The sequence below is a fragment of the Erysipelatoclostridium sp. MSK.23.31 genome (assembly GCF_019125875.1).
Taxonomy (GTDB): Bacteria; Bacillota_I; Bacilli_A; order Erysipelotrichales; family Coprobacillaceae; genus Thomasclavelia; species Thomasclavelia ramosa.
In genome coordinates this window covers 1-57,671 of record NZ_JAHOCB010000011.1, presented here as the reverse complement: position 1 = coordinate 57,671, position 57,671 = coordinate 1, and the positions used below count along the sequence as shown (strand labels likewise).

Annotated in this window: 55 protein-coding genes, 1 pseudogene and 1 other annotated feature (1 of these 57 running past the window's edge); of the genes and pseudogenes, 17 read left to right on the top strand and 39 right to left on the bottom strand. The window is 31.2% G+C overall.

Annotated elements, in window-relative coordinates; all coding sequences use genetic code 11:
* Together KSU54_RS06965 and KSU54_RS06960 are read right to left on the bottom strand one after the other, a co-directional pair.
* A protein-coding gene (locus tag KSU54_RS06965; RefSeq protein ID WP_217751457.1) for a helix-turn-helix domain-containing protein crosses the window boundary here: on the bottom strand, positions 1-169 show its 5' end (the start). The gene continues 239 nt to the left of window position 1, outside the view; only the first 169 of its 408 coding nucleotides appear in the window; its start codon is at positions 167-169; its stop codon lies beyond the left edge, outside the window.
* Positions 170-311: 142 nt separating this feature from the next.
* The gene (locus tag KSU54_RS06960; RefSeq protein ID WP_003534419.1) at positions 312-632 is read right to left on the bottom strand and encodes a DivIVA domain-containing protein; all 321 of its coding nucleotides are present in this window, start codon (positions 630-632) and stop codon (positions 312-314) included.
* A gap of 206 nt (positions 633-838) precedes the next feature.
* Between KSU54_RS06960 and recU the strand changes: the two genes are divergently transcribed.
* Positions 839-1,438: a Holliday junction resolvase RecU gene (gene recU, locus KSU54_RS06955; protein WP_003534420.1), complete on the top strand. Its 600-nt coding sequence runs from the start codon at positions 839-841 to the stop codon at positions 1,436-1,438.
* Positions 1,428-4,088: a transglycosylase domain-containing protein gene (locus KSU54_RS06950; protein WP_008792724.1), complete on the top strand. Its 2,661-nt coding sequence runs from the start codon at positions 1,428-1,430 to the stop codon at positions 4,086-4,088. The genes recU and KSU54_RS06950 overlap by 11 nt, the downstream gene beginning before the upstream one ends.
* 62 nt (positions 4,089-4,150) lie before the next feature.
* On the opposite strand, the gene nth is transcribed toward KSU54_RS06950, so the two are convergent.
* The 6 genes from nth to spoIVA form a co-directional block, all read right to left on the bottom strand.
* Positions 4,151-4,792, bottom strand: coding sequence for an endonuclease III (gene nth / locus KSU54_RS06945; RefSeq protein WP_020994200.1), 642 nt, complete (start codon positions 4,790-4,792; stop codon positions 4,151-4,153).
* Positions 4,785-5,384, bottom strand: coding sequence for a DnaD domain-containing protein (locus KSU54_RS06940; RefSeq protein WP_008792726.1), 600 nt, complete (start codon positions 5,382-5,384; stop codon positions 4,785-4,787). Before KSU54_RS06940 ends, nth begins: the two co-directional genes overlap by 8 nt.
* Positions 5,385-5,388: 4 nt before the next feature.
* On the bottom strand, positions 5,389-5,877 hold the full coding sequence (locus KSU54_RS06935; RefSeq protein ID WP_008792727.1) for a hypothetical protein: 489 nt from the start codon (positions 5,875-5,877) through the stop codon (positions 5,389-5,391).
* Positions 5,878-5,956: 79 nt separating this feature from the next.
* Positions 5,957-6,664 (bottom strand): zinc metallopeptidase, encoded by a 708-nt coding sequence (locus KSU54_RS06930; protein WP_008792744.1) that lies wholly within the window; start codon positions 6,662-6,664, stop codon positions 5,957-5,959.
* 73 nt (positions 6,665-6,737) lie between these two features.
* On the bottom strand, positions 6,738-7,010 hold the full coding sequence (locus KSU54_RS06925) for an HU family DNA-binding protein (protein WP_008792745.1): 273 nt from the start codon (positions 7,008-7,010) through the stop codon (positions 6,738-6,740).
* Between the two features lie 64 nt (positions 7,011-7,074).
* On the bottom strand, positions 7,075-8,550 hold the full coding sequence (gene spoIVA, locus KSU54_RS06920) for a stage IV sporulation protein A (protein ID WP_003534431.1): 1,476 nt from the start codon (positions 8,548-8,550) through the stop codon (positions 7,075-7,077).
* Between the two features lie 97 nt (positions 8,551-8,647).
* Between spoIVA and KSU54_RS06915 the strand changes: the two genes are divergently transcribed.
* On the top strand, positions 8,648-9,514 hold the full coding sequence (locus KSU54_RS06915; protein ID WP_003534433.1) for an AraC family transcriptional regulator: 867 nt from the start codon (positions 8,648-8,650) through the stop codon (positions 9,512-9,514).
* Positions 9,515-10,327: 813 nt separating this feature from the next.
* Positions 10,328-11,005, top strand: coding sequence for a rubrerythrin (gene rbr / locus KSU54_RS06910; RefSeq protein WP_003534437.1), 678 nt, complete (start codon positions 10,328-10,330; stop codon positions 11,003-11,005).
* 281 nt (positions 11,006-11,286) lie between these two features.
* Here the strand turns inward: rbr and KSU54_RS06905 are convergent, their stop codons facing one another.
* Genes KSU54_RS06905 through KSU54_RS06895 form a run of 3 tightly spaced genes read right to left on the bottom strand, consistent with a single transcriptional unit; the run spans position 11,287 to position 15,428 of the window.
* Positions 11,287-13,515, bottom strand: a complete 2,229-nt coding sequence (locus KSU54_RS06905; protein WP_003534439.1) for an alpha-galactosidase — start codon at positions 13,513-13,515, stop codon at positions 11,287-11,289.
* The gene (melB, locus tag KSU54_RS06900) at positions 13,505-14,956 is read right to left on the bottom strand and encodes a melibiose:sodium transporter MelB (RefSeq protein WP_040434013.1); all 1,452 of its coding nucleotides are present in this window, start codon (positions 14,954-14,956) and stop codon (positions 13,505-13,507) included. Before melB ends, KSU54_RS06905 begins: the two co-directional genes overlap by 11 nt.
* Positions 14,957-14,960: 4 nt before the next feature.
* Positions 14,961-15,428, bottom strand: a complete 468-nt coding sequence (locus tag KSU54_RS06895; RefSeq protein WP_003534443.1) for a PTS sugar transporter subunit IIA — start codon at positions 15,426-15,428, stop codon at positions 14,961-14,963.
* A 293-nt stretch (positions 15,429-15,721) separates the two neighbouring features.
* Between KSU54_RS06895 and KSU54_RS06890 the strand changes: the two genes are divergently transcribed.
* Positions 15,722-16,885, top strand: coding sequence for an aminotransferase class I/II-fold pyridoxal phosphate-dependent enzyme (locus tag KSU54_RS06890; RefSeq protein ID WP_003534445.1), 1,164 nt, complete (start codon positions 15,722-15,724; stop codon positions 16,883-16,885).
* 129 nt (positions 16,886-17,014) lie between these two features.
* Here KSU54_RS06890 and KSU54_RS06885 read toward each other — a convergent pair whose 3' ends face one another.
* The 7 genes from KSU54_RS06885 to KSU54_RS06855 all read right to left on the bottom strand — a co-directional run bounded on the left by KSU54_RS06885 (position 17,015) and on the right by KSU54_RS06855 (position 25,745).
* Positions 17,015-17,920: an ROK family protein gene (locus KSU54_RS06885; protein WP_008792750.1), complete on the bottom strand. Its 906-nt coding sequence runs from the start codon at positions 17,918-17,920 to the stop codon at positions 17,015-17,017.
* Positions 17,921-18,037: 117 nt separating this feature from the next.
* Positions 18,038-18,283, bottom strand: a complete 246-nt coding sequence (locus KSU54_RS06880; RefSeq protein ID WP_167309567.1) for a hypothetical protein — start codon at positions 18,281-18,283, stop codon at positions 18,038-18,040.
* Between the two features lie 55 nt (positions 18,284-18,338).
* Positions 18,339-18,974: a sugar O-acetyltransferase gene (locus KSU54_RS06875; protein WP_008792751.1), complete on the bottom strand. Its 636-nt coding sequence runs from the start codon at positions 18,972-18,974 to the stop codon at positions 18,339-18,341.
* Between the two features lie 52 nt (positions 18,975-19,026).
* Complete coding sequence (pyk, locus tag KSU54_RS06870; protein WP_003534452.1) at positions 19,027-20,457, bottom strand: pyruvate kinase; 1,431 nt, start codon at positions 20,455-20,457, stop codon at positions 19,027-19,029.
* Positions 20,458-20,568: 111 nt separating this feature from the next.
* On the bottom strand, positions 20,569-23,580 hold the full coding sequence (locus KSU54_RS06865) for a glycoside hydrolase family 2 TIM barrel-domain containing protein (protein WP_003534454.1): 3,012 nt from the start codon (positions 23,578-23,580) through the stop codon (positions 20,569-20,571).
* A gap of 400 nt (positions 23,581-23,980) precedes the next feature.
* Entirely contained in the window at positions 23,981-25,318 is a 1,338-nt protein-coding gene (locus tag KSU54_RS06860; protein WP_008792753.1) for an MATE family efflux transporter, read from the bottom strand.
* Entirely contained in the window at positions 25,311-25,745 is a 435-nt protein-coding gene (locus KSU54_RS06855; RefSeq protein ID WP_003534458.1) for a MarR family winged helix-turn-helix transcriptional regulator, read from the bottom strand. Before KSU54_RS06855 ends, KSU54_RS06860 begins: the two co-directional genes overlap by 8 nt.
* 271 nt (positions 25,746-26,016) lie before the next feature.
* On the opposite strand from KSU54_RS06855, the gene KSU54_RS06850 reads away from it, so the two are divergent.
* A complete protein-coding gene (locus tag KSU54_RS06850; protein WP_008792754.1) occupies positions 26,017-26,274 on the top strand; it encodes a DUF2624 family protein in 258 nt (85 codons plus the stop codon).
* Between the two features lie 54 nt (positions 26,275-26,328).
* Here the strand turns inward: KSU54_RS06850 and KSU54_RS06845 are convergent, their stop codons facing one another.
* The 5 genes and pseudogenes from KSU54_RS06845 to KSU54_RS06825 form a co-directional block, all read right to left on the bottom strand.
* Positions 26,329-26,613 carry a hypothetical protein gene (locus KSU54_RS06845; RefSeq protein ID WP_003534463.1) on the bottom strand — a complete coding sequence of 95 codons (285 nt, stop codon included), beginning with the start codon at positions 26,611-26,613 and terminating at the stop codon, positions 26,329-26,331.
* A gap of 762 nt (positions 26,614-27,375) precedes the next feature.
* Positions 27,376-28,332: pseudogene (locus tag KSU54_RS06840) on the bottom strand (ROK family protein).
* A gap of 92 nt (positions 28,333-28,424) precedes the next feature.
* The gene (locus KSU54_RS06835) at positions 28,425-29,702 is read right to left on the bottom strand and encodes a galactokinase (RefSeq protein WP_003534468.1); all 1,278 of its coding nucleotides are present in this window, start codon (positions 29,700-29,702) and stop codon (positions 28,425-28,427) included.
* Positions 29,702-30,712 (bottom strand): aldose epimerase family protein, encoded by a 1,011-nt coding sequence (locus KSU54_RS06830; protein ID WP_003534469.1) that lies wholly within the window; start codon positions 30,710-30,712, stop codon positions 29,702-29,704. The genes KSU54_RS06835 and KSU54_RS06830 overlap by 1 nt, the downstream gene beginning before the upstream one ends.
* A 1-nt stretch (position 30,713) precedes the next feature.
* Positions 30,714-32,210 (bottom strand): UDP-glucose--hexose-1-phosphate uridylyltransferase, encoded by a 1,497-nt coding sequence (locus tag KSU54_RS06825; protein ID WP_008792757.1) that lies wholly within the window; start codon positions 32,208-32,210, stop codon positions 30,714-30,716.
* 159 nt (positions 32,211-32,369) lie between these two features.
* Here KSU54_RS06825 and galE point away from each other — a divergent pair, with 159 nt between their 5' ends.
* The 5 genes from galE to KSU54_RS06800 all read left to right on the top strand — a co-directional run bounded on the left by galE (position 32,370) and on the right by KSU54_RS06800 (position 37,204).
* Positions 32,370-33,344 carry a UDP-glucose 4-epimerase GalE gene (gene galE, locus KSU54_RS06820; RefSeq protein ID WP_003534471.1) on the top strand — a complete coding sequence of 325 codons (975 nt, stop codon included), beginning with the start codon at positions 32,370-32,372 and terminating at the stop codon, positions 33,342-33,344.
* 33 nt (positions 33,345-33,377) lie between these two features.
* Entirely contained in the window at positions 33,378-34,376 is a 999-nt protein-coding gene (locus tag KSU54_RS06815) for a LacI family DNA-binding transcriptional regulator (protein WP_003534472.1), read from the top strand.
* A gap of 203 nt (positions 34,377-34,579) precedes the next feature.
* Positions 34,580-35,011, top strand: a complete 432-nt coding sequence (locus tag KSU54_RS06810) for a Dps family protein (protein ID WP_009009424.1) — start codon at positions 34,580-34,582, stop codon at positions 35,009-35,011.
* 20 nt (positions 35,012-35,031) lie between these two features.
* Entirely contained in the window at positions 35,032-35,595 is a 564-nt protein-coding gene (ahpC, locus tag KSU54_RS06805) for an alkyl hydroperoxide reductase subunit C (protein WP_003534474.1), read from the top strand.
* A gap of 1 nt (position 35,596) precedes the next feature.
* Complete coding sequence (locus KSU54_RS06800; protein ID WP_008792758.1) at positions 35,597-37,204, top strand: FAD-dependent oxidoreductase; 1,608 nt, start codon at positions 35,597-35,599, stop codon at positions 37,202-37,204.
* A gap of 17 nt (positions 37,205-37,221) precedes the next feature.
* Here KSU54_RS06800 and KSU54_RS06795 read toward each other — a convergent pair whose 3' ends face one another.
* Positions 37,222-39,219 carry a penicillin-binding transpeptidase domain-containing protein gene (locus KSU54_RS06795; RefSeq protein ID WP_117792038.1) on the bottom strand — a complete coding sequence of 666 codons (1,998 nt, stop codon included), beginning with the start codon at positions 39,217-39,219 and terminating at the stop codon, positions 37,222-37,224.
* Between the two features lie 182 nt (positions 39,220-39,401).
* Between KSU54_RS06795 and KSU54_RS06790 the strand changes: the two genes are divergently transcribed.
* The gene (locus KSU54_RS06790) at positions 39,402-40,373 is read left to right on the top strand and encodes a D-2-hydroxyacid dehydrogenase (protein ID WP_217751456.1); all 972 of its coding nucleotides are present in this window, start codon (positions 39,402-39,404) and stop codon (positions 40,371-40,373) included.
* Positions 40,374-40,620: 247 nt separating this feature from the next.
* Here the strand turns inward: KSU54_RS06790 and KSU54_RS06785 are convergent, their stop codons facing one another.
* From KSU54_RS06785 to KSU54_RS06765, 5 genes are all read right to left on the bottom strand, one after another.
* The gene (locus KSU54_RS06785) at positions 40,621-40,794 is read right to left on the bottom strand and encodes an IS3 family transposase (protein WP_158558995.1); all 174 of its coding nucleotides are present in this window, start codon (positions 40,792-40,794) and stop codon (positions 40,621-40,623) included.
* Positions 40,795-40,972: 178 nt separating this feature from the next.
* The gene (locus KSU54_RS06780) at positions 40,973-41,260 is read right to left on the bottom strand and encodes a helix-turn-helix domain-containing protein (RefSeq protein WP_117792036.1); all 288 of its coding nucleotides are present in this window, start codon (positions 41,258-41,260) and stop codon (positions 40,973-40,975) included.
* A gap of 232 nt (positions 41,261-41,492) precedes the next feature.
* Positions 41,493-41,624, bottom strand: coding sequence for a transposase (locus KSU54_RS06775; protein ID WP_217215502.1), 132 nt, complete (start codon positions 41,622-41,624; stop codon positions 41,493-41,495).
* Positions 41,625-41,716: 92 nt separating this feature from the next.
* Complete coding sequence (locus KSU54_RS06770) at positions 41,717-42,637, bottom strand: DUF1848 domain-containing protein (protein WP_003534481.1); 921 nt, start codon at positions 42,635-42,637, stop codon at positions 41,717-41,719.
* A gap of 2 nt (positions 42,638-42,639) precedes the next feature.
* On the bottom strand, positions 42,640-42,858 hold the full coding sequence (locus KSU54_RS06765; RefSeq protein WP_003534482.1) for a hypothetical protein: 219 nt from the start codon (positions 42,856-42,858) through the stop codon (positions 42,640-42,642).
* 110 nt (positions 42,859-42,968) lie between these two features.
* Here KSU54_RS06765 and KSU54_RS06760 point away from each other — a divergent pair, with 110 nt between their 5' ends.
* From KSU54_RS06760 to KSU54_RS06750, 3 genes are read left to right on the top strand one after another with little or no spacing between them, the layout of a single operon-like run.
* Positions 42,969-43,718, top strand: a complete 750-nt coding sequence (locus KSU54_RS06760; protein WP_003534483.1) for a threonine/serine ThrE exporter family protein — start codon at positions 42,969-42,971, stop codon at positions 43,716-43,718.
* A gap of 1 nt (position 43,719) precedes the next feature.
* The gene (locus KSU54_RS06755) at positions 43,720-44,175 is read left to right on the top strand and encodes a threonine/serine exporter family protein (protein WP_003534484.1); all 456 of its coding nucleotides are present in this window, start codon (positions 43,720-43,722) and stop codon (positions 44,173-44,175) included.
* Positions 44,172-45,308: a nucleotidyltransferase gene (locus KSU54_RS06750; protein WP_003534485.1), complete on the top strand. Its 1,137-nt coding sequence runs from the start codon at positions 44,172-44,174 to the stop codon at positions 45,306-45,308. Before KSU54_RS06755 ends, KSU54_RS06750 begins: the two co-directional genes overlap by 4 nt.
* Before the next feature lie 66 nt (positions 45,309-45,374).
* Here the strand turns inward: KSU54_RS06750 and KSU54_RS06745 are convergent, their stop codons facing one another.
* Positions 45,375-46,943: a MutS-related protein gene (locus KSU54_RS06745; RefSeq protein ID WP_117561879.1), complete on the bottom strand. Its 1,569-nt coding sequence runs from the start codon at positions 46,941-46,943 to the stop codon at positions 45,375-45,377.
* Positions 46,940-47,545 (bottom strand): MerR family transcriptional regulator, encoded by a 606-nt coding sequence (locus KSU54_RS06740; RefSeq protein ID WP_003534487.1) that lies wholly within the window; start codon positions 47,543-47,545, stop codon positions 46,940-46,942. Before KSU54_RS06740 ends, KSU54_RS06745 begins: the two co-directional genes overlap by 4 nt.
* Positions 47,546-47,691: 146 nt before the next feature.
* On the opposite strand from KSU54_RS06740, the gene KSU54_RS06735 reads away from it, so the two are divergent.
* A complete protein-coding gene (locus tag KSU54_RS06735; RefSeq protein WP_117792035.1) occupies positions 47,692-49,311 on the top strand; it encodes a glycoside hydrolase family 2 protein in 1,620 nt (539 codons plus the stop codon).
* Between the two features lie 8 nt (positions 49,312-49,319).
* Here KSU54_RS06735 and KSU54_RS06730 read toward each other — a convergent pair whose 3' ends face one another.
* The 6 genes from KSU54_RS06730 to KSU54_RS06705 all read right to left on the bottom strand — a co-directional run bounded on the left by KSU54_RS06730 (position 49,320) and on the right by KSU54_RS06705 (position 55,885).
* Positions 49,320-49,577, bottom strand: coding sequence for a heavy-metal-associated domain-containing protein (locus tag KSU54_RS06730; protein ID WP_008792765.1), 258 nt, complete (start codon positions 49,575-49,577; stop codon positions 49,320-49,322).
* 120 nt (positions 49,578-49,697) lie between these two features.
* Positions 49,698-52,088 carry a phenylalanine--tRNA ligase subunit beta gene (gene pheT / locus KSU54_RS06725; protein WP_003534490.1) on the bottom strand — a complete coding sequence of 797 codons (2,391 nt, stop codon included), beginning with the start codon at positions 52,086-52,088 and terminating at the stop codon, positions 49,698-49,700.
* A 4-nt stretch (positions 52,089-52,092) separates the two neighbouring features.
* Positions 52,093-53,130, bottom strand: coding sequence for a phenylalanine--tRNA ligase subunit alpha (pheS, locus tag KSU54_RS06720; RefSeq protein ID WP_003534492.1), 1,038 nt, complete (start codon positions 53,128-53,130; stop codon positions 52,093-52,095).
* Positions 53,131-53,163: 33 nt separating this feature from the next.
* Positions 53,164-53,364: a binding site (T-box leader), on the bottom strand.
* A gap of 132 nt (positions 53,365-53,496) precedes the next feature.
* Positions 53,497-54,264, bottom strand: coding sequence for a DUF975 family protein (locus tag KSU54_RS06715; RefSeq protein WP_008792768.1), 768 nt, complete (start codon positions 54,262-54,264; stop codon positions 53,497-53,499).
* A 242-nt stretch (positions 54,265-54,506) separates the two neighbouring features.
* Positions 54,507-55,223 (bottom strand): TrmH family RNA methyltransferase, encoded by a 717-nt coding sequence (locus KSU54_RS06710; RefSeq protein ID WP_009009417.1) that lies wholly within the window; start codon positions 55,221-55,223, stop codon positions 54,507-54,509.
* Positions 55,220-55,885, bottom strand: a complete 666-nt coding sequence (locus tag KSU54_RS06705) for a M48 family metallopeptidase (protein WP_117561881.1) — start codon at positions 55,883-55,885, stop codon at positions 55,220-55,222. Before KSU54_RS06705 ends, KSU54_RS06710 begins: the two co-directional genes overlap by 4 nt.
* Positions 55,886-55,945: 60 nt before the next feature.
* Between KSU54_RS06705 and sspI the strand changes: the two genes are divergently transcribed.
* The gene (gene sspI, locus KSU54_RS06700; RefSeq protein WP_008792770.1) at positions 55,946-56,146 is read left to right on the top strand and encodes a small acid-soluble spore protein SspI; all 201 of its coding nucleotides are present in this window, start codon (positions 55,946-55,948) and stop codon (positions 56,144-56,146) included.
* A gap of 4 nt (positions 56,147-56,150) precedes the next feature.
* On the opposite strand, the gene KSU54_RS06695 is transcribed toward sspI, so the two are convergent.
* Positions 56,151-56,594 (bottom strand): hypothetical protein, encoded by a 444-nt coding sequence (locus KSU54_RS06695; RefSeq protein ID WP_003534502.1) that lies wholly within the window; start codon positions 56,592-56,594, stop codon positions 56,151-56,153.
* Positions 56,587-57,432 carry a hypothetical protein gene (locus KSU54_RS06690; protein ID WP_117792034.1) on the bottom strand — a complete coding sequence of 282 codons (846 nt, stop codon included), beginning with the start codon at positions 57,430-57,432 and terminating at the stop codon, positions 56,587-56,589. The genes KSU54_RS06695 and KSU54_RS06690 overlap by 8 nt, the downstream gene beginning before the upstream one ends.
* Positions 57,433-57,671 lie beyond the last annotated feature (239 nt).

Here is a 57,671-nt window from a genome sequence, read left to right as displayed (position 1 = left end):
TAATTTGATATAGATCACTTAATTTAATAATACTAATAATATCTGGATAAGTTTTAGCATTTTCCCAATTTGAAATTGTCTGTCTTGATACTTGCAACTCATCAGCTACATGCACTTGAGTTAGCTCAACTTTTATACGAGCTGTTTTAATTTTCTTTGCAATTTCCATTAATCCTTCCTCCTGATTGCATCATCACATTTATCCCCTTAATTGTCTATCAAAAACTTTTGACATCGATATTTTTACTGTCAAAACCCTTTTACATCATAATAAAAGACACTTTATTGCTTATAAAGTGTCTTATTAACAATTATCTATTCTGATTAAATACGACTTTTTCTAATAACGATAATCTTTTTAAAATATCAACGTTTGTAGAAAGATTTTCTTCCATCGCATGGATATTATCATCTTGAAGAGCCTTTTCTCTTTCAAGTTTAGCAATCTTGATCTTTTGTTCGCTTAAACGCGCTTCCAGTTGATCAATCTTATCATACGAAGCATTTAACATAGCTGCAAAAGCTTCATAATCATTTACAACCATATCTAAAAAATGATCTACTTCTTCAGCATTATATCCTTTAAAATCTACTTTGAATTCTTTAGCTATTATCTTTTTAGGGCTTAACATTACTTTCTTTTCCAAGTTTATCAACTCCTTATCTCTACTTTATATTGAAACAAAAAATTGTCTTAAATGCAAGCGATTAATCGATTATTAACATAATGTTAGTGATTTTACTTAAATTGACAATGTTTTGGAAACTCATAAGATACTATGATATTTTAAGACAGATATGGTATAATACCTTCGTAAAGTAATAAAAAGGAGCAAGCATGGTTAATTATCCAAATATGAAAAAAACAACTGTTCATCAAACAAAGCTAATTGATGGAAAGTTAAATACTCGTCATCGGGGAATGAATTTAGAAGAAGATTTAAATTTGACTAATAAATATTATTTAGCTAGAAAAATCGCAAATATTCATAAAAAACCTACCCCGATTCAGATTGTTAAAGTAGATTATCCTAAAAGGTCTGCAGCTAGAATTGTTGAAGCATATTTTAAGACTCCTTCAACCACCGACTATAATGGGATATATAAAGGTAAATATCTGGATTTTGAAGCAAAAGAAACTAAAAAACAGAATTTTCCTTTTACGAATATTAGTGTTCATCAAATCGAACATTTAAAAAGCGTGATTGAACACCAGGGAATTGCTTTTGTAATTATTGCTTTTACCCATCTAAATGAGGTATACTTAGTTAATGCATCATATGTAATTGATGCATACTATCAACCTGATCAAAAATCTATCTCTTATCAAACGGTTAAAGAAAAGGGACATTTAATTGAACAGGGATTTAATCCCCGCTTAGATTATTTAAAGATAATTGATCAGTATTATTTAGGAGGTCACGAAAATGACAGATAGCCCTACAAGAAAAAGAAAAACAAAGAAAAAATTAAATTGGAAAAAAGTCGCTACATCTCTAGTAGTTGTAATTTTAATAGTCTGTTTAGGCATGGGTTGCTTCTTTGCCTGGTCAGTATACAAAGAAACCGATGATTTCTCAGCTAAAAAATTACTTTCTGGGGAAGCGAGTAAGATGTATGATATTAATGGTGAATTAATGTATACATTTGGTAGTGACACAAATGGTAAACGTGAAAACGTTACTTATGAGGATTTACCACAAGTATTGATTGATGCCGTTGTTGCCGCAGAGGATTCTCGTTTCTTTGAACATAACGGTTTTGATTTACCACGTATTGCTAAAACAATGATCACTAACTTAGCTCATTTAAGTATTCGTGGGGGAGGATCAACAATTACTCAACAGGTAATTAAAAAATCTTACTTTCCAAAAGAAGAACAAACTTATACGCGTAAACTAAGTGAAATCATTCTTGCAATTCAGGCAACTAAAGAAATTAGTAAAGAAGAAATAATTACTTTATATTTAAATAAAATTTATTTTGGCCGCAGCACTAGCTCAATCGGAATTGCTGCAGCTAGTAAATACTATTTTAACAAAGATGTCTCACAACTTACGCTTCCAGAAGCCGCTCTATTAGCAGGAACATTGAATTCGCCAAGTGCATATGATCCATATTATAATTTAGAAAAAGCGACTCAACGTCGAGCAACAGTTTTAAATTTAATGGTTGATCATGGGTACATCACTCAGGAAGAATGTGATTTAGCAAAACAAGTAAAAGTCGAAAATACTTTATCACAAGGTATTACTTCTTCTGACGATGCTTTAGCTGCTTATGTAGATATCGTCACTAAAGAAGTTAAAGAAAAAACTGGCTTGGACCCTGCAGAAACTCAAATGAATATCTATACATATTGCAATCAAGAAGTACAAAAAATGGCTACAGCAATGGCTAATGGTGAAACTTATAAATATAGCGATGAAGATATGCAAATGGGTGGTAGTGTTCAATCTACTCAAGATGGTCGGATCATCGCCGTTATCGGTGGACATAACTACAAATCCGGTGATTTAAATAAAGCTACCGTAAAACAACAGCCTGGTTCATCAATGAAACCACTATTAGACTATGGTCTTGCCTACAAATATCTAAATTGGAGTACTGTTAATACTGTTAAAGACGAGCCATTGACTCTAGGCGGTAAAACAATTAAAAACTGGGATGGTCAGTACCATGGTTCAATGAGTATTTCTGATGCCCTGCTTAATTCATGGAATATCCCAGCCATTACAACTTTCCAAGAAGTAAAAAAAGCAGCTGGCAGCGATGCGATTATTAAAGACATGGAATCTGTTGGTATCGATATGTCTGACCAAGATAAAGAATTAAGTGATACTTATGCAATCGGTGGCTGGAAAACCGGTGTAAGTCCAGTTGAATTAGCTGGTGCATATGCAACGATTGCAAATAATGGTAATTATATCGAATCTCATACAATCAACTATGTTGAAGTTGTCGAAACAAATAAAACCGTCAAAATTGATGAAGAATTGCAAAAAAATGTTACTCAAAGCATTGGTGAAGACGTATCTTTCATGATTCGTGAAACAATGTTAAGCTATTCAAGCAGTACTACAGGAAGTTATTCATCACTAAGCGGACTTGATAACGTTGGCGCTAAGACAGGAACGTCTAACTGGGACAGTACTAGTCCATATGTTAAAGCAGGTAAGAGCCGAGATTTATGGATGACTGCTTACACCCCTGACTATACATGTTCAGTATGGATGGGATTTGATACAACAGGTATCAAAAAAGGTAAGAATACTTCTGACTATAAAGCTTATCCAGCTAAAGTAGTCGCTGAATTACTAAAATACTTACAAAAAAATACAACCGACAAAAAATCATATCCTGAGCAACCATCTGGTGTTGAACAAATTCAAGTTGTTGCGGGAACATATGATAGTCCGACTGCTAATACACCTGCTAGTCAAATCTTAACAGGATGGGCTAAAACAGGATATGGTCCAACTACAGCAGCTAAAGACCCTGAAATTAATACTTTATCAGCATTCGAGGCTTCTATTAATGGTAATGGTAAAATAGATGTTAGCTTTACCGCCTATGAACCTGCAAATCCTGACATTGTCTATGTTGTTGAAGTCTATGATGAATCAAATAATCTTTTATATAGTACTAAATTGACTACAAATAGTGGTACGATTGATTATGCCCCAACCGGTAAAGTAAAGGTTGTTGGATATTATGCATATTCAAGCGGTAGTCCAACATCTAATAAAATCGAAAAAACAATTGGTTCAAGTGCTAAATTAGATAAAGTAAATTATTCAATTACTTCCGGTGGTTCTTCTGTTACTAATGGTTCGACCACAGCAACCAGTTCAGTTGCAATTAAAGTAAACGCTCAAAGCAGTAGTAATACGATTACGATTCAATTTATGAATTCTTCAGGAGGAACAATTGGTTCACCTAGTACCTTTACAGGTAGTGCAACTAAAGAATTCGCATTAACACCAGGTGCTCAATATACCGTTAAAATCACTGAAAGTGATGGTACTAATACAGTTAGTGCTTCAATCAGTTTTACTGTTGGTGGTAATTCAAACCCTGGAGAATAATAATAAAAATATCAGCTTTTAATAAAGCTGATATTTTTTATTAAAAAGACATCCTCAGGCGCCTATAAGTATTTATTTTTAATCGGATCCTTACACATATCAAACAGTTTACATTCTGTACAACTAGGGTTAGTTGCTTTACAAAAGTATCTTCCAAAGAAAATAAATTGATGATGGGATTTATTCCATCTATTTCTTGGTATAGAACGACATAGTTTCTTTTCAACAGTTAAAACATTGTCATCTCTTTTAGCAAAGCCTAATCGTTTAGAAATCCTTTCAACATGCGTATCAACTGCAAAGGCTGGTATATCAAATGCTACAGAACGCACAACATTTGCTGTTTTACGACCTACCCCCGGTAGACTCTCTAATTGTTTTTGATCACTTGGTACAATACCATCAAACTGCTCAATTAAAACATGTGATAATGCTAGTAAGTTTTTAGCTTTGTTTCGATAAAGTCCAATGGTTTTAATATCCTGCTCTAATTCCGGTAAACTAGCTTGACTTACTGCTTCAACAGTCGGATATTTTTTGAATAAATTTTCTGTCAACTGATTAACTTTTTTATCTGTTGTTTGTGCTGATAACATTACTGCAACCAATAATTGAAAATCACTTTCATGATTAAGTTCACAATAAGCATCTGGAAACAATTCATCAAAATATTCTAATACTCGGTTAGTTTTTTCTTTATTCATTTTCCCACCATTTATATTCACTAATTGGAACTTTTCGCTGTGGTTGTTCACTTTCAACATAGCGTTGTTTAATACCATTTTTAGCCCAATTATTCAATATCCCTTCTACATATCTAAAATTAAGAACTTGGCTCTTCACTGCCTCTTTTAAGGCTTTAACAATCATTTCATCACTATAATCGCTTTCTTTCCAATCTTTAATAATATTTAATTCAATTGGTGATAAAGGTCGTCCAAATTGTTCTTCAAAAATAGTAACAATATTAAGACTCTCCTCCTCTTGTTTAGCACTCGCTGATTCATGATCTTGTAATAGTTTATCTTCAAGATGATTCAAACTAATTGAACCAGCTCGGTTATAAATAAGTTTTTTATTTAATAAACTTTGTAGCACCTTATTAAGATCATGACTTGTCAACATCGAATAATTTTGAATCATCTGTGGCGTTACTGTCTTGATCCCTGCTTCCATTAAAGTATAAATAAGCAGCAAAATATGACATTCATTACCGTCAATCTTTAATTCCTTTGCGCTTAACACCAGTAGTCGTTCAATATTAATGCATTTACTTTCAACTAAACTCTTTAACATCATTCTATCCATTATCAATTCGATATGCCTTTACGAATTCCCCATTATCAATTCCATAAAAAGCATAAACCAGTGAATCCTTTCCTTGATACATTAAACAATAGACAAAGATTTCATTTTCATAACCAACTGAAACTTCACTTGGCTCCTGTTTATATTTTTCTTTAAATGCGTTAATACATACTTGTTGATCCACTACATCACCACTATAAGATTTAATTAATTTATATTTTTCATCAAAAACTGCATATTGTTGTTTTTTGCCCTTGGTTGCACGAATAATATAGTAACTTTTATCACTATTATAGCGGTCAAAATACTTAACATTACTATAATTATTCTCTTTAACAATAACATTTTCAATACTTGTAATCTCATTTTTATGTTTTGAATAGGGAACATGAACCCAAAGCATATAAAAACTAACAACTATTAAAACTAAAACTAAAAAAACAATTAATATATTAAAACGATTTTTTCGTAAAAATTTCAAAATAACACCAACTTTCCTCGCTTAATTATTATACTATCAATTATCATAATATAAAAGAAAAAATCTCTAAAAGAGATTTTTAATCACGATCATTACCTATAACGATCAATACAATTCTTAATAATGACAGTACCGTCGACAACATCGCTGCCACATAAGTAAACGCCGCTGCTGATAACATTGATTTAGCCCCACTATATTCATCGGTAGTGAGATAGTTAGCTTTTAAGATTCTTAATGCTCTTGAAGAAGCATCAAATTCTACTGGCAAAGTAACAATTTGAAATAACAAGATTCCTCCCATTAAAAATACTCCGATCCAAGCAACACTTGTATTTCCCATGATCAAACCAATAAATACAGCAATCCATCCCAAATATTGTCCAACATTGCATAATGGCAAGATAGCATTTCTAAATACGAGCGGCTTATAACCAACTAAATGCTGGATTGCATGCCCACATTCATGACTAGCTACCGCAAGTGCCGCAATCGATGTTCCATCATGAATTTCACGTGACAAATTGATTGTCTTATTTCGAGGGTTGTAATGATCAGATAATTTTCCATTAACAACATGAATTTGAATATCACTCAATCCATTTCGATCTAAAATTTCTCGTGCAACCATCGCTCCGGTTATACCTCGGCTATTGGGGATTCTTTCATAGCGTTTATATGCACTATTAACTTTTATTTGACCATATATCATAATTAATGATCCAATAATAACTAATAAATACCCAAACATATAATAGCTATTCATTGGAAAATAATAAAATGGCATATATATCAACTCCTTTACACTCTATTATACACTATATTATTAACTTATTATTAATAAAATAAAAATGCAATGATTAATTCATTGCATCTTTCAAACGATTACTAGGTTTGAATGTAACTGTCTTGCTTGCAGGAATGACCATTTCTTCTTGAGTTTTTGGTGAAATTCCTTTGCGAGCTTTACGATCATTTACTTTAAATGTTCCAAATCCAGAGATTAAAACTTTATCTCCTTCAACAACACTACGCGTAATTGTATTAAAAACTGTGTCTACTAAAATTTCGGCATCTTTTTTAGTTAAGTTTCTTTCTTTAGATACTGTTTCGACTAACTCTTTCTTGTTCATAACAACCTCCATAATTCTAATACTTCGAAAGTATAACATTAAAAAGTACCGATTTCAAGCACTTTTATAGCACAATTGCAATTACATTACTTTTGCCCTTATTAACAATTTTTGACAAAATATCATGCAGTCTTAAACTGGCATTTTCAGGGATTGCATTTAGCTTAATATACATACCTTCTTCAATCAAATCACCAAGTTTACGACCAAATACATCACAATCAAAAATCGCTTGTTTATCATTTCCACTAGAATTCAAATATTCAATAAATGCTTCTGCTTGTTCCCTCGATCCAATAATTGGTTCAAAAGTACTTTCAATATCAACTTTGATCATATAAGTAGTTCCTGCTTTAGAAACAAGTTTCATCCCATAACGAGGTCCTTGTTTAATAATTTCTGGATCACTCAACTCAATTTCATCTAACTTTGGAATTGCATAACCATATCCTGTCTGCTTTACCATTCTAATAGCATTTGAAAAACCTTCATATTCTTTTTTTATATCTACTAGTTCTTGAATAAAGGTTAAGAAAGTTGCCTGATCAAATCCTTTATCGCCAATTATTTCTTCTAATATTTCATTATATAGCCCTTCACGTTCTTCAATTTTTAAAGTAGCACTTGAAGTAGTTGTATCTATTCCTGTTAAGTAAGCTTTATCAACAAAATCATATTCGCTGATCGTATCACCAATCCGTTCTACATCTTTAAACTTTTTAATTGATTGTAATGATTCTTTTAATGATGTATCTAATGTTTGTTTTAACCAATGACTATTTGACATCATTGCTAACCATTTAGGTACCTCGATACGTACTTCACTGATTTTAAATTCATATAATGCATCTTTTAATAATGAAACAATTTGTGGTTCTTCCATATTTGTAACATCCATAGATAGAACTGGAACATCATATTTAGCGGTTAAACGTTCATACTCTTTTTTACAAGCAGGACTGTTGACATCTTTAGTATTAATTATAATAATAAACGGCTTATCAATGTCTAATAGTTCTTCAACAATACTATCAGTCGCTTCATTATAATTAGCTCCTGGAATATCACAAATACTACCATCACTAGTTATAACGATTCCAATTGTTGAATGATCTTGTATAACTTTTTTCGTTCCGACTTTGGCTGCTTGATCAAATGGAATTGATTCTAAATACCAAGGCGTTTTAACATAGCGTATTCCTTGATCATCTTGATATCCTTTTGCTCCTTCAATAACATAACCAACACAATCAACTAGTCGGACATTAACTTTAAAATTCTCATCCATTAACATTTCTACTGCTTGATTAGGAATAAATTTAGGTTCTACAGTCATAATCATTTTACCTTTACCAGACTGTGGCAATTCGTCAATGGCACGCAGTTTTGCATCTTTATCTTCGATATATGGAATGACCGCCATTTCCATAAAACGTTTGATAAATGAAGATTTCCCACTTCGAACCGGTCCAACCACCCCTAAATATATGTCCCCATCGCACCTTTTTGCGATATCATGTAAGATATTTTTCGTTTCCATTGTAAACTCCTCTCTTCGTATTATTTATATGAAATATGCCTATATTTAGAACACATCTAATTATTAATTTGGTATAATTGATAAAGGAGGTATTTCCATGTACTCATATTTAGAATTAGAGAATAAATCTTTTGAAGATTTTTACTTGAAATTTTGCGGGATGCAAGAATGTAAACCTAATTATTCATATGGTCCAGCTGTTCGTCCAAATTATCTATTACATTACTGTCTCTCCGGTCAAGGTGAATATCACGTTAACAACCAAGTATATCAGATTAAAGCAGGTGATGCTTTTTTAATAATGCCAAACGTTGTCACTTATTATCAAGCCGACCAACATGAACCTTGGACATATTTATGGATCAGCTTTGATGGTTCTAAAACTCGTCAATATTTAAAACGATGTAATTTAGATGAACATAATCTTGTAGTTCATTGTGATTATATCAATGAATTGAGAGAAACAACGATTGCTATTCTTGCACACAATAAACTAAGCTATAGTAACGAGTTATTTATTCAAGGACAACTGTATACCTTTTTTAGTTTTTTAGCCAAAAGTGCTAATATTACTTATAATGATAATGTAGCCCCTAACTACAATCCATATGTTGATAAAGCAATTGAATATATTCAAAATAATTACCAGGAAATGGTAACAGTCAACGAGATTGCTGATTACCTTTCTCTCAACCGCAGTTATCTAACAACATTATTTAAAAAGCATCTTCATTTATCACCACAAGAATTTTTATTAAAGTATCGAATGATGCGCGCCGAAGATCTTCTTACTAATACTGATCTTACAATTAATCAAATTGCCTTCTCTTGCGGATATTCTAACCAATTATCTTTTTCAAAAGCATTTAGTAATTCACATCAAATGGCACCACGTGATTATCGTAAACAATTTAAATTAGTTGATAATTCAAGAATGAATGATCCTCATGAACGCAAAGAATAGATTATTAGATCAATCTATTCTTTTTATTAATTATTATTGCTTTTATTCATGTAAGTAATTGCAATTATAATATATTAATAATGATTACTATTACCCATTTAAAAGAATTAGAAAAGTTAAGTAGTATTTGCGAATTTGTTTATACTAGATCTTTCCACCTGAATTTTGTCCAATTTACAAAATGACAAGTTTAAAATTGTTAGAAGCCAATAATGTGAAAACGAGAGCAAAAGGAAATATTCACCGATACACTAAAGATTACCTTCATTTATACGTTTGTCCTACCAGAGCAAGTGATACACAAGATGATCAAATTAAGGCTTCAAAATGTATTAACGCACACCTGTGATTAAATGCCATTTCTATGGTCCCTTATGACTATCCACCACGAAATAAAGAAGTTAAAATGCTTAATGAGTTAGGTTATTTAACCTGAAGTAAAGCAAAACAAGAAGTAATAGCTCAAAATCTTTCAAAACAAACAAGCAATCCTGTTATTAAGCAAATAGCTAACACTCTAGTCAAATCTAACCGATTAATAAATGAAGACATTGCTCGTAAATCAAGATTTATGCTACCTCAAAGTTTATATACTAGAAACTTTTTAAACAAGTTATTGAAAAATGCTAAAAATGACGTGAGAAAGATTTAATTAATAAACTACTAAAAAATTCCTTGTAATGAAAAAAGCTAATTTAAACATATATCAAATAAAGATTCATAAATTAATAAAATATAAATTGCTTTTTAATTTAATAAGCGTTATAATTAAATAGTAATGATTACTATTTAATAAATTTGGAGGAAAAGAAGATGAAATACGTTTGTAAAATTTGTGGATTTATTTATGATGAAGCTACTCAAGATGCTAAGTGGAATGATTTAGATACTGATTGGGTATGTCCGGTTTGTAAAGCTCCAAAAGAAAAATTTGAAGCAGTAGCAGAAACTAGTACTAGTAAATATGCGGGAACAAAAACTGAAAAGAATTTAATGGAAGCCTTTGCTGGTGAATCAATGGCTCGTAATAAATATACTTTCTTTGCTGAAGCAGCTCGTAAAGAAGGATTAGAGCAAATTGCTGCAATTTTTGAAGAAACAGCTGATCAAGAAAAACAACATGCTAAAATGTGGTTTGCCGCATTTCATGGAATTGGAACAACTGATGAAAATCTAGAAGCAGCCGCTGCAGGTGAAAATGAAGAGTGGACTGAAATGTATGCAAGAATGGCCCAAGAAGCACGTGAAGAAGGTTTTGAAGAATTAGCAATTAAATTTGAAAATGTTGCTATCGTTGAAAAATCCCATGAGAAACGTTATCTAAAATTATTAGAATCATATAAAAACGGCACAACATTCAAAGGCGATGCCCCAAAAGGATGGAAATGTCGTCAATGCGGATTCATTTATGAAGGAGATGAAGCACCTGAACATTGTCCTACATGCGGATATCCTAAAGCCTTTTTTGAAAGAATGTGTGAAAATTACTAATAAGAATTAATATAACTATTTTAAAAAGATGTAATTAAATATAATAATTAAATATTTGGATTGATTTCTTTATAAAGAAATCAATCCTTTTAATTTATGACTTTTTGATTATAATATTCTAAATCCATACCTATAAACTATTTTAAATCTGATTAAAAACTTCTCATCTAAACAGTTCTCTTTGATATATAAATACCCCACAAGCTAGAATAACGGTTTACCGTAGAATAGCTCTACACTTAAGCCTGTCTTATCCAACTGGTGAGGTTTACTCAGGATTATTATATTTTTGCTTTTAATACGTAGATTCTAGATAAATAATCTCCATTAGTCCCATCGTATTTTTCTTTATTTTCACCGCAAGAACTATCAGTTGTAATTAAACCCAAGTTCATTAATTCATCACCATAATGAACTGTATTATTAAGATTAACATGATATTCTTTATCCGGATCTAATCCCAACAGCTTTACACGACGGTAACCAACATTAACTTCCTGCAAAGTACGATAATATCCAATAATAGCAGTATTCTGATCCTGTGATACAACCATCCAAACAGTCTCATTACCTTCAAATGGACTTTTTAAACGGTAAAACGTTCCAAACTGAATAATCTCCCGATAGTCCTTCATAAAGGTGATTTGTTCTTTAACTTTTATCTGTTCATCCATGTTTAATTTATTAAGATCTAATTCGTATCCAAAAGTACCAAAATAAGCAACATTTGCCCTTGTTTCAATCGGTGTATTTCTCAACAACTGATGATTTGGCGCTGCCGATACATGAGCTCCAAGACTCGAAACAGGATATACCATTGATGTTCCATATTGGATTTTCAAACGTTCTAGCGCATCAGTATCATCACTGGTCCAACATTGTGGTGCATAATACATCATTCCTGGATCAAAACGAGCACCACCACTAGCACAAGATTCAAATAAAATTTCAGGAAAACGATTTGTTAACAATTCATATAACTGATACACTCCTAAAATATATTCATGCATAACTCGTCCCTGACTCTCACTATCGTGACAACTAGAGTAAACTTCTGTCATACAGCGGTTCATATCCCATTTAATATAAGAAATATTTGCTTTATCAATTACTTCTGTCATCATATTATAAACATAAATAACGACTTCTGGATTTGAAAAATCTAATACAAATTGATTACGTCCATGACTACTAGGACGGTTTGGTGTTTCTAAAATCCACTGTGGATGATTACGATATAAATCAGAATTTTTATTGACCATTTCTGGTTCAAACCACAAACCAAACTTCATTCCCAGATTATTTATTTTTCTTGATAAACCACTAATTCCACTTGGTAATTTTTGTAAATTCGGATACCAGTCACCTAACCCTGCAACATCATTATTACGTTTACCAAACCAGCCATCATCAAGAACAAATAACTCGATTCCTAATTTTTGAGCAGTTCCAGCAATATCCATAATTTTTTCTTCATCAAAATCAAAGTACGTTGCCTCCCAATTATTAACTAAAATAGGTCGTACTTGATCACGATATTTCCCACGAGCCAATCGTCTTTGATAAAGTTTGTGGTAAGTTTGTGACATTTTATTTAGTCCATCATTTGAATACACCATGACTACTTCCGGAGTTTGAAAACTTTCTCCTTTTTCAAGACTCCAGCTAAAACAGTGGGGATGTATTCCCATCATCACTCTTGTAACATCATAAGTATCAACTTCAACCTGAGCTAAAAAATTCCCACTATATACAAAACTAAATCCTAAAACCTCACCAGCATATTCATTACAATTTTCACGCTTTAAAGCGATGAAAGGATTAAAATTATTACTTGAACATCCTCTTAGAGAATATATAGATTGAATTCCATGCTCTAGCTTTCTCTCCTTAATGCTCCTTTCACGAGCCCAAGCACCTGTTAATTCAATCATCTCATATTCTTTGTCGGGTAAATCAAGTGACATACTCATCACTTGCTCTAAAGTTATTTTTTGTTCACCGCAATTTTCAATGTAAGCATTTCTTGTAATTACCGGCATATTTTCAAAAATTGTGTAACTTAAAATAATTTTTGAATCAATTATATTATCATATAAAGTTATTAATAAAGTTGTTGCTTCATCTGGTGATTCAACATATGTCGCGGGTAATTTATCTAATTTAGGCTTACCACTTATAATAGTATGCCCCTGATAGTTAAACGAAATGATTCGACTACCATTTGCTTGAGCGATTTCAATCGCAGGGTGACGCATATCACCAGAGCCATAAGCAGGATATTCCTGTTTAATATGTTCTAAAGAAAATGTTAAATCGCCTTCAAAAGCACATGATGCCATTGGTCGCTGCATAGTTTCAAATAAATGATCAAAATTTTCACGATCTTTGATTGCTTTACCATAATAAAGTTGTCCTAATTGATTATTTTTTAAAATTTTAAAAATATAACTTATCTCTTGATTATATAAATGAAATATCTTAGTTGTTTTATGAAATTTAATTGGCATATTTCTTCTCCTTTAAATCAATAATCGGTTCATTTGAATTTTTTATATCTTCCGTTACATCATCAAGAATCATCTGATTTTCTTCTTTCCTTAAAGCGATTATATTCATAATTCTTTGATAGTACGCTCCGTTTAATTTGTAATACTTTTTATAAATAATATAACTTATTAGCACTAAAATAATTGGTAATGCAACCATAATAATACGCATTCCATTTTGAGTTGCCATAGTTTGAGAAGCTCCAGCAACATATCCTGTGGCATCTAAAGCAAAACCTGTAAATAAAGCACCCATAGCTGAAGCAAATTTTACTAATAAGGTTTGAATTGAAAAAATTACAGACTCATTACGTGTCCCTAGCTTATATTCTCCATAATCTACAACATCGGCTAATACTACTGTCACTGTACCTAATTGTAATCCAGAACCGAATTTGACACAAATCCCTGCTACTGCTGTTAAAATATAATTTTGTGGAGCAATAAATCCTGTTACTAATAAAATGATTAGACCAACTACTGGTATTCCACTAGCTAAAGCATACACCTGTTGTTTACTTAATCTTTGAGATAACTTTGGAAAGATGATCAAACCAAAAATCTCTGCAAATCCTGCAAACATTGTAAAAACAGAAAATAATCCCTTATTGCCTGCAACATAAATAAAATAATAAGTTTGAACCCCAGCAATACAATTCATTCCAAAATTAAATGTTAAAATCGTTGCTATTGCTACTAACAGCTGATCATTTTTACGAATTATTTCGAACATCTTTCTAAACGAAGTCTTTTCAGGTTTCTTTGCTTCTACTCGATCAGCTGATTTAACATTAACTACAGTAATTCCCACAGTTACAATAAAAATAATGGCAATGACAATAGCAAAATTTGTATATCCCACTTGAGCATCACCATTTCCAAGGAAATCCATGATTTGTAATCCAAACCCACCAACTAACAGAGAACCCCCAATCGATGCAAAAATTCTTGGAATAACAGCTACACGATCTCGTTCTTCTGGATTTGATGTTAAATTAGGTAACATTGACCAATATGGGATATCCATGACGGTATATGTCATTCCCCATACGATATACATAATAGCAGCAAATATATACAAACTAGTTCCTGATAATCTCCAATCAGTAAATAAAGCAACTAAAATAATTGCATTAACAATAGTTCCAATTGCTAACCAAGGTCTAAATTTACCCCATCTACTATGGGTGTTATCAACAATCATTCCCATACCTAAATCATTAACAGCATCCCAAAATTTTGCTAAGAAAAACAATGTTCCTACAAATGAAGCTGATAATTTAAGAACATCTGTAAAATACAACATACAATAAGTAAAGATAATTCCACAGCACATATCCTTACCAATTGCGCCTACTCCATATGAATATTTTTCCTTAAATGATAATCTATCATTATTCATTTTTCTATCCCCTTTCAACGATAATAAATGGTTCATTTAAATTAACCATACCATATCTATTAACAGTTATATTTTTACGATTTAAATTTGTAAAAACAAACGGTGTTGCATCAATACAACGATGTTTTTTTAATATTTCTGAATCAAAAGTTAACAAAATATCACCCTGTTTAACAACTTGATCAGGATCTACAAATATTTTAAAGCCATCCCCGTTTAGTTGATTCGTGTCCAAACCCACATGAATTAGAAACTCTATTCCTTGACCTTTCAAAACAATTGCATGCTTTGAAGAAAAAATAAAATTTATTTTACCATCAATTGGTGCGACAACTCTATTACCAGTTGGAAATATTACAACCCCTTCTCCAGTCATTCCTTTTGAAAAAACTTCATCAGGACAATACTCTAAAGGATAAACTTTTCCTTCTATCGGACAATTAACTTGAATTTCCTTTTTAAATACTCCCATCACTTTCCTCCTCAGTTTACTGTAAGCGCTTCTATATCGACAATTATAACATTTGGATATATTTATAATAGTATTAGATGTATTTTAAATATGTCAATTTGTTATATATTCCCTAATTACAAAAGGAAAGTAATTGAAATAAATTTATTTATTAATATTATATATTTTCAAAATACAACATTAAGACATATTTTTATAACATTTTAACTAAAATTATAAAGTAGCTTTTTTATTTTTTTACCTTTAACTTTAAGATTCATTGTATTAGAATAAACCACGAGGTGAATTATTAAATGGAATTTTCAAAACGAATGGAACTTTTTCAAGAAAGTATTTTTACAATTTTAGCAAAAAAGGCAGCATTAAGACGTGAAAATGGAAAAGAAGTAATTGATTTTAGTACGGGTACGCCAAATATTCCCCCTACCAAAAGAATAAGAGAAGTGCTTGCTAATGCTGCCCTAGATCCTAAAAACTATGTTTATGCGATTAATGATTTACCAGAATTAATCAAGGCTGTAATCGCTTGGTATAAAAAACGTTATGAGGTCATTTTAGAAGATGATGAAATTTGTTCATTACTGGGTTCTCAGGAAGGCTTAGCACATCTAGCAATGACATTGATCAACGATAGTGACATTGTCTTAGTTCCTAATCCTAGCTATCCTATTTTTAAAGACGGGCCGTTGCTTGCTAATGCAAATATTGTCGATATGCCTTTAAAAGAAGAAAATAATTATTTGATTGACTTTGATAAAATTGATCCAACCATTGCTAAAAAAGCAAAATTTATGATTGTTTCATATCCTAACAACCCTACCTGTGCGATTGCAAATGATAAGTTTTATTTAAGATTAATTGACTTTGCTAAAAAGTATCAAATTATTGTATTACACGATAATGCTTATAGCGAACTATTATTTGAAGGCTTAGGTAGAAGCTTTTTATCATATCCTGGCGCTAAAGATGTAGGTATTGAATTTAATTCCTTATCAAAAACTTATGGGCTTGCTGGTGCTCGAATTGGATTTGCAGTTGGCAACAAAGCAATTATTGAACAGCTTAAAACATTAAAATCTAATATGGATTATGGCATGTTTATCCCTATTCAATTAGCAGCAATCGAAGCCATTACCGGTGAACAAAATTGTGTTATAAAAACAAGAGAGGCTTATCAGCGGCGTCGCGATATCTTTTTAAAATGTGCTCAAGAAATTGGCTGGAATATTAAAGAGACAAAAGGAACTATGTTTATTTGGGCAAAAATTCCTAGCTTATATCAAAAGTCAATTGATTTTGTTAATGATTTATTTGAGCAAACCGGTATTTTATTTATTCCTGGTAGTGCTTTCGGCAGCGAAGGAGAAGGATATATTAGAATTGCTTTAATTCAAGATGAAGAAATAATAAAAAAGGCTTTCATTAAAATGAAAGCAACTAATATTTTCAAAAATTAAATTTTAAATATCAATTAGCAAACCTCTTTTTGGTTAGAATCAAAAAGAGGTTTTATTGCTCAAACTACTTTTATCATTATTTATAGATATAATAGAAAAGCAAACCCGTTTGGGCCTTGCTTCATTATGTTAATTTTTCTTACATGTATGTAAATGTTGATAAAAAGCGCCTAATAGATTAGCATCATTACGATATTGACAAGGAACAACTACAGGGCGTGCAATTGGTGAATTAGCCTTTAATCCAGTTTGATACATTTCTTCTATATGTTTCTCAACTAATTCTAATAATAATGGTTGTGCTGAGATACCACCACCAATCGCAATTTTTTCTGGGTCGAAAAGTGCTTGTAAATTATAAATTTGAACAGCTAAACGATTACAGAATTTATCAAGCCCAGCAAGTACCTTTTTATCTCCACTATTTGCCATTTCAAAAATCTCTTTACCATTATATTGTTCTTTTGTTCCAACAGACTCTTGAACTGCCTTTAATAAGCCAGGAATTCCATTCGTAGCTGCCCATACACATTCAGGGTTATTGCCATCTTCCCCATTAGTCCGCATCCATGAAAATTCTCCTGAAGAGAAATGTTTACCAATATGAACTTTACCATCACGAACAATACAACCGCCTATTCCAGTTCCTAAAATTATTACAGCAGCATCATCAACATCTTTTAAACATCCAAATCCTACTTCCGCATTAGCCGCACATTTAGCATCATTACCAATCGTAATAGGCAACGGGCAACGTTCTTGTAAAATTTTTACAATTTCCATATCTTTTATATATTTATATGCACCACCAGTATAAGCAAAGCCCTTTTGAGGATCTATTGCACCCGGCATAGAAATTGCCATACCAACAATTTGTTCAGCATACTTATCATACAGTTCTCCAATTACCTCAACAAACTGCTCAATACTTTGATGAGGTGCAATTGTACTTCCTTTTTCAATAAACTCTCCCGTTTCATTTAATAAAGCATACTTGATTGAACTACCACCAATATCTAATGTTAAATAATTCATATTATCTCCTTTCATATTTCGCTCTTACTTTTAAGTATAACGATATTTCCAACAAGATTCAATAAATTATCAAAACACGAAAATAGATACACATTTGTGTACCTATTTTTTACTATTTCACCATCGTGGCGGACGTGGTGGCGGTCCTGGGGGTCGTGGCCCTGGTCCTGGGGGACCTGGCTGCCATGGTGGTCGTGGTCCCGGTCCTGGTGGGCCTGGCTGCCATGGTGGGCGTGGTCCCGGTCCCGGTGGGCCTGGCTGCCATGGTGGAGGAAATAACCACCAAAACCAAAATGGAATAATTGGCTGCCGACTATCTAACTGATTATCAATCATGTAATATTCATCTTGAAGCGGATCCATTTAAACACCTCACTTTATTATACAATATGTATCCCTTTAAAGAAGGCATGGGCTTTTACCAATCAAGATTAACTTTTTTTCCTTTACGATAATATTCTTTATCATAATCATTAATTTCGCGAATTACTCGGCATGGTACCCCATAAGCAACAGAATTTGCTGGAATATCTTGGGTTACAACACTACCAGCTCCAATAACACTATTGTCACCAATCGTAACCCCCGGTAAAATAACACTATTTGCACCGATCCAAACATCATCCCCAATTACAATCGGCAATGAAAATTGCGTTCCACCTCTTCGATATTCCGGATCAACAGGATGACCAGTTACTGATAATGTAACATTTGGAGCAACCATTACATTGTTACCAATATGAACTTCAATATCATCAACAACAACCAAATTAAAATTAGCATAAAAATTTTCACCAATATAGGTATTACAGCCGTAGGCAAAATAAGCGGGAGCTTCAATCCATATATTTTCACCAGCATGGCCTAGTAACCCTCTTAAAATATCCTGTTTTTCTTTTTTATTATCAGGATGACAATGATTATACTCGAACATTCTTGCTTTACAATTTAATCTTTGACGTTCAATTTCTTTTTCATACTCTTGATCTTCTATATTTTCATGGCCAAATTCCCGATATAATTGACCGTTCTTCATTTTATCTTTTAATAACATATATCCTCCTTATGATAAACACCCAGCTAAGCTGGGTGTCATATCCTTAATATTATTTAACACGAACTAACTCTAAATAGCTAGTATCCCCTTTAAGTCCTGGTTTACCACCAGTAACTAAAATAAGTTCTCCCGATTCAACACCATTTTCTTTTGCAATGATTTCAGCATAATCCATCATACTTGAACGTGTTTTCATTGTTTTGCATTTTACTGGTTTTACTCCCCAGTTAATTGCAAGGGCTCTAGTAGTTGCTACTTCAGGTGTAGCAGCAATGATCCGAGCTTCAGGACGATAACGAGACATTTTTCGAGCAGTAAATCCACTTTCAGTAAAAGCAATAATCGCTGCAACTTGGAATTTAGAGGCAATTTCTGCAACTGACATACAAATAGCTTCAGATGTATCTTGTGGAGCAGTTCTTACAGCTTGACGATGTAATGCATCATAATCTAAGCTATTTTCTGTTTTTAAAGCAATCTTACTCATTGTCATTACTGCTTCTTGTGGATATAGGCCTGATGCAGATTCCCCAGATAGCATGATTGCATCTGTTCCATCAAAAATAGCATTGGCAACATCACTTACTTCTGCACGAGTCGGGCGAGGATTTTGCTGCATACTTTCAAGCATTTGAGTAGCAGTAATAACTAATTTTCCCATATCCTTACATTTCGTAATGACTTCCTTTTGAATCAATGGGACATCCTCTGCAGGTACTTCAACTCCTAAATCACCACGGGCAACCATAATCCCATCAGCTATTTTTAGAATCTCATCTATGTTTTCAACACCTTCGCTATTTTCAATCTTAGCAATGATTTGAATATCAGGTCGACCATTTTCAACCAAAAGTTTTTTTACATCAAATACATCTTGTGCACGTCTTACAAAAGAAGCAGCCACATAATTGAATGGTTGTGTACATCCATAAGTTAAATCATCAATATCTTTTGGTGATAGATAATCGAAACCTAATTTAATTCCCGGTACATTGATTCCCCTTTTATTTTTTACAATTCCGTTATTAGCACAAACACATACAATGTCTGTACCTTCAACATGATCAACTAGCAATTCCACTTGACCGTCATTTACCAAAATAAACCCACCAGGTTTTACATCCTTATATAATTCTTTATAAGTGATTGTAAAACGATCACTTGTTCCGACAATATCTTCTTGACAAATTGTGACAACCTGACCTTTTTTAAATTCAGTTGAACCATCGATAAAATCACCTGTTCTAATTTCCGGCCCTTTAGTATCTAATAAAATAGCAACGCTTGTATCCAACTCCTTATTGATTTCAGTAATCAAATCAATTTTTGCCTGATGCTCAGGATGAGTTCCATGAGAAAAATTAAGTCTCATTACATTCATTCCAGCTTTAACTAATTTAGTTAACATCTCTTTGTTATCTGATGCTGGTCCTATCGTACATACAATTTTTGTTTTACTCATTACTTCGTTTTTTAGCATATCGTCATTACCATCCTTTTCCTTCTCAATTTATCATACATGTTTATTATAGCCCATCTAAAAAACACTTGCGAGACTTTTGATAACATTTATCAAAAGATTTTTAGTTGATTAACGCTTACAAATTTCGAAAGCGTATTCAACATCTTCTTCACCTTTAATACAGTATTCTTCGAGTATTGGAGCACCCCAACTATCATCACCGCCAACACCCATTTGAGCAGCTAAAATAGTTACAAAGGTAAAATATGATTTTGGTAATTCTTCTTGATGCATTGCAGCTTCTAAAGTCTGCAAGCTATATGGAAGAACAGTTGCTTCGAATGGCTGATCGATCATTTTGAAACAAATTCCTTGATCTTTTTCATCAGTTATTGCTAAATAACGCAAATCACAGCGATTTCCACATTCTTGTGGAACTAAATATGGCGATAAGTTATCCTTAACAAGACAATCATAAACATCAATTTTTGCTCCATCCTTACGATCAATATAATTTTCTAAAGGTCCACGACCTAAATATTCAAAACGATCAACTTGATCATACAGTTTAAAACACATTCCTATTAATGGTAATTCTGGTAATCCTGCTTTTCCATGATAATGATAATCAACCCTAATAATACCTGGTGCCCGTACTGTAAAGACTATATCAACAGTAGTTGCAGGAATTACCGGTAAAGTATACTCAAAAAATACTTTTACACTACTATAATCAGAGGCAACTTCATAATTAAACTTAGTACAATTATAAAAAGTTGAAGCCCCAAACCACATTGAACTATTCACCTCATGTTTATACCCGCGTTCATTATCAGTTGATGCTCGGCTAAAAACAGGACGTGGAGCTCTTGCGATATATTCATGGTTCCCATATTTTAATGAAATTAATCCTTCACTATTAGCAAACATCACTTCAAAATCATTGTATCTTATACCGATATTACCATCACCAATAATAACTTTTAGCGGTTGTTTAGAAACTGAGAGCGGTTTATATTCACCAACTATAGTTTGACCGAAAGCAACTTCAAAACCAGCTTTAGCCCAAATTTGATCATCTTTCAATAAAGCACTAACTGTCTTAACAGCTTCTTTATCTAATTTTGTTAACCACGGAATCAATATTTCTTTAGAGTCTCCAGGTTTTACATCGGCTATGAAACATCCCTCCTGTAAAACTTTTTTACCTTGTTTTAATTGATAAACAAATTGATATTTACTAGTGTTACTAAACATCATTTTATTTGTAATTATGACACCTGCATCTGTCGGCTTAATAATAATATCTTGATATAAATATTTAACTTCTTGAGCTTTTGGCGAAATAGTACGATCAGCAAAAACAATTCCATCGCCACAGAAATTATAATCAGTATAGCGTTCTTTAAAATCTCCACCATAACCAAGAACTTTTTCACCATAACCATTTGTATAGTACACTGCCTGATCAATATAGTCCCAAATAAAACCACCTTGATATTGAGCATACTTATCTTCTAAATCAGTATACTGTTTCATTCCACCTAGAGAGTTTCCCATAGCATGCATATATTCACAACTAATATACGGTTTTGCAGGATTGCCCTGTAAATATGTTTCAATTTCTTTCGCTTTTGCATACATACGTGATTCCATGTCAGTTGCTTCACAATAATCACGATTCCATACACAACCTTCATAATGAACTAAACGAGTCGGATCATTTTCTCTAAAATGATTAGCCATAGCAACAATATTTGTTCCCGCGTATGATTCATTACCACATGACCAAATTAAAATCGAAGGATGATTTTTATCACGCTGTAGCATTGTATTAGCACGATCAACAACGACATCATGCCATTGTGGCAGGTTTCCTGGAATATTCCATGACGGTTCACAAGCACCTAATTTTTGCCATGAACCATGACTCTCTAAATTTGCTTCATCAATTAAATAAATTCCATACTCATCACATAGATCATACCACAATGATTGATTTGGATAATGAGATGTTCTTACTGCATTAATGTTATGCATTTTCATAAATTTGATATCATATAGCATATCCTCTTTTGTAATAGCCCGACCTTTATCAGCAGCAAATTCATGACGATTAACACCTCTAAAGACAATTCTTTGACCATTTAACTTCATTATCCCTTGATCCATTTTAAACTCTCTAAATCCAATTTTTTGTGGTATAACTTCTACTAAATTATCATCATGATCATAAACGGTTAACAATAGTTTATACAAATATGGATTTTCACTTGACCATAAATTAACATTAGTCAGTCCAAACGAAAAATTAGTTAATGGCAATTGCTTTGCTTGATAAATAATATTATTATTCTGATCATATAAAGCAGTATTTAGATAGCCCTCTTTTTTAGCAATTACATCTAAATTGACCGATACCTGGACATCTTTATAATTATTTTTTAAAGTAGTCTTAACAAACAGATCATTAATATGAATGTCTTCTATAGCATATAAACTTACATCTCTAAAAATCCCTGAAAAGCGCCAAAAATCCTGATCTTCTAACCAGCTGGCACTAGAGCGTTTATAAACCTCAACCGCTAATTTATTTTCACCATCTTTTAAAGCATAAGTTACATCAAAACTTGATGGCGTAAATGAATCCTCACTATAACCAATAAATTCTCCATTTAACCAAACATAATAAGCCGTTTCAACTCCATCAAAAACCAGACGAGTTGTTTTATTCTTTAATGCTTCATTTACTTCAAAATAGCAAACGTAACTTCCTACAGGATTATCGTCACTTGATATATGTGGTGGTCTTAATTTCTCATGCCCATCCCATGGGTATAAAGTATTAATATACTGCATCTGATCATAACCTTGCATTTGAATATGACCTGGTACATCGATCATATCAAAATAATGACAATCAATATCCTCTTTATAAAAATCAACAAATCTTTCATTAGGATTTTTAGCATAATTAAAATACCAGCGTCCATTTAAAGACTGCTTTAATTCCATTGCATCTCCATTCAATGCTTTATCAATATCGAGATAATAAGAATGATCACTATAAGCATTTAAGCGATTTACCGCAAAAACTTTAGGATCTGCTAACCAATTTAAATCTGCTTGTGTTCCTTTCATAATAGCCTCCAATTTTACTTATATTTTAGTGAAATACATATATATTTTACTAAAATATAATAAATTTTTCAATTCTTTTAATAAGATAATTATTTATATTTTATATAAATAATTATCTTCCGGCTAAGCTGAAGATTTTCATGTGCAGGTATACAGAGTAAATGCTAAAGTTCCTTCATTTCATGCAATCTGTCTCTACCACTTACGCTAATTCTTATTTTAAATCAAGTACAAGTTATTCCACCTTTTAATTGACTCTTTATATATTCTTTGTAACTTTTCCTATTATAACTACATAATTTTCTCTGCACTAAAGCTTTTTCTTGACCCATAGATTATCTGTGAATTTTATTGCATACAAAAAGCGACTTATCCTGTCGCCTTTCTTATTTTTATGTAATTATTTCAACTTATCATTGATAAAACGCTTGAAGAAAATCGCGTTAGTTCCTGTTGTTAATAAATCAGATACTGGTTCTGCCAGCATTACCGCTAATACACCATTGCTAATGAAATTAGGTAAAATATAAATCAAAGGAATTAATAAAATTATCTTGCGATAGAAAGCAAAGAAAAATGATCTTTTTCCTTCGCCCAATGATGTATAGATTTGTTGAAAAGAGCTATTAGCACCAATAATAATATAGCCAAAGATATACACTCTTAACATCTTTACCCCCAATTCCATTAGTTCTGGATCGTTAGTAAACATGCTAACAAAAAGCGCCGGGAACAACTCCATCAAAGTTACCATTATTACTGAAAATGTCAAGGCCACCTTAATTACCATTTTGATTGCCTCAATAACTCGTTCTTTTTGTCTAGCACCATAATTAAAAGAAATTATCGGCTGGCTCCCTTGGGCTATTCCTTCCATTGGTAAAAAGACAATTTGGGCCATTGAAGCCATAATTGTCATAGAACTAACGGCAATATCACCGCCAAAAAATAATAATTGTCGATTAAAACATACTTGTAAGATTCCCTCCGTACTATTCATAAAAAATGGTGAAATCCCTAAACCCAATACTCTTTTCATAATTATTTTATCAAAGAACAAGTATTCTTTCTTTATTTTTATTGTTGACCGTTTCGAAAAAATAAAATGCATTACCCATAAAAAGGAAACAAATTGCGAAATGATCGTAGCCAAGGCCGCTCCCGCTACTCCCATATTTAAAGTAAAAATAAAAATTGGATCTAGAATAATATTTAACGCGCCTCCAATAACTAACGTTAACATTCCAAACTTCGCATACCCTTGGCAATTAATAAAATAATTCATTCCCACACTTAATTGTACAAAAATCGTCCCCAATAAATAAATATTTAAATAATCTTTGGCATATGATAACGTATTTGCACTTGCACCAAACAATAATAAAATTTCTTCACCAAATATATATAAAACAATCATGATAACTATTGAACTTAATACTAAAGAACTAAAACAATTTGAGATTATTTTATTTGCTTGGTCATTTTCATCAGCTCCTAGACTTATTGAAGCTAATGGTGCCCCACCACGGCCAAACAAATTAGTAAAAGCGGTAATTATTGTAATAATTGCACTACACAAACCAATTCCAGCAATTGCTAAAGCTCCATCCTCCATTCTTCCAATATAAATTCGATCCACTAAATTGTATAGCAAGGTTACCATTTGTGCTAAGATCGATGGTATCGCCAGTGATAGCAGTAACTTTGAAATTTTTTCATTAGCAAGTCGCTCATTCATTGTTATTCCCTCCTAAATTTTCATAAATTTGGCTAATTAATCGGTTAAACTGTTCTTTATCTTGATCACTTAACCCCTGATAAGCAATTTCATTATAATTATCTTGAACAGCCCGAATTTCTTTAATCAGCTCATTAGCATATGGTGTTACAAACAAACAATTACAACGACGATTTTCATTATCTACTTGGCGTTCAACGAGCCCTCTTTTGACTAGTTTGTCAAGCGAACAAGAAACATACGCCTTAGAGATACCACGGATATTGACAATATCTTGAGCATGATGATACTCAGGATTATTAGCTAAAAATGCCAATACATCAATTTCAATTTGAGTGATTTGATACTTTTTTTGTATTGTTTCAAACATAATATTATATTGCTTTAATAAATAAGGATAAATTGCCATTAAAAAGGTTTTCTTCATTTCTCTACTCCTAACCGTTCGTTAATGAACAGTTCTATAATAAACTATTTATTATGAATAAATTACATTTTTTCACAATAAGAAAAAACTAATATTTGTTGAAAGTTAAACAAATATTATTAGGGTGGTTATCTTTAAATATAACAACAAAAATACTTTATCGTAGATTAAAAAACAATGAGCTATATCATTTGTTATCCATTTTTCATAGCGGTATAATATGAATATAGAAAATGAGTTAATCATATATAGCTTGAAAGGAGGATGCTATATGACAAATTGGCAAATAGTGAATCATCGCTTGCAAAATCTATCATTACATAATCTAAAAGAAATCTGTTATGCACATAATATTTCTATGGAAGAACGTGACCTAGAGTTAATTCTTCAAATAATTAAAAATAACCCATATTCAATCGTAAATGAAGAATATACTCCGATTTTGTTTATTGAGATTTCCAATGTGACGAATAAAGCTACCTGTGACAAATTTAAGCCAATTATCGAAAAGGAATATTTGATTCACTAATAAAAAGCACCTAATAAAATTAGGCGCTTTTTAATATCATTAAAAATAGGGTTACTATCTTCTAAACTTTCTGTTATATTTTCTAAAAGATTCCGTAAACACATTATACTCTTCATTAGGAATATCTTCACCTTGAACAATCCTATCAATGACCGGTTTGTTTTCTTCCATCATTTTACGCGCATATTCTTCGGCAGTATTATTTCCTTTACTAATATTTAAGATATAATTACAAACTTGTTCATACATATCTTCTCCGGTAAACAGTTCCCACTGTTGACAATTTTTTACATCTAAAATATTTATTATAATTCTAGCTATTAACTCTCTATCTTTCATTTTTATCACCGCTCAATATTATCCCACAAATGACAATCAAGTTCAAATCATAGATAAAATTTTTAAAAGTTGTATAATATAAATGAGCATAAGATTGTCCTCCCGTTGACAAACTATGCTCATTTTTTCAATATTTTCATTGAGAATAATTGGTAAAATAGTTGAAATAATCACATCATAATCAATAATACTAAAAATATTTAATTTACCCCATATTCATCGTCATACAATAACTTAATTCTCTTATTGACATTTCCAAATAATAATCCACCATTTTCCCCTTGAACCATTTCTACAATAAATTTAATTGCGAGCACCTTTTATATTATTCGTGCAAAAAATTTAATTATCTCCATTTTTTTTATTAAAGATATAAAAAACAATCTGCTTATCAAAAATATTTTTAAGGAAAAATAACTTATTTCCCAGATCAATTGTCTAATTAAATCCTAGTTATTTCAAATGATTAAAAATAGCTATATTTCAAAAATTTATCATTGGCCATTTAAAGCTTATACAGATCACAATCCTCAATTTTTCCTCATTTATAACATCAAGCTTGATAACTTCTCTTTCCTAATTTTACTATAAACAAAGAATATTTGTAATAATTACCAAATTTAAAAAGTACAAACTGTTTTCACCTAATTTGTACTTTTTAAACTTTACTTCTTTTCTCATTAAACACAGAGATAAAAAATACTAATCTAATATTAATAAAAAAGATTACTATTGTATGATTTATCTAGTTTAACGACGGCATCATAATATTAGTTTTCTTTTAGCGTATTTAGCTGCACCATACATTCCCGCTTGTTCCCCAAGTTCTGCAACCACTAGATCACAGTTATTACGAGCAATTTCCAAAGCATGAATAGCAGCAACCTCTCGAGTTGAAGCTAATAACCGCTCTCCTGCATTTGATACTCCACCACCAATAATAATACGTTCAGGATTAAATAAGTTAATAAGGTTAGTTATCCCATAACCAAGTATTTCTCCTGTCTCTTTAAGAGTCGCAACGACAATCGAATCATTTAAATCATAAGCTTGGCAGATCATCTTTGCAGTGATCTCATCACAATTATTTACCCATCTATTAACAATACTCATATGATCAATATCCTTTTCTTTAAACGTATTGATCATTCCAACTGCAGAAACGTACCTACCCAAGCACCCACTACTACCACAACGACAAGCTCTCCCATGACGATACATATTCATATGCCCAATTTCTCCGACACTGTCATTTGCACCGTATAAAACATGTCCATCTACTACGATTCCAGAACCTAAACCGGTCCCAATTGCAATTAAAATAATATTTTTAAAACCTTTCCCAGCTCCAAAATACAATTATCCATAAAGATGCATTCTAACATCATTATCAATTACAGTTGGAATCAGCCACTTATGTTCAAACCATTCTTTGATCTTGACATTGTGCCAATTATTAAAATTAGGAGAAAATAAAGAAATACCGTCATTTCGATTTAACAAACCCGGTACTCCTATACCTAGAGCATCTATCTGTTCAAATAAAAGATTATTCTTTAAAACTAATATTTCTAAACATTTTTCAATTCTTTTTAAAACTATATCTGCACCCAAACTTGCTCCTGTATTTTTTTGAACCATTTTTAATAATTGTAACTGTTCATCAAAGAGTCCTGCTTTAATAGTTGTTCCGCCCAAGTCTACTCCCAAATAATACATTTTTCCTCCTATTAAAAAAGGGCATTTCTATAGTGAAGCTCCATTATTTTAATATGCTCAAATAACAGAGTTCACTTTCTTCTGCCCAACTTTTAAATTACTTTTTTACCGCCATACTTGCGAACTTTTAATACATGACAGCTTCCTTTACCAAAAACTCTTTCAATTTCAGTCTTATAAGCAGTTACAAATTCATCTTTAACAAAAGCTTGAATCGTTCCCGCAAAACCACCACCATGAACCCGACAAACGCCATTTCGGCCAATAATTTTTTCTGACATGGCTAATCCAATTGAAACACTTTGATTCTGAACATCGCAGTTTGCATACACATTTTGCAAGAACTTATAAGAACTATCTCCAGATTCCTTAACAACTTTTTTAAATGTTTCAAAATCACTATTGTTTAAAGCCTTAACTTCTTGATCAACCCGTTTATTTTCTTCAAATAAATGAATTGCTCTTAAAACTGCCCGGTCTTGACAAGCTTTTCTAGCACCTGCTATATCATTAAAGAAATCTTCCTCATCTACTTCACGTAAAAATTCTTTACCAAAATAGTTAGCTACTTTTTTCATTTCCATAGGAATTGCTGCATATTCATCAGTTAAATCAGCATGTGATCCTTTTGTATCAACAATACATAAACTGTGTCCAAATTTAGAAAAATCAACATCTACTTTATTAACAATTGGCTTAGCCACATCATTAAAATCAATATTAATCAAGCTACCTACTGAACTAGCACATTGATCCATTAAACCACAAGGTTTACCAAAGTATACATTTTCAGCATATTGACCAACTTGAGCAATTACAACAGGGTCAATAGTCATATCATTATATAAACCAGAAATAATAGTACCAATAATCGTTTCAAAAGCTGCTGAAGATGATAATCCTGCTCCCATTAATACATCACTAGTAATAAAAGCATTAAAACCACCAACATTATATCCTAATTCTTTTAACCGAGCACATACCCCACGAATTAAAGCCTCAGATGTTCCTTCTTCAGCCTTTTTTATTTCTAAGTCTTCTAAATTAATTGGCGCAATATCAAAATCATCAGATAATACTTTAATTTTATTGTCAACTCTTCCAACAACAGCGATTGCATCAAGATTAACTGCTGCTGCTAAAACACAACCATGCTGATGATCTGTATGATTTCCTCCTACTTCGCTACGTCCTGGAGCACTGTAAATTTCTACATCGGTATCACCATACAATGATACATATTTATTGATTGCTTTAACATATCGCTCACGTTGATAATCTAAAAGATTTGTATCTACATAAATATCATTTAATAACTCATCATACTTTTTATTATTTAATTCTTCTACTAAAATTGTTGCTTTAATCATTATTTTATTACCTCAAATTTATATGATGTTATTTCATCATATACTTCACCTTTCTTTAAAATTGTTGTTGGGTCCTCTTCAATATTAATTGCATCGGGAAGATTTTGAGTTTCAATACATAATGCGAATCTTCTTGGATATACAATTCCATATTTACCGATACGTCCATCTAAATAATTAGCACTATAAATTTGAGCTCCCGGCAATGATGTACTTACTGTCAATTTACGTCCAGTAGCTTCATGATATAATATAGCTTGGTCTTTATCTTGGTTAAAAATGAACGGATGGTCATAACCGGCACCTAATTTAAGCTGCTCATCATCACTATCAATTACATCACCAATTCTTGTCATTGAATTAAAATCAAATGGAGTATCTTTTACTAGATTAAATTTACCAGTCGGTAATCCATCAGAATCAACACATGCATATTTATCACTATGCACTAACAATTGATGATTATAAATATCTTCTTTAGCCCCCGACAAATTAAAATACGAATGATTAGTAATATTAATAATTGTATCCTTATCACTAGTTGCTTGATAACGTACAATTAAAGTATCTTTATTTAAAGTGTAAATTGCTTTGAATGCTAAATTACCAGGATATCCCTCTTCACCATCTTTTGACAAATAAGTAAACTCAATTGAATCCTCAAGTATTTGATAATCAAATATCTGATATGAAAAACCTTTGACCCCACCATGTAAACAATTAGGACCATTATTAATTGGCAGCGTATAAGTTTCACTGTTTAAAGTAAACTTACCTTTACCGATACGATTAGCTGTTCTCCCAACTAATGCCCCTAAATAAGCGTCTTTAGTCTGATAATCTCTAAAATCATCATACCCTAGCACTACATCATCAATATTTCCATCTTTATCTTTCATTAAAACTTTAACAATCGTACAACCATAGTTTGAAACAACAACTTCTAAATCATCATTTTTCATTTGAATTAGATCAATTTTATCATCAATCTTTTCGATTACCTTTATCATCTCATTCTCCTTTCAAAACTGTTTCCACGAAACTTGTTAAGGCATCAATTCCATAATCATCCATTTTAAAAACACCAGCATCTTCTAATACATTAACAAATTTAATTGCTACTGCTTCCTTCAAGATTTCATCAATATTTGTCTCTGTAAATTCATGTTGCGCTAACAACTGTTGATACCATGAATGGTGTTTATCTAATTCTGGATATTCTTCAATCTTTGCTTTTTTCAATAAACAGTCACTTAATAATTTTAATTCATCTTTTAATCGAGCTGGTAAAATAGCTAACCCCATTACTTCGATCAGACCAATATTTTCTTTTTTAATATGATGTGATTCTTGATGAGGGTGAAAAATTCCATCAGGATATTTTGTACTTGTCCGATTATTTCTTAAGACTAAATCAATTTGATACTTATCACCTTTACGACGAGCAATCGGTGTAATTGTGTTATGCGGAATATCCCCTGTATGCGAGATTATATCTAAAACTGGAGCATTATAATGGCGCCAGTAATCTAACATTTTCACTGATAAAGCGACTAATTCTTCTTTATTCTCTGAAGTTAATCGAACTGTCGATAATGGCCATTTAACCACTTCAATCAATGTACTTGGATATTTATCAGAAATTAGTGTCTTTAAAACTTCTGCCCCTTGAATTGGAAATTCATAATTTCCACCTTGATAGTGATCATGACTTAAGATTGATCCACCAACAATTGGTAAATCAGCATTTGATCCAATCATGTAATGAGGAAATATATCTAAAAATGAAAACAGATTCTTAAACGTGTTCTCATTAATCACCATCGGCTTATGTTCCTCATTAAACACAATACAATGCTCATTATAATAAACATATGGTGAATATTGTAAATAATAATTTCCAGTCGCCAATTCAATTGGAATAATTCGATGAGTTTGTCGAGCCGCCCGATTCAAATCGCCACTAAAACCAACGTTTTCTTTACACAATAAACATTTAGGATATCCGCTTGATTTAATCAATTTAGCTTTAGCAATTTCTTTTGGATCTTTTTCCGGTTTTGATAAATTGATAGAAATCTCAATATTTCCATATTTAACATACTTTTTCCAAATAATATTTTTATCCGTACGACTCTTTCTAATATAATTAGAAGCAATTGATAATTTGTAATAATAATCAGTTGCTACTTTAGGACTTACCATATATTTCTGCTTAAATTTTTCATTTACAGTATGGGGTCTAGGCATAATACAATTCATTATTTTAGTATCAAATAGATCTCTACTTGTGGTATTATCCTCAATTAATCCTTTTGTTACTGCATGATCCAACATCTTTTCTAAAATAGGTGTCGCTAACGGTAAGTGTTCATTAATCTCTTCATATTCAAAGTCATTTTCATCAAATAAATCTAATAATAGGTTTACTGAATAATCACATTCATCTTTAGTAATCATCTCTTTGTCTAAAGCAAACTGAATTAACCGATTAATTTCATGGTTCATTATAGTAATTCCTCCCTTTTACACAATTATATTGTAGCTCTAACTATAAATATTGTCAATCATTTTTACTAAATTATAAGTAAATATTTACTAATTTATTGACTAATGTTTACTAAAGAATTATAATAGCGTTGTAAAAATAAAAAAGGGGGACTCAAAATGAGTATATTAGTATTAGGTGGTGCTGGCTATATTGGAAGCCATACTGTATATCAATTAATCGAAAATGGAAAAGAGGTAGTTATCGTTGATAACCTTCAAACTGGTTTTAAAGAATTGATTCATCCTAAAGCCAAGTTTTATCAAGGAGATCTACGTGATAAAACATTTTTAAATAATGTTTTTGAACAAGAAAAAATTGATGGTGTAATTCATTTTGCCGCCAATTCATTAGTTGGTGTTAGTATGAAAGAGCCATTAGAATATTATGATAATAATGTTTATGGCATGATTGTTTTACTTGAAGTAATGAAAAATCATAGTGTAAAACATATTGTCTTTTCTTCTACTGCTGCAACTTATGGTGAACCTAAACGTATTCCAATCGAGGAAGACGATGAAACATATCCAACTAATCCATACGGAGAAACTAAATTAGCAATGGAAAAATTGATGAAATGGTGTTCTAGCGCTTATGGAATGAGTTTTGTAGCTTTAAGATATTTTAATGCTTGCGGTGCCCATCCAAATGGTAAAATTGGTGAACTTCATAATCCTGAGACACACTTAATTCCATTAATTTTACAAGTCCCATTAGGAATTAGAGAAAGTATTTATGTATTTGGTGATGATTATGATACTAAAGATGGTACCTGTATTCGTGATTATATTCATGTAATGGATCTTGCCGATGCGCATATCAAGGCTTTAAATTATTTAAAAGCTGGAAATCCAAGCAACATATTTAACTTAGGTAATGGTGAGGGCTATTCAGTTTTAGAAATTATCAACGCTGCCAAAAAAGTTACAAATCTGCCTATTGCAGTTACAAAGGCGGCACGTCGTGCTGGTGATCCTGCAAAATTAGTTGCTAATAATACAAAGGCAAAAGAAATATTAGGTTGGGAACCTAAATATACTGACATAGAAAAAATAATTTCTACCGCTTGGAACTTTTATATTGGCCGAAAATAGGTTATAATATTAAGTACATCAAGGAGGGTAATCATGGCTACAATTAAAGATGTTGCAGAGCTAGCAAATGTTTCCAGTGCCACTGTTTCAAGAATTTTAAACAATGATAAAACATTATCTGTTCCTGAAGAGACAAGGCAGGCGGTATTTAATGCAGCTAAAGAATTAAACTATATAAAGAAAAGAAAGGCAACCAAAAATGAATTCACGATTGGAATTGTTCAATGGTATTCATTGCAACAAGAAATTGATGACCCTTATTATTTACAAATAAGACAAGGTATCGAGAACTTTTGCTTACAAAATAATATAAATGTTATTAGAACTTTTAGAGCCGATCAAAACTATCTAGATGTTTTGAAAGGTGTAGATGGCCTAGTTTGTGTTGGTAAGTTTAATAATAATGAAATTTCTCAATTTAAAAAGATTTCAAATAAAGTTATCTTTCTAGATATGCATAGTCCAAATAGTGATGACAGTACGATCACTTTAGACTTCCACAAAGCGGTTATTGATGCTTTAGATTATTTAAAATCTTTAAATCATCATAAGATCGGTTATTTAGGCGGTAAAGAATATCTTGAAGACAATGTTGTATATCAAGATGCTCGTAAAGAAATATTTATTGATTATTGTAACAAAAATAAGATTATTTACAAAAAATATTTACTTGAAGGTGAATTTACAACTGAATCTGGTTATTCCATGATGATGGATCTGATCAATCAAAAAGATTTACCATCAGCGATTTTTTGTGCCAGCGATCCAATCGCAATTGGGGCTCTTAGAGCTCTTCAAGAACATAATCTCAGTGTTCCAAGAGATATTTCACTAGTTGGTTTTGATGATATTAAGGCAGCCAGCTTCACTAATCCACCACTGACAACAATTTATGCTCCAGCATCACTTATGGGGGAATATGGAGCAAGTATGGTATATAATATTTTAAGCAAATATAATTCTCCTACTCCAATGAGAATAACACTCCCATGTACTTTAATTGAACGAGAGTCTTGTAAAAAAGTAGATTAAATCTACTTTTTTTATTTATTAATTTATTCTCTCTAAATAATACAATAAAATACTAATTTGGCATAAATAAAAAATAAAGGTGCATAATATTTGTATCCATCATCATTCCATGTTAAGATTTATACAGTTAGCAAGAGCTAACCTAAATAACTATAAATCTTTGTCGACAAAAGGTAATAAAAATAGTAAAGGAGTGAAACACAATGGATAAACAATTAAATAAACTATTAGCAGATTTAGTAGTTGAATACCACAAATTACAAAGTTATCACTGGTATATTAAAGGAAAAGATTTCTTTACTGTCCATGCAAAATTAGAAGAACTATATAACGGAGTTAATAAAGCCATTGATGAAGTTGCGGAAGCTATCTTGATGACTGGTTTTAAACCAGCAGCATCAATGCAAGAATTCTTAGATATTTCTGCAATTGAAGAAGTCAAAGGTGAACATATTACATCAAAAGATATCTATAAAGTAGTTCTAAATGATTTTAATTATTTATTAGATAGGATTAAATCATTAAAAAATAATGCAGATAATGAAAATAATTATTTAATTTCATCTTTAATGGATGATTATATTAAAGAATTCACAAAATCTATTTGGATGATAAGCCAAGTAGTTGAAAATTAATAAAAAAAAGGAGAAAAACAATGTCATTAATCGGAAAAGAAATAACAGAATTTGAGGCTCAAGCCTTTCATGAAAATGAATTTAAAACAATCAAAAAAGAAGATTTATTAGGAAAATGGAATGTCTTATTCTTCTATCCTGCAGATTTTACATTTGTCTGCCCAACTGAATTAGAGGATTTGGCAAATAAATACGAAGAATTTAAAAATATAAATTGTGAAATTTATTCAGTATCATGTGATACTCATTTCGTTCATAAAGCTTGGCACGATACATCTAAAACAATTAAGAAAATCAATTATCCAATGTTAGCTGATCCTACTGCTAAATTAGCAAAAGATCTAGATGTATATATTGAAGCTGATGGTTTAGCAGAACGTGGAAGTTTCATCATTAATCCAGAAGGAAAAGTTGTTATGTATGAAGTAATCGCTGGAAACGTTGGACGTAATGCCGATGAATTATTTAGACGTGTTCAAGCTTCACAATTTGTTTATGAGCACGGTGATGAAGTATGTCCAGCAAAATGGAAACCAGGAGAAGAAACATTAAAACCATCACTAGATCTAGTAGGATTAATCTAAAATGTCTAATCTTTATGATGCTATTATCGTTGGCGGTGGTCCTGCTGGACTGTCCGCTGCGATATATCTAGCTAGAGCTAAATTTTCAGTTCTTGTAATTGAAAAAGAAAAAATCGGTGGTCAAATAACAATTACTTCTGAAGTTGTTAATTATCCTGGAATTTTACAAACTAGCGGTCAAGAGCTAACAGAAGCAATGCGACAACAGGCACAAAATTTTGGTGCAGAATTCCTACTTGCAACGGTTAAAGGGATCAATTTGAAAGAACCAGTAAAAAAAATCATCACTGATAAAGGTGAATTTTCAAGTATTGGGATTGTTTTAGCAACAGGTTCTCATCCACGTAAACTAGGTTTTCCAGGCGAAAAAGAATTTCAAGGTCATGGTGTAGCCTATTGTGCTACTTGTGATGGTGAGTTCTTTACCGGTAAAGATATTTTTGTCATTGGCGGTGGCTTTGCTGCTGCAGAAGAAGCCGTGTTTTTAACCAAATATGCTCGTAAAGTTACAATCATTGTCCGTGAGGAAGATTTCACTTGTGCTAAACAAGTTAGCGATAAAGCTAAAAATCATCCAAATATCGAAGTTCATTATAACACGGAAATAATTGAGGCTAAAGGTAATCACCAGTTAGAACAAGCAACGTTTAAAAACAACGCAACTGGTGAAACTTGGTCATATCATGCCGAAGCAAATAACACATTTGGAATCTTTGTATTTGCAGGTTATGAGCCAGCAACTGAAATATTCAAAAATCAAGTTGAATTAAATAACTATGGAAACTTAATTGTCGATCAAAATCAAAAAACTAATCTTGATGGTGTTTATGGAGCTGGTGACGTTTGTGTCAAAGAATTACGTCAGGTTGTCACTGCAGTCAGTGATGGCGCTACTGCTGCGACCTCATTAGAAAAGTATATCCCTAATATTGTTACTGCTTTAAAACTTTCCCCCAAGAAAATAAAGATTAAAGAAGCAGTACAAACAAGCAAAGAAACAAGTGAAAATGATGATAGTTTTATTACCCCCAAAATAAAACAACAGTTGGCTCCAATTTTTGCTAAATTAGAAAAACAATTAATAATTAAATGCTCCCTCGATCATAGTAAACTTGCTGGTGAAATCAAATCATTTATTGAAGAATTTACTACTCTCAGTGACAAACTTTCCTATCAGTTCGAAGAATCAAACTCTTCACCAGCAATGCGTTTCTATGATGAAAATAATAATTATTTAAATATTAGTTATCATGCTGTTCCTGGTGGTCATGAATTTAATTCCTTTGTAATTGCAATCTATAATGCAGTTGGTCCTAAACAACCGCTTGATACGCAAATCATCAATGAAATTAAACAAATTAACAAACCAACCAACATTAAGGTAGTTGTCTCCCTTTCTTGTACTATGTGCCCAGATGTAGTAATGGCAAGCCAAAGAATTGCAATTGAAAATAATAATGTTGATGCCCATGTATTTGATTTGGCACATTTCCCCGAACTTAAAGAACAATATCAAATTATGTCAGTTCCTTGTATGATCATAAATGATCAAGATGTGTATTTTGGTAAAAAAGATATCCAGCAAGTTATTGAAATTATAAAAAAGTAAGCTTACGCTTACTTTTTTTAACGATATAAATAACTACCTAACGGTACTTTCATATGGTCTACTACATAACCGCTTCCTCCACGATTTTTTACATCTTCAACCATCGTTGTGATTAAAACCGGATTATCACTATTTGTTGTCATTACTGTAAACCAGCCAATCTCACTACCACTTGTATCATTTTGTGAAGATTTTAATTCTGCTGTCCCAGTCTTACCGGCTAATTCGATATCTTGATGATAAATCGAATGCCCAGTTCCATTACTATCACTGATCACTCCTACTAAAGCCTCTTTGATTCTCTTAACTGTATCTTTGCTAAAAACATCTTTGATCCATGCATCATTAGGTTTTTCATCAATAACTAAATAAGGCTGAGCAATCGTCCCCTCATTAACAAACGCTCCATATATTGATGCTAACTGTACAGGGTTTAATAATAATTGACCTTGCCCGTAGCCACTGTCAGCTAATTGTTGATCATCAAATTTACTATCTTTATTTTGATATTGAGAAGCATTTAAAGATAATTCAAAAGGTATTTTTGATCCAATCTTTAATTTCTCATATCCCTCAATCAACTTTTCCTTTCCTATTTCACTAGCAGCTCGAGCAAAATAAACATTATCAGAATAGATAATTGCATTATTCAAATTATTAGGCTTTGGAGCATGAAGTGTTGTTACATAATAATTACCCCAACTAGAATCTTTCTGCCACTTATCCTTAGCTCCAAAATCTTCATCTGGATCTATCTTATTACTTTCTAAACCAATTGCTGCAGTAATTGGCTTCATACTAGAGCCAGGAATATATGTCCCTCTAAAACGATTTGTTAAAGGTTTATTAGCATCATCATTTAATGCTTGCCATTCAGCACTACTAAAACCAAAAATAAAATCATTACTTGAAAACGACGGTGTTGATACTAAGGCTAAAATCTCACCTGTCTTTGGATTCATAGCTACCGAAGCACTCTTATCATTTTGATATTCTTTATACAAAGATTGTTGCAAATCAGCATCAATCGTTAATTTTATATCTTTACCATTTTCAACTTTTTTAGTAGCTAATGTTTCTACTAATTTATTATTTTTATCAATAATTATAATTTCTTTACCATCAGTTCCTTTTAAATCTGCTTCATAAGCAGCCTCAATTCCACTTCGCCCAATTAAAGAAGTTTCACTATAGCCTTCATTTTTATGTTTCTTCAAATCCTCAGCATTTACTTGCTGCAAATATCCTGTAACATGTGAAGCAGCTTCTCCATAAGGATAATAACGAACACTTACAGTATTTAGCTTAACTCCTTTGATTGTTAATAGTTGTTGAGCTTTAGCTTTTCCTTCTTCATCTTTTGCCATCTCTTTTAACGGTACGAACGAATCATCTTTGATCCATGAAGCACTCATTACTTTTTTTATTTCATCACGACTCATTCCAATTATTTTGCCAATTGCTTCATAATCAGCTTCTCCATTTAGTTTGCCTTGGACTAAACCAACAGAATAAGCCTCCCCTTTAGTTGCAAGTTCTTTACCATTTCGATCCAAAATTTTTCCCCGACTAGCACTATCAGTATTAATTTTTATCTTATAATCTTCTTTTAATCCTTCCAAGATCATCGCTTCATTATAAACAACCTCCCCATCTTTTACTTCAACTTTATTTTCAGAACTTATTTTTCCTGCCAAAGTATCCATCGTTAAAGTATAATTAACAATCCCATCTTCAACCTCGCCAATTTTAATTTCAATATTTTTAGCTTCAATCCCCTCATAAATATTTTTATATCTAGCCTCAAATACTTTTTGACTCGTTTTAGCAAGTGAGCCCTTTGTTAACATATTATACATTTTTCCATATTCTTTATTTTCTAAATAACCATAATATTCTTTTACATAATCATCAGCACTTTTACCCCGTGAAAAAATAAAAAAAACTGCACCTATAATTAATGCAACTGCCACAACACCAATAATGATTAATTTTCTCCGATCTTTCAATAACATACATTTCCCTCTTTCCTAGCTAATTAGTATTATCTAGATAATATTTTAGCATAATTTTGATAACTAAACAGCATTGTTTATAATTTAATAATTATATCAGCATTCAATAAACAATTCGCAAATACATCATACGTCTTATGTGATAGTGTGCTATAATAAGATTTATATAGGAGGATATTTAGATGAACATATTAGTATTATCAAGATTAAAAACAGATGAAATAAACAAACTAGAAAAAAGTTTTCCGGATTTTTCATTTACATACAGTAAGGAAAAAGAAGTGACCCAAACAATGATTGACAATTGTGATATTTTAGTCGGTAATCCAGGGAAGCATGTGGAACTTAATCGTCCCAATCTTAAAGAAATACTACTGAATAGTGCTGGCAGTGACTATTATATTCAAGAAGGTGTTCTACATGCGGCAACACGTCTTGCCAATGCTAGCGGCAGTTATGGTAAAGCAATCGCTGAACATACTATCGGAATGATGCTAGCATTAAATAAAAATTTTAAAAACTATATTAATAATATGCATGAACATTCGTGGAAAAGCTACCGTGGCGGAAAGGAAATTTATCATAGTACCGTAATCATTGTTGGACTAGGAGATCTAGGTTATGAACTTGCTAAACGTTTAAAAGCTTTTGAGTGCAAAACGATCGGTATAAAAAGGAATGTTTCTCCAATACCTAGGGATATTGATGAATTATATACGATTGATAAACTTGAAGAAATCTTACCCCATGGTGACTTTATCATTTCATGTTTACCTCAATCTACAGAAACCATTAATCTTTTTAACAAAAAACGCCTATTAATGATGAAATCTGATGCATTGTTTGTTAACGTTGGTCGTGGTAGTGCTGTAAATACTCAGGATTTAAAAGAGGTTCTTAAAGCTGGTCATTTGTATGGTGCAGCGCTTGACGTAATTGATCCTGAGCCTTTTAAGACAGACGATGATCTTTGGGATTTTGATAATGTTTTAATTACACCGCATGTTTCTGGAGGATTTGAGTGGGATAGTGTCCGAGAATATTTCACCGAATTGACAATTAGAAATATTAATCATCTAATCAAAAATGAACCTTTAGAAAACGAGGTTGACTTTAATACTGGTTATCGTAAAGTCGTTAAATATAATGATTAAATAATAAGGACTAATTCTCTTGAACCGCCCCTGTCAAGTAGACAGATGAAATAATTAAAATTATTATTGAAGTTGTCTCATCGACAACTTCATTTTTTCTTTATGCAGCTAATATTGTGCTGCTTGTATAGTGTTCTATTTTATATTTTATTATTCTTTTATTTTCAGGTACTGGATATTGATTTGGTGTTTGTAAAGAGAATGCCTCATTTCTAACTTCATATGGTGTCTTAACTCCAAATCTTCTCTAATTTCTTTCATACATGTAATAATGAATCCAATCATCAATAGCTTTGACAAGTTCATCTTTTGTATTGTAATATTTTCCGTAATGATACATCTCACATTTCATGATTCCCCAAAACCCTTCCGTTGGTCCAGTATCTATGCAACAGTGAACCCTTAACATACTTTGTGTCATACCATGTCCCTTAAGCATGTTTATAAACACTGAACTTGTATATTAAAAACCTCTACCACTGTGGAATAAAGGACGTGCATTAGGATTATCTTTAACCGCCTTATCAAATGTGTTAAAGACAAGTATGTTATTATTGTGATCACCAACTTCATAACCGACAACTATTCTATCATAAAGATCAAGAAAGCTTAAGTTCCAGTTGTACCATTTCAAGTTCGTATTCCTTCTGCTTGAGCTGACGTTTTAATAATGTAACTTCATCAACTTTTTCATCATCCTTACGACAGCCACGCTTATCACCTAAACCATCTTCTCCTTTTTCCTTATACTTCTTAACCCAGTTAAAAACATTAGCGTAAGTTGTTTCAAACAGCTTAGCTGTTATCTTATAATCCATATCATGTTCAAGACAGTACTTTATAATTTCAATACGTTCTTCCTTATTGACTTTTCTGCTTTTCACCATATAGATATCTTCTCCTCCAGGAATATAATCTTTTAGTTCTATATGACTATTATACAATTTTACCCAATTTTTTATAGGACTAGATGACGGAATACAATATTTTATTGCCAAATCATCATATGATCCCCCACCGTTGAGGTAATCTAATACGACCTATTTTTTTAAATTCTTTGTATAAGATGCATTTGTATTAGAAATATCAAATGCACTTTCACCAAATGCATTATATTTTTTACCCAGTTGCCACTATATTGCCTGATGTATTTATTTCTTTGGCTAAGGAGATGGTTGATCCTTCACCCTCTAAATATCTTTTGACAATACTTAATTTTAGTTCTTTTAAATATTTATTTTTTCTTCCCAATATAAAAACCTCCTGTATCAATGTTTAATTATTTACACTGTCTACTGGGAGGTTATCATATCATCTAATTAAATTAGTCTTTATTTTACTAGTTATATATCTAATTTAATTTGGCGAACTTTATTCGAAGCAACAATTCTTTTATTAACTTTATCATCATATGATAAAGTTCCTAACAACATCGGACTTTCATCATCATGAATTGCCATATTTTTTGCAACTAAATTATGATTACATGCATAACAATAAGAACATCCATGATTACAACAGCTATATGCACCAATATCAATACTCGCTAAACAACTACAATTGGCACGATTAGTATTTGTCTTGATATCCAAGGGATATCCTATCAACGTTTCAATATATCCTCGATCTAAACAACTACCTTTAGCAATTCCATATTCCTCTAAATGATATTTCTCACTACAAGTTTGAATATGAAGTTGATATTTTTGAGCAATTTTTCCAAACCGCTGGGCCAATTCTATTACATCATGATCAGTTAACTCATCAAACTTACCAATAATATTTTTGTAAATATCAAGAAAACTAATAATTACGGTTTCTGTATACGGAAAGAGCAATTGGCACATTTTTTCAAACATTTTATAATGAAATACTTTTGTATAACGTTGATTTAACAGAACTGGATCATAGCGCCAGATCACCCGCTTTTTTCCAAGCATCTTACTTAATTCAATAAACGTCTTCATTATTTCTAGTTTTGGTCTTAATCCCGGTTCAATATCTAAATCATAGGCAGTAATAGTAACCATAAAATAGTAATTGTATCCCATGCTGTCTATTTGGGTCAAATAGGGGACTATTGCTTTGGGATCTTTAGTACAAAAGCAGATGCAATCAACAACTTCTGGAGTAACATCTACGTGTGAGACCTGATGCTCATTATAAGGATTTCGAACTAATATGTATCCCGCTTTTAATCGATTAACAAACCATTTAGGATAAAGTGCACATATATCAGTTCGTCCAGAGACTTGAAGTAACATTATTATTCTCCCTTTATCAATAACAGCCTTATTATTTGGTTATTTGCTGTTTTTTTAACTAAATTTTTCTGTTGTTTCTTTTTAACTTTAATTACAAATCGTTGAAACATTTCTTTAAAATATTTATAAAAACCATTTATGACAATTGCATAAAATTTTACTTTTTCTTCAATAATATAAATGATCAAAGCTGAATTGTTATAATAATATTTTTTAAACACTTTCTCACCTACCTCTTAGCTATTTTATCATAATTTATTACAAATATTAACGATCATGATATATCATTAAACAATTATTCATGGTATACTTTTGATTATCGAGGTGGGTTATGAACGAGCAAAAATTAATTAATTTAATCGGTGAAATTGGGCGGCTTTTATTAAAACATGGGGCTGAAATTTACCGGGTTGAAGAATCATTATTGAGAATGTGTAAAAGTTATGGTTATTTAAATGTTGAAGTATTTGCTTTACCTTCATACTTTACTCTAACGATTGAAATGCATGATAATCATACATATACTTTATCAAAACGGACTCAACAAAATCGTGTTAATTTAGATATGGTCTATGAATTAAATAATCTAGTCCGCTATACTTGTCAAGAATGTCCCGACTATTTTCATTTAAAAAGTAAACTTGAAAAAATAAAAAACACACCAATCAACATGCCCTTAGTATTTCTAGGTTATGGGTTAGGAACTGGGTTTTTTACAACTTTTTTTGGTGGTGGAATCCACGAAACAATTATTGCTGTAGGAATTGGATTTATCTTATATTTCTTTATTTGGTTAATGGAAATATTAGAAATAAATAATCTTGTCAGTACATTGTTATCAAGCATGGTTTTAACTGCCATAGCAATAATTTCTTTAAAATTAGGTTTAATAACCAATTTACAGTCTACTATCATTGGCTGTTTAATGATTTTAACTCCTGGGGTTGCTATTACCAATAGTTTAAGAGATATTATGGGTAGTGATCATATTTCAGGAATGGCACGAATGTTAGAGGCTTTATTAACAGCCACTTTTATTGCAATTGGGGTTGGAACAATGATGATGGTCTTAGGAGGGTAATATGCAAAGTATAATTGAATGTTTTAGTGCTTTCATTGCATGTCTCGGGTTTGCTTTTATTTTTCGTATTCATCAGCATCCACGCTTTGCTATAATCGGGTCAATCGGCGGGGCATTAGGCTGGTTAGTCTATTTGCTTGCTTCAAATTTTAAAAGTGAAATCAGCTGTTATTTTTTAGCAATGGCATTTGTTGCTTTATTTTCTGAGATATCCGCCCGAATCTATAAAGCTCCTGCCACAATTTTTTTAATTATCGGCTGTTTCCCCCTGGTTCCTGGACGTGGAATCTATCAAACAATGCTATACTGTACGCAAGGTAACAGTGAATTATTTTTAGATAGCTTTTTAAATACACTAGCGATTTCTGCTAGTCTTGCTTTAGCAATCTTGATTATTTCAACTATTTTCAAAGTAATCAAAAAATTATCATGTCGTAAAATAAAGGTGAACTCATGAAAGTACTAGGTCTAATTGTCGAATACAATCCTTTTCATCAAGGACATTTATATCATATCAATAAAGCAAAACAACTAATTAAACCAGATGTTACGATCGTAATAATGTCTGGACATTTTGTTCAACGCGGTGAGCCAGCAATTAGTAACAAGTGGACAAGAGCAGGAGTTGCAATTAAAAATGGCATTGACTTAGTAATTGAGCTGCCATTTGTTTATAGTGTTCAAAGTGCTGATTATTTTGCCCAAGGAGCAATTGAATTATTAGCAAAGCTAAAAGTCACTGATATTGTTTTTGGAAGCGAATGTGGAAATATCAATATTTTCAAAGATATTGCCTTCACGATTAAAAATAATCAAAAGAATTATGATAACTTAGTAAAAAAACAGATGAATCAGGGTTTGCGTTATCCAGATGCCTGTAATCAGGCACTATCTATTTTAATGAATAAAACTGTTACTACCCCTAATGACTTATTAGGGCTTGCCTATGTTAAAGAAGTAATTAATCATAATTATCCTATTGAATTACACTGTATTAAAAGAACAAATGATTTCCATAGTTTGGACATCGAATCAATTAGTTCAGCAAGTGCTATCCGTCATGCTTTAAAAAATAAAATTGATATATCAAATCAGTTTTGTAACTATGAAGACTATCAAGAATTTTACTTTTTTGATGACTTTTATCCCTTCCTTCGTTATAAAATTTTAACTACTGATGCGCCAACATTAAAACATTTGCATTTAGTCGACGAAGGAATTGAAAATTTACTTAAAGAAAAAGTAGTTATCACTAATCATATGGATGAATTAATAACAAGCCTTACTTCGAAACGTTATACACGCTCACGAATTCAGCGCATGTTAATTCATATCTTGATGAATAATAGTAAAGAAGATATTGCTGAAGCAATGCAAATCGACTATATTCGAGTATTAAAGATGAATAATGTTGGGCAGGCTTATTTAAACAAAATAAAAAAAAGCTGTGAATATAAATTAGTCACTAATTTTTCCAGTTATCATCATCCCGCACTTGAATTAGAATTTAGAGCAACAAAATTATTATCCTGTTTATCAAAAAATCCAAATCAGCTTATATCATTAGAATATAAAAGTATCCCAAAATAGAAGCCTAAAATGAAATGAACCTCTATTATTTAGAATGTGATGTGTGTCCAAGCAACGAGGTTCACTTCAAAAAACTTCTATTTTATCATTAATTTCCTTTAAAATTTCTTGATCAAAATCTAATGTCTTAACTATCGCGATTGCATTTCCAACAGTACAAACTCCCTTCTTAATAAGGTAATCAAAAACGATTTTATTATCTTTTTTAATATCATTAAAACAATATTTATCTACTTGATCAAAGACTTCTGTTAATTCAATATCATGAGTAGTAATAATCGTCATAGAATTGCATTTAAATAAATATTTCATTAATGCCAGCGCAATAATAATTCGCTCTTTTTCATTTGTCCCCTTTAAAATCTCATCAATTAAAATTAATGATTTTTGCTTATTAGCAAATTCAGTAATTTGCTTTAAACGTTTGATTTCTTTAACATAAAAACTATCTCCATTCATAATATCATCCTTCATATGAATTGATGAGATCAAAGCAAACGGATAATATTTAAATTCCTTTGCAAAACTAATATTTAAGGTTTTTGCTAACAACAAATTGGCACCTAACATTTTCAAAAACGTAGATTTCCCAGAGGCATTGCTACCAGTAACAATCGTATCATTTGATATTACAACAGTATTTTTAATCGGTTTTTCTATCAATAAATGATACCCCTCTACTATCTCAACTCTTTCATCTTTTAATATGATTGGTATACAAGTATCATAAAGACTACGAATAACCTTAATCATAATACATACATCCAACAAACCGATATTCTCATAAAGAACCATGATATCATTTTGTACTTGATCTACTTTCCTACTAAGTTTAACTGCTTGAAATATATCAATAAAGAATAATGATTTCATTAACTCCAAAATATTGAAAATATCAAACTGTTTTATTTTATTAAAATAATATGTTGTTTTTGTCATTTTCTTCAAATGGATAAATGAGTTCATTACTAAAGTCTGATTTGAATCAGGATAAATATTTATTTTTAATAATTTATTGGTAATTTGAAGCATATCATTAATTAATGATATCTGAAGACTAATTTTTCCTGTTTTTTGAGATAATTGGGTATTCATTAAAATGCTCAATAATAACATTATAACAACAAAATAAACATTCTCTATATCAATTATTGCTGCTATTATACTAACCACATCAAGTATCAAAAACAGCCCTGCTAATAAACACGATTTAGCTGAAATATTTAGCAAGCTTCTTTTAATAGATAAGATCGGTACATATGCTTTATTAAGTTTATTCAGCTGATAAATACTCTCTGCTAATTTTTTTTGACAATTCAATTTATCAATAATACTTTCTTGAGTATCTAAATTATTATTTTCTCTAAAAAATAAATTATACAAGTACTCATTTCCTATCTCACTATAAGTAAAATTAATTTTCTTTAAAATTTGCGGCATTTCAAAATCTATAAAAGTTTCTTCGTCAATACTTCGTTCTTTATTATAATGATAATACTCTTTAGTAAAATCCCGATACTGCACACCAACTCCTAAATTATATTGATGGATCAAATATTTCTTCGTAACTAATATTTTTAAGAAACCTAATACTCCTGCAATCAACACGATACTTATAATAATTAACCAAATCATTTATCTTTCCTCTTATATTCTTGCAACTTTTGATACAATTGATAAAAAAATTTACGCGATTGCGGATAATGCAATAAAGCCGTACTACAAATTAAAATAAGTAGATAAATAATAATTATTATTTCCCCAGATATCCTACCTCTTCCACATATGCTTATAGTTGTAAAAAATGTAAAGACAACAATTAGTATTTTTTCAAAATCAACATATATATTTTTATCTTTGATTTCTTCTTTTGATTCACGAATTAATAATTCTCGATATTCTTCTATATTCTCAATAATTTCATTTTGAATAAAATCATTTTTAACTAGATCAAGATATTGAATCTTTTTTTGTAAATCATAATCTCTAATTTTTAATTCACTAAGCTTATTATCAAAAAAACAATATTCATTATTAATAATGATATCCTTTATCTCACTCAAAGAGAAATCAAGAGAACGTAAAATTTTAATTTGTTTTAGAGTTTTAATTTCTTCCTCTCCATAAAGACGATATCCATTGCTATTTTTATTGGGTCTAAGTAAACCTTTCTCTTCATATAAATTAATTGCTTTTTTAGTAATTTTTAAATAATCTGAAACTTCACCAATATTCATATTATTCCCCCTACTATCACTAGTATAAACCTATACCTAGGGGAATAGTCAATTGGAATAACAATAATAATTTAATAAATTCTAACTAGAATTGCAATGAAGCCAGTATCCCTGTATCATTAAAGTAAAGAAAGCAGGTGTTAACTATGGAATATCCACGACCTCAATTAAAAAGAAATAGTTTTTTCAGTTTAAATGGAGTTTGGCAATTAAATGATCTCAGTATTAATATTCCCTATCCTCCTCAAGCACCACTATCTAATTATCATGGAATAATAAATGATACATTAGTATACCAAAAGGATTTCATTTTACCTATAGACTTCTATCATGCAAATAACCAGGTTCTCCTCCATTTTGGTGCTGTAGATCAACTTACTAAAGTATATGTAAATAATCGATATATTGGTTCTCACTCAGGAGGATATTTACCTTTTTATTTTGATATATCTTCATCACTTAATGATGGCGTAAATAAATTAGTGGTGAAAGTTACAGACTCCTTATCGCATGATTACCCCTACGGTAAACAAAGTCGTGAAAGCCATGGAATGTGGTATACTCAAGTATCTGGAATTTGGCAGACAGTCTGGGTAGAAGCCGTTTCAAAAAATTGTATTAAAGATCTGTTAATTACCCCCTCATTAACCGGCATTAATTTAAAAGTAAATACTGAGGCCAGTCGATATACTGTTACTATTGAAAATAATGATTTTAAAAAGACTTACACTGCAAAAGATACTGATATCACCATTGATAACCCTCATTATTGGACTCCCGATGATCCTTATTTATATACTTTTTCTATAACCACTGATGATGATTATATTGAAAGTTACTTTGCCTTAAGAACAGTTGAAATAAAAAAACATCAAATACTATTAAATGATACTCCCATTTTTTTGCATGGTATCTTAGATCAAGGATATTATCATGATGGTTTATTTTTACCGGAACATCCTGATTTTTACAAAACTGAGATTATGAATATAAAAAAACTGGGATTCAATCTTATTCGTAAACATATTAAGATCGAGCCAGAGCTATTTTATTATAATTGTGATAAATTAGGCATTCTTGTGATGCAGGATATGGTTAATAATGGTGAATACCGTTTTATCCATGATACCGTCCTTCCAACTTTAGGGTTTATAAATTTTAAAGACACACGTTACAAAAATACCCTACAACAAAATATTTTTAAGCAACATATGATCGACACAATCAGCCATCTATATAATCACCCTAGTATCATTAGTTATACAATTTTTAATGAAGGCTGGGGTCAATTTAATAGTGATGAAATGTATCAAATTTGTAAAGAGTTGGATCCAACAAGATTTTATGATACAACCTCAGGGTGGTTTAGTCAAAAAAATAGCGATGTTGTCAGTCGTCATATTTATTTTCGAAATAAAATCTTGTCAACAAACCTTGAACGTCCTCTATTATTAAGTGAATGTGGTGGCTATACTCGGCCAATCAATAATCATCTTAACAGCAATAAAAAACAATATGGCTATGGTAAAACAAATAGCGAAAAAGAACTAACCGATAAAATCGAAAAAATGTACCAAGAAATGGTTATACCCTCAATTAATAATGGACTTTGCGGTTGTATTTATACTCAAATATCTGATATTGAAAACGAAATCAATGGCCTATATACTTATGATCGGAAAATCTGTAAAGTCAATCAGCAAAGAATGAGCGAACTAGCAAGAAAACTATACCCCTACTATGAAAAGAAATCAGGTTTATCCTGATTTCTTTATTATTTACGGAATGATGCAAAAAAACCTTTTTTTACATATGGAGCTTTTGTAATCGATGTAACTTTATAGCCAGTAGCATCGATAACCGCTTTTAATTTATCCTCATCAAGTTCATCAGCAGTAATGATCTCTGTTCTATCTTTACTATGAGAGGAACTGACTTTCTTCACTGAAAATGCCTTTCTAATAGCATCGTTAATATGGCTTTCACACATTCCACACATCATTCCATCAATTTCTAATGTAATTTTTTGCACTATAACCACCTCTTTAGCTCTATTCTAATCATGGTTCCAATCCTTGTCAAATAATATGAATTACATATTTAAAAAAAAGAAATAAACAAATACGTCTATTTCTTCGCTAATTTATTTTTATTATGCTCTAAGCACTGCTCCAAAATCTTTTTCCACAGCTGCTAAAATTTTCTCCATTGCAGCATTAACTGTTGCTTCTTCTAGAGTTCCTTTTGGATCTTGGAAAAGCAAGTTAATTGCAACTGATTTCTTCCCAGCTTCAATATGCTCACCTGCATAAACATCAAAAATTTTTGTTTCTTTAACTAGCTGTTTGCTCGCTTGAACAATCTTACGACAAATATCAAAAGTAGGAATATCCTGATCCATCACCAAAGCAATATCTCTACTTACAGAAGGGTACATTGGGATTTCAGTAAATTTCACTTTGCTTGTTTTTAAATTTAATAATGTTGTTAGATTCAACTCAACAATGTAAACATCTTTAACATTATATTTCTTTTCCATCAATGGATGAATATTTCCTACGACCCCAACAACTTCTTTACCAATCATAATATACGCTGTTCTACCTGGATGATAATACTTATCATCTTGACTAGCCCGAACTAATTTATAACGAGATTCTTCAATTCCCAAATTTTTAAAGATTGTTTCAACAAACCCTTTTACTAAATAATAATCAGCTTTATATGAAATTTGTTTAAACGGTAAACCATTGTATTCACCACAGCAGGCAATTGCAAGATTTTGTAATTCTACACCTTTAGAATAAGTAGTTGATAATTCAAAAATATTAACATCCTTAATATTATGTGATTGATTATAATTGATTACTTGTAATAACGATCCAATTATAGATTTTCTTGTTACACTTCTTTCTTCACCTAATGGCATTGCTAACTTAACAGACTCATTTGTGTGAAAAATATTAAAGTCATCAACCATTACTGGTGAAGTTAATGAATACGTCAACGTTTCATGTAACCCTTGATCTTTTAATAAGTTTCTAATTAAATGTTTCTTTGCTTGAACATCTGTCCTCTTTCCAACAGTCATCGACATCTCTGGTAATGTTGAAGGAATCTTATCGTACCCATACATCCGTGCTACTTCTTCAATTAAATCTGCAGCTAAAGTAATATCATTACGATAAGTTGGTACTTTCACATTAAATTCTTCACCATCAATAGTATACTCAAATTTTAGTGCACTGAAAATATCTTTGATTTCATCAGTTGTAATTTTAGTTCCAAGTACCCCATTTACTTTTGATGTTGTTACTCGAACAAAACAGTCTTTGATTTTTAGATCAGTTGTTACACTTTGATATACTTCTTTTGCTTCTGCTAATTCAACTAATAAATTAGCACATCTTTCTAAAATCATTAAAGAATTTGCAGTATTTAAAGCACCTTTAATATAATGTTGTGAGGCATCAGTCAATAAGTTTAAACGTCGAGCAGTTTCTCTTAATGTTGCCCCATCAAACGTTGCTGCTTCAATAACAATATTGGTTGTATTCTCATCAATTTTAGTACTATTAGCACCCATAACTCCAGCAATACAACCAATTCCAGCATCAGTGGATACAATAAGGTCAGCTGGTTCAATTTTATATTCCTCACCATCTAACATTACTTCTTTACAATCAAATCCTGTTTTAATAATAAATTCCTTTTTATTTAATTTATCATAATCATACATATGAATTGGTTGTCCTGTTTCTAACATTACAAAATTAGAAATATCAACAATATTATTAATTGGTTTGATTCCACTAGCAATAAGTGCATTTCTTAGCCATTCAGGAGATTCTTTAGTTGTTACTCCCTTAACTAATTTAGCACCAAAAAATGGACATAAATCAGTTTCAACTTTAACGCTGATTCCACTTCCCTCTGCTCCGATAAATGAAACTTCTGGTAAATTAACTTCACGACCTAAAATTGCTGCTACTTCATAAGCTAAAGAAGTCATTGCCATACAATCAGCACGATTTGGAGTCAAACCAATTTCCAAAATCGTATCTTTTAATCCCATATATTCTAATGGCTCGGCTCCAACTGGAGCATCAGTGTCTAAAACATGAATTCCATCTTTATCTTCTGGTTTTAAAAGTCTTTGATCTAAACCGAGTTCAGCAATTGAACAAATCATTCCATTCGACTCAACTCCCCTGATCTTACTCTCTTTAATAACAAAACCATCACCTAAATCACATCCTGGATTGGCTACAATTACTTTTTGTCCAGTTGCCACATTTGGTGCCCCACAAACAATCTGTCTAATTTCACCAGGTCTAACTTCAACTTGGCATACATTTAAATGATCACTGTCTGGATGTGGCATACACTCTTTAACATAACCAATTGTCATGTTATTTCCTCTAGTCAAATCGTGCATTCCTTCAACTTCCAATCCAATTGAAGTAATTTTATCTGCTAATTCTTTAGGATCTTGATCATCAACCTTTACATATCTATTTAATACCTTTAAACTAATATCCATCTTTTTACTCCTTTCTACCAAACTGACTTAAAAATCTAATATCATCATTATAGAAATTGCGGATATTATCAATGCCGTATTTAAGCATTGCAACCCGTTCAATTCCAATTCCAAATGCAAATCCCTGGTATACTTCAGAGTCAAATCCGCACATTTCTAAAACACGTGGGTTAACCATTCCAGCTCCTAAGATTTCTATCCATCCTGTATGTTTACACATTGGACAACCTTTACCACCACAGTTATGACATGAAATATCAACTTCTACTGAAGGCTCAGTAAATGGAAAATACGATGGACGTAAGCGAACCTCACGCTTTTCACCAAAGAACTTGCGTGCAAATACTTCTAAAGTTCCTTTCAAATCAGCCATGGTAATATTTTTATCAACTACTAATCCTTCACACTGCATGAATTGATGTGAATGCGTTGCATCATCATCATCACGGCGATATGTTTTACCTGGACAAATTACTTTGATTGGTCCTTCACCATTTGCAGCTAACATTGTATGTGCTTGAACTGGTGACGTATGAGTCCGCATTAAAGTATTTTCATCAATATAGAATGTATCTTGCATATCACGAGCTGGATGACCTTTTGGTAAATTCATTAATTCAAAGTTGAAATAATCGCTTTCTACCTCAGGACCTTCAGCAATTTGATATCCCATTCCCAAAAACAAATCTTCTAATTCTGCTACAATTGTTGATAAAGGATGCAAAGACCCTTGGTCTAATTTAAAGCTTGGTAAAGTAATATCTATTCTTTCTTCGTTGATTTTATCTAAAATAGCTTGATTTTCCAAAGCTTCTTTTTTATCTTCAACTGCTTTTGATAATTCTTGCTTAACTAGGTTTGAAGTTTGACCAAAAGTTTTTCTTTCTTCAGGTGCCATATCTTTCATCGATTTCATTGCTTCTTGAATCGGACCTTTTTTACCTAGATATAAAACGCGAATTTCATTTAATTCTTTTAAAGAAGAACAGTCTGCTAATTTAGCTAATGCTTCTTCTTTGATTTTTAATAATTCATTTTCCATGTTTTCCCTCCTATAATATAAAAAATCGTTCCATATAGGAACGATTTATCTCGCGGTACCATCCTAATTCATGATCTATAATCATGCACTTAATTAACTGTAACGTAGCTTAAACGGCGATGATTAGTCGCACTCCAAGGTGAATTCAATAATGCTGCTGTTAGAAGATTTCCAGCAAATATCTTCCTCTCTATAACAACTTTCTTACCTACTAGTCCTTATCAACGTGTTATTATACCTAGATATTATAACGTGTTTAGCTTATTTTGACAATCATTTTATGAGCATAATCATAAAAATAGAGTTCTTGACTGCTTTAATCGATAAGCAAAGTTATTCGATAGTTATATTTTAAATATTAAGTTTTTATTCATCCAAACCACTATTTTCAAAAAATAAAGCTTTATAAATAATCAACTTACGTTTAATTAAAACCGCTTCCCCAACAATAAAAATAATTGCACTAATATCCAGCATTGTAGGTAATACAAACGAAACTAGTAATGTAATTATAATCAATCCTAAATACTCTTTCCAAAAACTTAAATATAATTTTAGATAGGCCTTCTTTTTATGCTTCATAAATTGTCGTGAACGTTTTAGTGCCCTTAGATTTTTTACATCACTTGTTTCCATTAAATATGGAAACATTCCATAATTGCAATCAAGAAAAACATATGTTCCGATGACAATTACTAATAAAGTAATTACTATTATCCAATACTGTGCTAAGATTGAAACAATGTCCCTGCCGCCAATAATTCCAATATCACAATATGATACAAGTAATATAAATGCAACTATAACTAGAGCTAAAACAAAAACAGCAATCAGTGAATAAATAAAATAAGTCGTAAAATACTTACTGATCTTCTTTATTCCGTAAAGTGTATCATCAATTGCAGATAATTCTTGCTGATCAACAATTTTTAATGATGCGTAAACTAACCCTTGTGGCATTGTTAATGTAATTAATCCTAAAATAAGCCCTAGCACTTGACTAAAAAAATTAACGGCCTGAACAAAAATGACAGCTGATGTAATCAGAAGAACTGTCTTCGTTATCTCTCGACCGTTATTACTAATATAATTATTAGCATATTCTTTTATTGTTTTGATTGAATACACTGGCATATAAATCCCCTCCCTATTCATTTAATTGCCCTGATCAACTCTTTAATTGTTTAATTTTACACTGTGTTATTTTAAATATTTATCTATCTTCGTAAAATTAACCCAATCAATAACAATATAATATAAACACAATTAATTATATTTATTATTTTTATGTGTTAATATTATCTAAATTAATTATAACTTAGATAATATAATACTGCAACTAATATATATTATAAAAAACAGTCACACCGTGACTGTTACTTAAAATGATACATCATAATACTTCCCGCAATAGCAACATTTAATGATTCAATCGTATTAATCGGTATGTATCCAATATCATCACATTTAGCAAGAACTTCTGGATTCATCCCATTACCTTCATTACCAACAACAAAAGCCATCTTACTATAGCGATTTATCTGTGCAATATTCTTTCCATTTTCAAGTGCACTGCCAATTACCACAACACCTTTTTCTTGTAATTGCGAAATTAATTGTGTTAGATTCCCATAAATACAACTAAGGTGAAAATTGGCGCCTTGCATTGAGCGAAGTAATTTATCATTATATAAATCAACACAGTTATTAGATAAAATAACTTGATCAATTGAAAAAGCTAAAGCAGTACGAATCAAAGTACCAATATTTCCAGGATCTTGTAAATCATCTAAAAGCAAATAACGTCTTCCTTCTTTTAATTGTATTTCTTTTTGCATCCGGCACTTAGCCATAATTGACTGAGGAGACTTGGTAAATGCCAGTTTAGCCATTACTTCCTCACTTACTTCAAGTACTTCTAATTCACTGTCAATATGTTTGGTACTAATTAGCAGTTCCACTTGATTTGCTTTTAATGCCTCTGTAACAAGATGATCGCCTTCAACTAAATATGCCTTCATTTCATCACGATACTTTTTTTGTTTTAATTTCATCAATGTTTTAATTGTACTATTAGTGGTAGAAGTTATCATATTCCAATCTCCTTTAACTTTTTCTCGCGCTCTTTGTAATCCGGGAGCCTCTTTTGTACTTCTTGATAAAATAGCTTTGAGTGATTAGGCTGAATAAAATGACATAGTTCATGAACAATTACATAATCAATCAATTCTTTTTCTAGATGTACTAGAACCAAATTAAAACAAACCTTATTTTGATTTGAAAAACACGCTCCCCAACGAGCTTTTAACTTCTTAATCTGAATTACCGGCATATTTAAACTAAAATTACTTTTTAAATATTCTTTAATTTTAAATTCTAAATATTTATTTAAAATTTGTTTTAACTCTCGTTCTATTGTCTCTTGAACTTGATGATGATACACAAATAATTTATTTTCATGAAAAGCTACTTTGCGTTGATTTAAATCGCGTACAACAATTTGATAACGCTGATTAAAGATATACACATAGCCATTATTAATATATTGATATTTAGGAAGATAATTCTTAATTTGTTTTAAAACGACTTGTTGATTATCACGAATCAATTTTTCTATAGCAGTAATTGAAAAAGCCAAAGAACTATTTACTACTACTTTACCAGAAACAATCTTCAAATAACAACGTTTGATTGGTTTAAAATTTAATTGATACTCAATAATTTGACCGTCTAATTCAATTTGTCTAATTTCCATAATTTCCTCAGTATAAAATCCATTAATCTTCCTATACTAATAAAGATGAGGAGTGATTATATGGATATTCGTAAAGCTTTATTAACTAAACTGCATAATAGTTCACCTGATGAACTGAAAGAAATCATCAATGGCGGAATTGCTTCGAAAGAAGAAACAATTCTCCCAGGTCTTGGTGTATTATTTGAAGAATATTATAATTCTTTAAATAGTATGCAACAGGATGCAATGATTCACGCTATTAGCAGTTTATTAAAATAGACTCTTAGAGTCTATTTTTTCTTTGTTTAAATTCTTCTTTAATTGATCTTAATAACATAAAAATAACCAATAAAATAAAGTTTAACTTAAATAATTGATTAAAATCAATTATCAATAAAATTACCAGAATTACAATTGGAATGATACTCCCATAAGCAATCATTTCTTTCCCTTTAATAACAAGTTTACCATGATTTTTATTACGATCTTTTAGTGCATCCATTACAATTTTATATATTTCAAATAACAGATAATTCAAGATCCATAGTAATAAAAAATATGCAGTAGTATAAAAATTATCAGCAAATATCTTGATAAATGCTCTTAACGGCAGCATGTTATAATAATTTGTTATATCATAAACAAAACTAAATACTGTGATTGCAAAAGTAGCTAATAAATTACGAGCTAGATAAATAACAATAAAATCCTTCTTTATCTTATCCATAATAGTCACCTACTTCTCTAGTTTTTAAATCAATCGCAAAAGCAAACTTCTCTTTTCCATTGCTAAAAATAATCACTACACTTAAGTCCTTATCTTTAAAACTATCATCTTCAAGATTGTATGTCCCATAATCATTACCATTGACGAGTTCTTTACTTTTACCAGTAATCTTTTTAAATACCACATAATTATCATTATCTTCTTTATCACCATTTTTATCTTTTAAATAACGGTATTCTAAAGATACTGTAGGGTATTCTTTAATCACATCATCACTTGCCGCTTTTAGTGTCCCTAAACGCATCATCGAATTAGAAATACTTGCATTTTCAATTCGATATTCTTTATTTGAACCTTCCAATTGTTCAACTGGAGTAATTTTTAAATCAACTTCACTTAACTTTTGATCATTTGCTTCTATTGTTAGTGATGCTGATTTAACATCGTCCAAATCAATTTCTTTATATTTTTTTGAGATACTTTGAATTGAATAAATCAAAGTATCACTATGATATTCTTCTACAACAAATTCATAGTCAAATTTTTGTTGATTCTCTCCATATAATGATAGTTTAACTGTAGGAACAGCTCCGTTAGTTAAATTCACATCTTTAAAAATAATTCGTCCTTCTCCTAAATGAAAACTTTGACGATCCAAATACGCTTCAATATTTTCTACTTTTAATTGATTATTTTCACCTTTTAATATGTAATCATAATAAACTACTTCACCATATGTTTGAAATACAAAATCATCATACATAAAAAATAATGTTGCTGTAACAATAAGGGTAAAGATCAATGTAACTAGTAAATGCTGTTTATGTTTTTTGTCCATTTTTATCACCGGTCTTATTATAACCTATTTTTTATGAGATAGAAAGAAAAACAACCCAAGCCAAATTTACATATTAATTCCTTATTCATCATTTTTTTATGAATTTATAACTTGCTATTACTTTTAAAAACCAGATAAGCTCAAAACAGTTACTAAATTAAAAGGGATCGACTCTGCTTTTCACGGCTCTATACTAAAACTGGAGGGGAAATATATCCTGCTCCAGTTTTCTTATATTT

Bases quoted from the DNA above. Each gene is read 5' to 3' on its own strand.
- KSU54_RS06905 (WP_003534439.1), bottom strand. From the start codon at position 13,515: ATGCCAATTAAATTTCATAAAACAACTAAGATATTTCATTTATATAAT.
- KSU54_RS06780 (WP_117792036.1), bottom strand. From the start codon at position 41,260: ATGGTGAAAAGCAGAAAAGTCAATAAGGAAGAACGTATTGAAATTATA.
- KSU54_RS06690 (WP_117792034.1), bottom strand. From the start codon at position 57,432: ATGGACAAAAAACATAAACAGCATTTACTAGTTACATTGATCTTTACC.
- sspI (WP_008792770.1), top strand. From the start codon at position 55,946: ATGGATATTCGTAAAGCTTTATTAACTAAACTGCATAATAGTTCACCT.
- KSU54_RS06885 (WP_008792750.1), bottom strand. From the start codon at position 17,920: ATGAATTATTTAACATTAGATATTGGTGGTAGTTCAATCAAGTATGCT.
- KSU54_RS06705 (WP_117561881.1), bottom strand. From the start codon at position 55,885: ATGGAAATTAGACAAATTGAATTAGACGGTCAAATTATTGAGTATCAA.
- recU (WP_003534420.1), top strand. From the start codon at position 839: ATGGTTAATTATCCAAATATGAAAAAAACAACTGTTCATCAAACAAAG.
- KSU54_RS06930 (WP_008792744.1), bottom strand. From the start codon at position 6,664: ATGCCATTTTATTATTTTCCAATGAATAGCTATTATATGTTTGGGTAT.
- KSU54_RS06750 (WP_003534485.1), top strand. From the start codon at position 44,172: ATGAAAGTACTAGGTCTAATTGTCGAATACAATCCTTTTCATCAAGGA.
- KSU54_RS06815 (WP_003534472.1), top strand. From the start codon at position 33,378: ATGGCTACAATTAAAGATGTTGCAGAGCTAGCAAATGTTTCCAGTGCC.
- KSU54_RS06740 (WP_003534487.1), bottom strand. From the start codon at position 47,545: ATGAATATTGGTGAAGTTTCAGATTATTTAAAAATTACTAAAAAAGCA.
- KSU54_RS06710 (WP_009009417.1), bottom strand. From the start codon at position 55,223: ATGATAACTTCTACCACTAATAGTACAATTAAAACATTGATGAAATTA.
- KSU54_RS06785 (WP_158558995.1), bottom strand. From the start codon at position 40,794: ATGACACAAAGTATGTTAAGGGTTCACTGTTGCATAGATACTGGACCA.
- KSU54_RS06755 (WP_003534484.1), top strand. From the start codon at position 43,720: ATGCAAAGTATAATTGAATGTTTTAGTGCTTTCATTGCATGTCTCGGG.
- KSU54_RS06960 (WP_003534419.1), bottom strand. From the start codon at position 632: ATGTTAAGCCCTAAAAAGATAATAGCTAAAGAATTCAAAGTAGATTTT.
- KSU54_RS06845 (WP_003534463.1), bottom strand. From the start codon at position 26,613: ATGAAAGATAGAGAGTTAATAGCTAGAATTATAATAAATATTTTAGAT.
- KSU54_RS06865 (WP_003534454.1), bottom strand. From the start codon at position 23,580: ATGAAAGGAACACAAGCAGATTTAAATTGGTTAGCAGATCCTAAAGTT.
- KSU54_RS06810 (WP_009009424.1), top strand. From the start codon at position 34,580: ATGGATAAACAATTAAATAAACTATTAGCAGATTTAGTAGTTGAATAC.
- KSU54_RS06860 (WP_008792753.1), bottom strand. From the start codon at position 25,318: ATGAATGAGCGACTTGCTAATGAAAAAATTTCAAAGTTACTGCTATCA.
- KSU54_RS06850 (WP_008792754.1), top strand. From the start codon at position 26,017: ATGACAAATTGGCAAATAGTGAATCATCGCTTGCAAAATCTATCATTA.
- galE (WP_003534471.1), top strand. From the start codon at position 32,370: ATGAGTATATTAGTATTAGGTGGTGCTGGCTATATTGGAAGCCATACT.
- KSU54_RS06880 (WP_167309567.1), bottom strand. From the start codon at position 18,283: ATGGATCCGCTTCAAGATGAATATTACATGATTGATAATCAGTTAGAT.
- melB (WP_040434013.1), bottom strand. From the start codon at position 14,956: ATGAATAATGATAGATTATCATTTAAGGAAAAATATTCATATGGAGTA.
- KSU54_RS06770 (WP_003534481.1), bottom strand. From the start codon at position 42,637: ATGTTACTTCAAGTCTCTGGACGAACTGATATATGTGCACTTTATCCT.
- KSU54_RS06855 (WP_003534458.1), bottom strand. From the start codon at position 25,745: ATGAAGAAAACCTTTTTAATGGCAATTTATCCTTATTTATTAAAGCAA.
- KSU54_RS06715 (WP_008792768.1), bottom strand. From the start codon at position 54,264: ATGCCAGTGTATTCAATCAAAACAATAAAAGAATATGCTAATAATTAT.
- KSU54_RS06830 (WP_003534469.1), bottom strand. From the start codon at position 30,712: ATGATAAAGGTAATCGAAAAGATTGATGATAAAATTGATCTAATTCAA.
- KSU54_RS06915 (WP_003534433.1), top strand. From the start codon at position 8,648: ATGTACTCATATTTAGAATTAGAGAATAAATCTTTTGAAGATTTTTAC.
- KSU54_RS06795 (WP_117792038.1), bottom strand. From the start codon at position 39,219: ATGTTATTGAAAGATCGGAGAAAATTAATCATTATTGGTGTTGTGGCA.
- pyk (WP_003534452.1), bottom strand. From the start codon at position 20,457: ATGCTAAAAAACGAAGTAATGAGTAAAACAAAAATTGTATGTACGATA.
- KSU54_RS06895 (WP_003534443.1), bottom strand. From the start codon at position 15,428: ATGGGAGTATTTAAAAAGGAAATTCAAGTTAATTGTCCGATAGAAGGA.
- KSU54_RS06760 (WP_003534483.1), top strand. From the start codon at position 42,969: ATGAACGAGCAAAAATTAATTAATTTAATCGGTGAAATTGGGCGGCTT.
- nth (WP_020994200.1), bottom strand. From the start codon at position 4,792: ATGAATAAAGAAAAAACTAACCGAGTATTAGAATATTTTGATGAATTG.
- KSU54_RS06875 (WP_008792751.1), bottom strand. From the start codon at position 18,974: ATGTTATTAAAAGATAAAATGAAGAACGGTCAATTATATCGGGAATTT.
- KSU54_RS06745 (WP_117561879.1), bottom strand. From the start codon at position 46,943: ATGATTTGGTTAATTATTATAAGTATCGTGTTGATTGCAGGAGTATTA.
- KSU54_RS06790 (WP_217751456.1), top strand. From the start codon at position 39,402: ATGAACATATTAGTATTATCAAGATTAAAAACAGATGAAATAAACAAA.
- KSU54_RS06800 (WP_008792758.1), top strand. From the start codon at position 35,597: ATGTCTAATCTTTATGATGCTATTATCGTTGGCGGTGGTCCTGCTGGA.
- pheT (WP_003534490.1), bottom strand. From the start codon at position 52,088: ATGGATATTAGTTTAAAGGTATTAAATAGATATGTAAAGGTTGATGAT.
- KSU54_RS06950 (WP_008792724.1), top strand. From the start codon at position 1,428: ATGACAGATAGCCCTACAAGAAAAAGAAAAACAAAGAAAAAATTAAAT.
- KSU54_RS06925 (WP_008792745.1), bottom strand. From the start codon at position 7,010: ATGAACAAGAAAGAGTTAGTCGAAACAGTATCTAAAGAAAGAAACTTA.
- KSU54_RS06735 (WP_117792035.1), top strand. From the start codon at position 47,692: ATGGAATATCCACGACCTCAATTAAAAAGAAATAGTTTTTTCAGTTTA.
- KSU54_RS06890 (WP_003534445.1), top strand. From the start codon at position 15,722: ATGGAATTTTCAAAACGAATGGAACTTTTTCAAGAAAGTATTTTTACA.
- KSU54_RS06940 (WP_008792726.1), bottom strand. From the start codon at position 5,384: ATGTTAAAGAGTTTAGTTGAAAGTAAATGCATTAATATTGAACGACTA.
- KSU54_RS06695 (WP_003534502.1), bottom strand. From the start codon at position 56,594: ATGGATAAGATAAAGAAGGATTTTATTGTTATTTATCTAGCTCGTAAT.
- rbr (WP_003534437.1), top strand. From the start codon at position 10,328: ATGAAATACGTTTGTAAAATTTGTGGATTTATTTATGATGAAGCTACT.
- spoIVA (WP_003534431.1), bottom strand. From the start codon at position 8,550: ATGGAAACGAAAAATATCTTACATGATATCGCAAAAAGGTGCGATGGG.
- ahpC (WP_003534474.1), top strand. From the start codon at position 35,032: ATGTCATTAATCGGAAAAGAAATAACAGAATTTGAGGCTCAAGCCTTT.
- pheS (WP_003534492.1), bottom strand. From the start codon at position 53,130: ATGGAAAATGAATTATTAAAAATCAAAGAAGAAGCATTAGCTAAATTA.
- KSU54_RS06835 (WP_003534468.1), bottom strand. From the start codon at position 29,702: ATGATTAAAGCAACAATTTTAGTAGAAGAATTAAATAATAAAAAGTAT.
- KSU54_RS06825 (WP_008792757.1), bottom strand. From the start codon at position 32,210: ATGAACCATGAAATTAATCGGTTAATTCAGTTTGCTTTAGACAAAGAG.